Raw genomic sequence first — 56,611 nt, forward strand, 5'->3', positions numbered from 1 at the left:
GTGAGGCTGACGAGCCGCCGCACCGCGTCCGGGTCGGCGCGCACGTCGTGGCCGAACACCCGCGCCTCCCCCTCGTCGGGCCTGAGCAGGGTGGCGAGCACGCGGACCGTGGTGGTCTTGCCCGCGCCGTTGGGGCCCAGCAGCCCGTACACCGCGCCGGCGGGGACGGTCAGGTCCACGCCGTCCACGGCGCGGGTGTCCCCGAACACCTTGACCAGTCCCGATGTCTCGATGGCGTTCACAGTGGTCCTTCCTCGGCGGACGTGCGGTCGGCGGCGGCGCCGTCGTCCACTGTCATGACGTGCGTTCCGGTGAAAACTGATCGGAGCCGCTCGACGACGCGGGCGCCCTCACCCCTGAGGCGCGAGACGGCCCGCCAGATCGGGTCTGGCGGGCCGCGAGGTGGACCGGGAGTGGCACGGGAGGGCCGTCAGATGCGGCAGGTGTCCAGGGAGCTGACCAGGATGGCGCGGGCGCCCACGCGCCACAGCTCGTCCATGATGAACGGCGCGTCGTCGCGCGGCACGAGGGAGCGCACCGCGACCCAGCCCTCGCGGGCCAGCGGCGAGACCGTGGGCGACTCGATGCCCGGCACGAGCTTGAACGCCTCCTCCTGGGCCTCGACGGGGCAGTCGAAGTCGAGGATGACGTAGCGGCGGGCGATGAGCACGCCCTGGAGGCGGCGGTGCAGGATCTCGACGGCGCGCACCGCCTCGGGGGTCTCGGCGACCGTGTCGCCCTGGATCAGGACGGCCTCGGACTTGAGGATCGGCGAGCCGAACGTCTCCAGGCCGGAGGTCTTGAGGGTGATGCCGGTCTCCACCACGTCGGCGATCGCGTCGGCGACGCCCAGCTCGACGGCGGTCTCGACCGCGCCGTCCAACCGCACCAGGTGGGCCTTGAGGCCCAGCTCGTCGAGGTGCTGCTTGACCAGGTTCGGGTAGCTGGTGGCGATCCGCCTGCCCTCCAGGCCGGACGCGTCCTCGATGCCGCCCGGCTTCGAGGCGAAGTAGAACTTGGCCCGGCCGAAGCCCAGCGGGAGGATCTCCTTCGCGGACACCGTGGAGTCGAGCAGCAGATCGCGACCGGTGATGCCGACGTCGAGCGAACCCTCGCCGACGTAGACCGCGATGTCGCGGGGCCGCAGGAAAAAGAACTGAACGTCATTTGCCGGGTCCGCCACGATCAGCTCACGGCCGGACCTGTTCACCCGGTACCCCGCTTCGGCCAGCATTTGGGCCGCGGGAGCACTCAACGAACCCTTGTTGGGCAGGGCGAAGCGAAGAGGAGCCATGGCGCGCAGTCTCCCACACCGGGCCCCCCTTCCCCGTTCCGGGGATGCCCCCCGCGACCGGGTATGCGCAGGTGTCCCACGGTGTGGAAGGAGCGGGGAACGGTCCCCGGACCGCTGTTCCGGACTTCCGACCGGCGAATTGCGCAATCGCGTCGTGGCGCGGTCGACAGCGGTCATTCGCCGGGCGTTCACCCGCGCCGGCAAAGCCCGGCCGGACTCGTCCCACCTGATCGGGGGAACGCGCGGGGACGTTTCCGGCCGGTGACCGGGTAACCGCGCCGGGGCGGGGCCGGTGGGGCGGCGACAATGGCCGGGCCGGGCGGGCGCGGGTGGTCAGTTCGACCACCAGGTCGCGCGGGCGACCACCTCGAAGCCGAGCGAGTCGTAGAGCGCGCGGCCCTGCTCGGTCGCGGTGAGGGTGGCCGGCACGGGGTCGGCGAGCACGGCGTGCAGCAGCGACCGGGCGACGCCGCGGGAGCGGTGGCCGGGCAGCGTCGCCAGCCAGTACACGCCGCGCGCGTGGTGGGCGTCGACGGTGAGGCACGCGCCGGCCGGTTCGCCGTCGCGCCACGCCAGGTGCAGCGCCACGCCGTCGGTGTCGAGCAGGGCGGCGGGCAGCGCGCCGCCGGGCGGGAAGCCGGGCAGCGGGAAGCCGTCGACGACGACGCGCTCGACCAGGGCCGCCTCGGCGGGGGTGCGCACCGGCGTGACCACCGCGGCGGGCGGCGGCACGGGCCGGGCGTGGCGGAGCATCACCGGCAGGTGCTCGGCGGTCAGGCCGAGGGCGGCGCCGTCGACGGTGGAGAACGGGTCCTCGACCCGCACCCGCGACCGCGCCGCCTCGACCAGCAGGGCCAGTTCGGCGAGGTCGTCGGGGTCCGGGTCGGGCCGCAGCAGCAGCACCCGCAGCAGGGGCGGCCCGGACACCGCGAGGAAACCGGGCCGCGTCACGAGGTCGTGCCCGCGCGCACGGGCCAGCGCGGTGTTCAGGACGACGGCGTTGCGCACCGCCAGGTGCAGCGAGGCGGACATGGTCGCACCCTATGCGCCGCCCCCACCGGTGATCGAATCCGTTCCGGCGCGGGGCGGCGCGGTGGGCGTGCCGTCGGCGGCGGTGCTGTCGGCGGCGGTGCTGTCGACGGCGGTGCTGTCGGCGGCGGTGCTGTCGACGGCGGTGCTGTCGACGGTGGTGCTGTCGACGGTGGTCAGCGGCCGGCGAGGAGCTGGTCGAACGGCACGAAGTCCTCGCCGGTCCGCTTCGCGGCGACGGGCCGCCCGGTGAGCAGGTCCGCCAGCTCGCCCGCGGCGCGGTCGATGCGACCGGGCAGGCCCTCCGCGCCCCAGTCCGACGACGCCGCGTACACGCCGGTCGGCAGCACGACCGCCTTCAGGTAGGCGAACAGCGGGCGCAGCGCGTGGTCGAGCACCAGCGAGTGCCGCTCGCTGCCGCCGGTCGCCCCGATGAGCACCGGCTTGCCCGCCAGCGAGTCGGGGTCCAGCACGTCCACGAAGGACTTGAACAGCCCGCTGTAGGAGGCGTTGAACGTCGGGGTCACCGCGATCAGCGCGTCGGCCTCCACCACGTCCGCCACCGCCGCGCGCAGCCGCGCGCTCGGGAAACCGGTGACGAGGTTGTCGGCCACGTCCCGGGCCAGGTCCCGCAGGTGCGCGGTGCGCACCTGCGAGCCCGGCAGGAGCCGCTGGGTCGCCGCGGCCAGCCGGCCGGCGAGCAGCTCGGTGGACGACGGGGAGCCGAGCCCCGCGTGCACCACGGCCAGGGTCGTCATCACGCGTCCGCCTTCACGCCGAGCAGGGACCGGTGGGTGGGCGCCTCGGGCACGTCGGCGGGGCGGCCGACGGCGAACTCGCGGCGCAGGGTGGGCAGGATCTCGCCGAGCATGTCCAGCTGCTCCAGCACGGTCTTGAGCGGCAGGCCCGCGTGGTCGACCAGGAACAGCTGGCGCTGGTAGTCGCCGAAGTGCTCGCGGAAGGTCAGCGTCTTCTCGACCACCTGCTCCGGGCTGCCCACGGTCAGCGGCGTCTGGGAGGTGAACTCCTCCAGCGACGGCCCGTGGCCGTAGACGGGGGCGTTGTCGAAGTAGGGCCGGAACTCGCTGACCGCGTCCTGGGAGTTGCGGCGCATGAACACCTGGCCGCCGAGCCCGACGATCGCCTGGTGGGCGGCGCCGTGGCCGTGGTGCTCGAAGCGCTCGCGGTAGAACGCGATCAGCCGCTGGAAGTGCTCCTTGGGCCAGAAGATGTGGTTGGCGAAGAAGCCGTCGCCGTAGTACGCGGCCTGCTCGGCGATCTGCGGGCTGCGGATCGAGCCGTGCCACACGAACGGCGGCACGCCGTCGAGCGGGCGCGGCGTCGCGGTGAAGGACTGGAGCGGGGTGCGGTGCTTGCCCTCCCAGTCGACCACGTCCTCGCGCCACAGCCTGCGCAGCAGGGCGTAGTTCTCGATGGCGAGGTCGATGCCGTCGCGGATGTCCTTGCCGAACCACGGGTACACCGGGCCCGTGTTGCCGCGCCCCATGATCAGGTCGACCCGGCCGTCGGCCAGGTGCTGGAGCATGGCGTAGTCCTCGGCGATCTTCACCGGGTCGTTGGTGGTGATCAGGGTGGTGGCGGTCGACAGGATCAGCTTCTCGGTCCGGGCCGCGATCCAGCCGAGCATGGTCGTCGGCGAGGACGGCACGAACGGCGGGTTGTGGTGCTCGCCGGTCGCGAAGACGTCCAGGCCGACCTCCTCGGCCTTGAGCGCGATCGTGACCATGGCCTTGATGCGCTCGGCCTCGGTCGGCGTCCGGCCCGTGGTCGGGTCGGGCGTCACGTCGCCGACGGTGAAGACACCGAACTGCATGACCACCACTCCTCAAGTGATTGCACTTTCAACTATCTTGGTCAACCGTACCCGGTGATCCGCTATTCCGTCCTTGCCGGGTGGCGCGGACCACGCCAAGGTGGGTGTTCACACCAACCGCGGGGACGTCGTTCGGGGGGAAGGCACGGTGCACGAGCTGGTCCGGCGCGCCGCCGGGATCGTCCCGGTCCTGCGCGCGCACGCCGACTGGGGCGACCGGCACCGCCGACTGCACGACGAGGCGCTGGGGGCGATGGCCGACGCCGGCGTGCTGCGGATGCGCGTCGCCGCCGAGCACGGCGGCGAGGAGGCCGACCTCGCCACCGTCGTGCGGGTCATCGCCGAGCTGGCCCGCGGCGACGGGTCGGCGGCCTGGACCGCCGCCGTGTGGACCGTGTCCGCCTGGGTCGCGGGACGGTTCCCCGAAGCCGTCCGCCAGGAGGTCTTCGCCAAACCCGACGCGCGGGTCACCGGCATCCTCAGCCCCACCGCCACCGCCGCACCCGCCCCCGGCGGGGTGCTGGTCAACGGCCGCTGGGCGTTCACCACCGGCGCGCAGCACAGCGACTGGACCGTCGTCGCCGCCGTGCGCACCACCGACGCCCGCCCCGTCGTGCTCGCCGTGCCCACCGCGGACCTCACCGCCCTCGACGACTGGCACACCACCGGCCTGCGCGCCACCGGCAGCGTCACCACCGTCGCCGACGGCGTGTTCGTCCCCGCCGAACGCGTCCTCGACCTCGACCCGCTGCTCGCGGGCGACCCCGACGCGACCACCCCCATGTTCCGCGCCCCCTTCGCCGTCGCGGCCTGCGCGACCGTCGGCGCGCCCGCCGCCGGCCTGGCGCGCGGGGCCGTCCAGGCGCACCCCGACGCACCCCGGGCGCGGGAGGCGACCGTGCTCGCCGACGAGGCCGAGTTCCACGCCCACCGGGCCGCCGACGCGGTCGACCGCAAGTCCGCCACCACCCGACCGTGGACCCCCGAGGACCGCACCCGCGTGCGCCGCGACCTCGGCGAGGCGTGCCTGCGCGCGAAGGACGCCGCCGACGTGCTCGGCCCCGGCGACGACGTCCTGCACCGCGTGCGGCGCGACGTGCACGCCCTGAGCCTGCACGCCGTGCTGCACCCCAACGCGAGCCTGGACCGGTACGGCGAGGTCCTCCAGGCGCGCTAGCCGTCCTCGGCGGGCGGCCCAACCGGTAACGCGCCGTTGTGAAAGCCCGACAGCAGCGCTGACAGCACGCACCGGTTCCGCTTGGGGAGAAGATGAACCGATTACGCAGCAAGCTCATCGCGAGCGCGGCCACCGTCGTCGCGCTCACGGCGGCGGTGACGGGGGCGCTCGCCGCCCCGGCCGCCGCCGACCCGCCCGTGCCCACCGAACTCACCGCCACCGTCGACCTGACCACCGTCGACCTCGGCCAGAACGTGTCGATCACCGGCACGATCAGGAAGCTGACCGAGACCGGCTGGGTCGACGTGCCCGGCGCGCACATCCACGCCCGCCACTGCGCCGACCCCTCGTGCTCCACGTCCTGGGGCGGCGCGTCCACGCTGTCGCAGCCCGGCGGGTGGCGGATCGGCACCGCACCACCCAGGACCGGCTTCTACCGGGTGACCTTCCAGGCCTGGAACTCGCCCGCGACCTCCGACCTGGCGGTGGCGGTCGTCGACGTCCCCCAGGTCAACGTGCTCCAACCCACGAACAACAGCACCATCACCGCCGCTCGCCAACCCTCCGGCGACGTGCGGTTCTACGCCGCCCTCGGCTTCCCGTCCTACGTCCTGCCACCCACCGTCCCCGTGGCGCGCGTCGAGTTCTCCACCGACAACACCACCTGGACCACCGCGGCCACCGTGACGGCCCGCTACTTCCACAACGGCACCTACGTCTACGAGGCGTACGTGACCGAACCCCTGTCCGGCTACTGGCGCGGCGTCTACGACGGCCTGCCGACCGCCGCGAAGGCGTCCACCACCGGCGCCACCCACGTGACCTGACCGCTCCGCACGGCTCCGGCCCCGTGACGCTCCGGTCCCCGCCAGGCCCCGGCCTCCGCAAGGGCCGGGGCGTCACACCTCCAGCGCCTCCAGCGCCGCCCACTGCGCCGTCGCCACCGCCACCACCGTGCCGTCCGCCGCGTAGATCGAGGTCAGCGTGTTCGCCACCGGCCCCACCCGCTGCACCTGCCGCGCGACCACCACGTGCGGCTCACCCACCCTCGGCGGCACGAGCACGTCCGCCGCCATCCGCGTCAACGCCATCGGCTCGTCCGTCGCCCAGCTCGCCGGGCAGTCCAGGACCGCCCACACCACCTCCGGCGAGTTCTCCACCGGCACCCACGGGCACGCCACCGCGTTCGGCCCCACCGGCCCCGGCGCCAGCAGCAGGCCGTCCACGCTCTCCGGCCCGCACACGAAGCACGACGGGAACGGGTGCCCCTCCCGGCCGAGGAACTCCTCCACCGCCCGGTCCGCCTCCAGCCCGCTCACCGGCGGCGCCGGCGGGATCGTCTCGGCCGTGGTCGTCATCGTCGCGACCACCTCCTCGCCGAACACCAGCACCGCCTGGTCCGGCCCCGCCTCCAGCCGCATCGGCAGCTCCAGCGGCGCGGGCGCCACCAGCGTCACCACCGCCGTGCCCGCCATCGGGGCGGCCGTGGCCAGCAGACCGCACGTGTAGCCGCCGTGGGCCGTGTCCGCCGCGCCGCCGAACCGGGCCGGGACCAGCACTTCGCTCTCGGTGATCACACCCTGAGGTGCCCGCAACGGCGGCCGTCCACACCTGTGGCCGACCGCCGTCCCCGGCCCGGGTCCCCGCCAGGTCCCGCTCAGCCGCCGCCCGGCCCCCCGCCCGGTACCCGCCCGGTACCCGCTCAGTCCCGCTCGACCAGGTGACCGACCACGTCCGGACCCGGGTGCGCGTGCCCCGACCCGTCCCGCCGCTCGTCCACCTCCGGCAGCTCCACCGGCGACCCGTTGCGCGCCGCACCCGCCGGACGCGGACCCACCCACGCCAGCACCAGGCCCGCCTCGCCCTTCAGGAACCGCTGCGCCCGCACACCACCCGTCGCCCGGCCCTTCGCCGGGTACACCGAGAACGGCGTCACCTTCACGCTCTGCCCCGACGACGTCACCACCATCGGCTCACCGTGCTCGTCGTCGTCCGTCCGCACCGCCCCGAAGAACACCACGTGCGCGTCCGACCCCAGGTTGATGCCCGCCATGCCGCCACCCCTGAGCCCCTGCGGCCGCACCAGCGACGCCGAGTACCGCAGCAGCGACGCCTCCGACGACACGAACACCAGCGTCTCGTCCGGCCCGCCCAACCACGACGCGCCGACCACCTCGTCACCCTCCTTCAGGGTGATCACCTCGAACTCGTCCGACCGCACCGGCCACTCCGGCGAGCACACCTTCACCGTGCCCATCCGCGTGCCCAGCGCCAACCCCGGCGAATCCCCGGCCACCAGCGGCGCGATGCCGACGACCCGCTCACCCTTGTCCAGGGCCACCAGCTCGCTCGCCGCCATGCCGCCGCTCAACGACAGCGTGCCCCCCTGCTCCGGCAGCACCGGCAGCGGCAGCACGTCCGTCTTGAACGCCCGACCCCGGTTCGTCACCAGCAGCACCTGACCGCGCGCCGTCGTGTGCACCGTCGCCGCCACCGCGTCGTGCTTCACCCGACCCCTGCGCCGCCGCGCCTCCGACGACTCCTCCGACTCCGCCGCCGTCCGCGCCACCAGCCCCGTCGCCGACAGCACCACCTGGCACGGGTCGTCCGCGACCTCCAGCGGCCCGGCCGGCTTCGACGCCGCCAGCACCTCCTTCAGATCGCCGTCCAGCAACGTCGTCCGCCGCTCCTGCGCCAGGTCCTTCGCGACCTGGCCCAGCTCCTTCGACACCACCCGCCGCAGCACCGCCGGGTCGTCCAGGATCTTCGACAGCTCCGCGATCTCCGCGCGCAGCCGCTCCTGCTCCGCCTCCAGCTCCAGCGAGTCGTACCGGGTCAACCGGCGCAACGGCGTGTCCAGGATGTAGTTCGCCTGGATCTCGCTCAGCTTGAACCGCGACACCAACCCCTCGCGGGCCGCCGCCGCGTTCTCGCTACCGCGGATCAGCTTGATCACCTTGTCGATGTCCAGCAGCGCCTTCAACAGGCCCTCGACCAGGTGCAACCGGTCCTCGCGCCGACGCCGCCGGTACCGCGTGCGCCGCGTGACCACCTCGTACCGGTGCTTGAGGAACACGTCCAGCAGCGCCTTGAGCCCCAACGTCCGCGGCTGCCCGTCCACCAGCACCAGGTTGTTGATGCCGAACGACTGCTCCATCGGCGTGAGCCGGTACAGGTCCGCCAGCAGCGCCTGCGGGTTCACCCCGACCTTGCACTCGATCACCACCCGGACGCCGTTCTCCCGGTCGGTCAGGTCCTTCACGTCCGAGATCCCGGTGAGCCGCTTCGACTTGGTCACCTCGTCGGTGATCTTCTCGATGATCTTCTCCGGACCCACCCCGTACGGCAGCTCGGTGATCGTGATCGCCTGCCGCCCCCGGCTGCCCTCCAGCAACCCGGTCTCCACCTTGGCCCGCATCCGCACCACACCGCGACCGGTCTCGTACGCCTTGCGCACCTCGTCCAGCCCCAGCAGCACACCACCCGTGGGCAGGTCGGGACCGGGGATGAACCCCATCAGCTCGTCCAACGTGGCATCCGGGTGCGTGACCAGGTGCCGCGCCGCCGCCACGACCTCGCCCAGGTTGTGCGGGATCATGTTCGTCGCCATCCCGACCGCGATCCCCGACGTGCCGTTGACCAGCAGGTTCGGGAACGCGGCGGGCAGGACGGACGGTTCCTCGAGCGACCCGTCGTAGTTGGGCCGGAAGTCGACGGTCTCCTCGTCCAACTCCCCGACCAGCAACATCGCGGCGGGCGACATGCGGGCTTCCGTGTTGTGGTTGACGAACCCACCCGCGAGGAACGAGTGGTCCTCCGAGCGCACGCGCACCGAGTACACCTCGGCCGGTGCGCACGCCTCCACCTCGGTCACCGGCTCGAACCGGTAGCCCGAGTCCATGATCGGCAGGATCGTCGCCAGGACCTCGGTGTCCTTGATCCGGTCGATGATCCGCAGCCGCTCGGTCTCCCAGCGCTCGACGCGGTCGAAGTTGTGCTTCGTCAGCCACTTCCGACCACTGCCCCGCCGGTCGAAGTCCACCGCACCGCGGACGTAGTCGGCCACGAACGGCACGCTGTCGGCGCTCAGCCGGTGCGGCGACACCGGCGAGTGCCGGAGCAGCGCCTGGAGCTTCGCCTGCTTGGTCCTGAGGAAGCCGACCCGCTCCGCGAACGCGCGGACGTTGCGCAGACCGGACACCACCAGGCGGTGCTCCACCGAGCCGTTGGGCCTCGTGTACGGGCGGCGGGCGGCGATGACCCCGAACTCGGCCAGGAGTTCCTGCATCTCCCGGGCCAGCCGGGCGCTGTACGTCGAGTACTGGACCGTGAAGCTGTTGTCCGCTTCGCGGCAGCCGCCGTCACCCTCGAAAGCGGCCATCAGGAATGCGCGCTTGACGCCCCAACCGCCGTTCCAGACGAATTCCGGGACGAACTTGTCCCGCGCCTGGTGGCCGATGAACTCCGCGAGCGGGCTGGCGCGGAAAGCGTCCATGCCACCCGCGAAGTCCTGGACGTCCAATTCCCGGATGAGCTTCCGATCCCGACGGGTCTGCCTCTCCGACACGTACCGCTGCCCGCCGACCACCTGGTCGTAGGCGTGCAGCACCTCCGCGAAGAAGTGCTCGTCGGTGTTGTTGAAACCGGCACGCCTCTCGTTCGCGAACCCCTCCGACACCCATGCGCCGGCGAGGACACCGAGCAGGTACTCACGCGCGGTGGGAACGACCTGGGACCACGCGTTCCTCGCCACGGCCACGACCGCGCCCGGCTGCAGCTCGTCCAGTCGCCGCCACTGGAACAGCGGCACCCCCACCGGGGCTTCCAGGCACAGGACCAGGTGGTTCTCGCTACCGCGCAGCGAGAAACCCGACTTGGTGGTCATCCGAACGGTCGGGTGGACACCCGAGTTGAACACCTTGTCGACCTGAACCGCCTTCCCGTCCTTGTCCAACACCTCGAAATCGGCGTCGGCCTCGGAGTCGGCGGCCAGGGAGACCACGTCGGCGATGCGCGGGCTCGAACCGTCGGCAAGACGGATGCGCGTATCGCCGACAACGCAGTAACGGCTCGCCGCCGGTCCGTCGTCCGGACTCCCAAAATTACCGTGCCCGTCGACCAACGGCGTGTTCAGGGAAAAGTCCTGAGCGAGCCGCACCATCGCGTCGTAAATAGCCGTGTCGCCGTGCGGGTGGTACTTGCCCATGCAGTCGCCCACGACCCGCGACGACTTCACGTAGGGGCTGTTCGGGCGGTACCCCTGCTCGTTCATCGAGAAGAGGATGCGCCGGTGCACGGGCTTGAGGCCGTCGCGCGCGTCGGGCAGGGCGCGGGAGTGGATGACCGAGTAGGCGTACTCCAGGTACGAGTCCTCGATCTCGGTGGTCAGGGAGTTGTCGAAGACCTGCGCGCCCGCGCGGTCGAAGGCGGACGGGTCGACCCTCGTCACCGGGGTCTTGCGGCGTGCCATGGTCGGTCGTTCCCTCGTGTTCAGACGTCGATCGCGGACTGGTCGACCCGGGCGGCCGATTCGACGAGCCACGCCCGGCGCGGCTCGACCTTCTCGCCCATCAACAGCTCCAGCGCGGCTTCGGCGGCCTCCGCGTCGTGCATGGTGATGCGGCGCACCGACCTCGTGGCCGGGTTCATCGTGGTGTCCCACAGCTCGTCGGCGTCCATCTCGCCGAGGCCCTTGAACCGGGGCACCGGCTTGACGACGGTCTTGCCCGCCTTCTCCAGCCGGGCGACCTTCTGCTCCATCTCGCGCTGGCTGAAGGTGAAGTGGGTCTCCGGGTTGCGGCCCTTCGTCATCACCTTGTGCAGCGGGGGCATGGCGGCGTAGAGCCGGCCGTCCTCGATCACGGGCCGCATGTACTTGGCGAACAGCGTGATGAGCAGGGTGCGGATGTGCGAGCCGTCGACGTCCGCGTCGGCCATGAGGATGACGCGGCCGTAGCGCATGGTCGTCAGGTCGAAGGTGCGGCCGGTGCCGGCGCCGAGGACCTGGACGATGGAGGCGATCTCGGCGTTGCGCAGGGTGTCGGCGAGGCTGGCCTTCTGCACGTTGAGGATCTTGCCGCGCAGCGGCAGCAGGGCCTGGTACTCGGAGACGCGGGCCATGCGGGCCGAGCCGAGGGCGCTGTCGCCTTCCACCAGGAATAGTTCGCTTCGCGAAACACCTGTGGTGCGGCAGTCGACGAGCTTGGGCGGCATCGCGGCGCCTTCGAGGGCGGTCTTGCGGCGCGCGGCGTCCTTTTGCTGCTTCTGGGTGAGGCGGACCCGGGAGGCGTCGACGACCTTCTGGAGGACGATCTTGGCCTCGCCCTTGGTGCGGCGGTCCTCGGTCCACGCCTTGAGGTGCTTCTCGACGATGCCGAGGGCGACGCGGGTGATGCCGGCGGTGGAGAGCTCGTCCTTGGTCTGGGACGTGAACTGGGGTTCGGGGATGCGCACGTGGACGACGGCGGTCATGCCCTCCAGCACGTCGTCGAGGGTGGGCGGGTCCTCCTTGGGCTTGAGGAGGCCGCGGGTCTTGCCGATGGCCTCCTGCACGGCCTTGAGGACGGCGCGCTCGAAGCCGCGGCGGTGGGTGCCGCCGTGGACGTTGCGGATGGTGTTGGTGAAGCACTCGACGGTGCGTTCGTAGCCGGTGCCCCAGCGCAGGGCGATCTCGACCTCGGCGTGGCGCTCGACCTTGGAGCGCATGACGCCGTTCTCGTCGGCGGCGTTCTCGTGGTAGACGCCGGTGCCGGTGATGAGCAGGGTGCCGGAGACGGGCTTGTCGTTGGCGGGTGCGAGGAAGTCGACCATGTCGGCGAGGCCGCCGGGGAAGTGGAACGTCTCCTCGGTCTTGGTCTCGCCGGTGTGGTCGTGCAGCACGTAGGTGACGCCGGGGACGAGGAACGCGGTGTTGCGGAGCTTGGTGCGGACGGCGTCGACGTCGAGCTTCGCGCCGTTCTCGAAGTAGCGGGCGTCGTACCAGTAGCGGGTGGACGTGCCGGTCTTCCTCGTGCGGCCGGTGACGCGGAGGCCGGATTCGCGGGTGAAGGCCGCGTCGGGGCCGGGGCCGTCGAAGACGCCGGGGACGCCGTGGGCGAAGGACATCTCGTGGGTCTTGCCCTCGCGGCGGACGACGACGTCGTAGCGGAGCGAGAGGGCGTTGACGGCGGAGGCGCCGACGCCGTGCAGGCCGCCGGAGGTCTTGTAGCCGGAGCCGCCGAACTTGCCGCCGGCGTGCAGGCGGGTGAGGACGAGTTCGACGCCGGAGAGGCCGGACTTGGCGTGGGTGCCGGTGGGGATGCCGCGGCCGTCGTCGTCGACCTGGACGCTGCCGTCCTGGTGGAGGGTGACGACGATCTTGGTGGCGTGACCGGCGACTCCCTCGTCCGTGGAGTTGTCGACCACCTCGGTGAACAGGTGGTTGATGCCCCTGCTGTCGGTGGAGCCGATGTACATGCCGGGCCGCTTGCGAACCGCTTCCAGACCTTCGAGGTGGGTCAGGTCGTCGGCCCCGTACAGGATCTCAGCGGTCACCGGGTCGTTCTCCCCAGGTCGTGGCGTGCGTGGAGCGGTTCACGGTAGTGGAGGGTAACCGCCTGGTCCGACATTGTTCGGCCGACCGACGGGGAAAAGCGCGGTTCGGTGTTCGAATCGGTGTTCGAATGCCTGTTCGGGTACGTGGCGTGGGCGGTTCGTGACGCGGTGCGAGTGGTGCACGTCACTCCCGGTCGAGACGGGGGTCCACTGTGGACGAGCACACTGGGCGAGCTGCCACGGGCGGCTTCACCCGTTCCGGGTAGGGTGCGGGTCTCGGTCGAGTAACGCCTGGAGGGCGCCCGAATGTTCCGACGTGCCGCGCCGAAGGAGACGACCCCGCCGGTGGAGCAGGTCGTCGAACCGGAGTTCGAGCCGGTGGCGGCCGTGAGCACACCCCCTCCCCCGCCGCCCGCGCAGTTCTCGGCGGTGTTCTCGGGCGCGGCGCTGGTGGTGGGTCCGCCCGGCGGGGCGAGCCAGCAGGCGGTGGCGCTGGGTCGTGGCCTGCCGGTGGACCGGGGGCGGACGGTGGTCGTGGTCGACCCGCCGCACGGTGACGAGGCGGGGTTCTGGCCGGCGGTGGCGGCGGCGCTGCAGGGACGGGGCCCGGTGCGGTTGATGTCGTCGCACTCGGGGTCGATGCGCCCGACGGCGCCCGCGCAGTGGCTGGCCGAGCAGCTCCAGGCTGAGGTGGTGGCGCCGGACGGCGCGGTGACGACGGTGCCGGGCGCGGCGTTCGTGGCGGGTGCGGGCGGGTACGGGTGCTGGCTGCGGTTCCTGCCGGGCGCGTCGCCGGTGCCGATGGGCAGGCGGTTCCCGGTGCCGCAGTGGGAGGCGGTGGACCCGAACGCGCCGTGGCCGACGGGCGAGGTGGGGGTGTCGGAGCCGATCCCGGCGGGGTTGTGGCTGCGGGCGCAGCGCGCGCCGTTCGACCTCGCCTCGCCGGACGCGCGGTCCGTGGTGGGGCTGCCGTGCCGGGACAACGTGCTGACGGTCGTGGTGGGCGGTCCGGGTCAGCCGCCGATCCCGACCGAGGAGGTGTGCCGGCTGCTGGGCGGGTTGTCGGCGGCGGCGCGGTCGCGGGTGCGGCTGGTCTGGTACGGCGGCGACCACCAGGGTCAGGCGGTGGCCGACGAGCTGGGCGAGCCGGTGTCGCTCTACACGGGCCTGCCGGTGGGTGCGCTGCGGACCGGCGCGGCGGTGGTGGCGGTGAACCCGCGCGGGCAGCAGACGTGGCGGCCGTACGTGACGGAGGTGCGGTACGCGCCGGGCGGCCAGCCGGTGGTGGCGGGCTACCGGCCGCCGGTGCCGGGGCTGGTGGAGCGCGGCCCGGGGGTGTTCGACCTGGGTGGCGGGGTGTACCTGGAGGTCGTGCCGTCGGGGTTGTGGGTGCGCGACGCGGAGGACATCAGCGCCGAGGTGCGGGCGTTGCCGGTGGACCCGGAGTGGGCGCGGTTGACGGTCGGCACGCCGGGGCGCACGACGGCGGGCGCGGTGGCGGTGGCGGGCGCGTCGCTGGTGGAGCGGTTGGAGCCGGAGGTGCGCCGGCTGCTGAGGGTGGTGTTCTGCGACCCGACGCCGCTGCCCCGGCCGCCGGTGGCCGAGGAGGAGCCGGCGCCGGTGGTGCCGGACGAGCCGGTGCCGCTGAGCGTGGACGGCCCGCTGGGCGACTCGCCCGCGCCGGTGTGGGGCGAGCGGCAGGGCGACGAGGTCGTGCCGCCGGACCACCGCAGCACCGAGCAGGAGCGGGACGCGTTGCGCCGGATGCTGGGCGAGCGGTACGGGGAGCACGCGGCGGTGGCGTGCCGGCACATCGCGGAGCGGCCGGAGGACGCGGAGGCGTTCGAGGCGGTGGTGACGGACCTGGCGGCGGTGTCGGCGTGCCTCCAGCAGGACGAGGAGATCGTCACCGAGGCGTTGCGGCTGGGTCGGCTGGGCAGGTTGTGGCCGTACGCGGCGGGCGTGGTGTCGGGGTTGCGGCGGCTGCCGGCGCACCAGGGTGTGACGGTGTGCTGGGGTGAGGCGCGGCAGTACCGGACGGGTGACGTGCTGGTGGAGCACGGGGTGCTGAGCACGGTGGCGGGGCCGACGGTGCCGGTCGACGGGCGGGTGGAGTTCCTGCTGTGGTCGGTGACGGGGCGGCGGGTGTCGGTGGTGGACTCGTTCGGCAGCCTGGTGCAGGAGCGGGTGGTGTTCCCGCCGGGCACGGCGTTCAAGGTGCTCGCGGTGGCGGAGGCGGAGGAGTCCGCGCCGATGCAGGTGATGCTCCAGGAGGTCGTGGGCAGGCACCACGAGCTGCCGCCGGGCGTGCTGGGCGCGTTGGAGCGCGCGGCGGTGGCGTTGCGCAACCAGGCGCGGGCGCACGCCTGAACGCAGGACTCATGGGTCGCGAGCGCAGGACTCACCGGTCCTGAGCGTAGGACTCACCGGGCCTGAGCGTAGGACTCGCCGGGCCTGAGCGTTGGACTCTCGGGGGCTGGGGGTTGGGCTCTCGGGTCAGTAGGCGTGGGCGCGGGCGGCGTGGTGGGCGGCCGGGGGGCCGGCGGCGGCGGGGTGGGCGATGCGGTTCGGGTCGCCGTCCGAGGTGTAGCGCGAGGCGGGGGCGGCGGCCAGCTTGTCGAGCCAGGCTGTCGAGCCGTACTCGGCTTCCTGGCCGGCGGCGTCCTGGGACCTGATGCGCGGGGTGGCCAGGGGGTCGAAGTCGGCGGCGAAGGGCGACGGGGCCGGGTTCGAGCCGACCAGCAGCACGCAGGCGTGGTCGTAGGACGCGCCGTCGAAGGCGCCGCGCGCGGCCAGGGCGGCGTTCGCGGGTTCGGCGCCGAAGGGCAGGGCGAGGCTGGTCACGGCGAGGCCGGGCACGGCGCGCTGGATCTCGCGCTGGCCCAGGGCGATGGCCTGCTGCACGCCGGCGTCGTCGGCGCCGGCCAGGTTGGTGTGGGTCTGGGTGTGGTTGCCGATCTCGAAGCCGTGGTCGCGCAGCCAGGGCAGGACGCCGCCGCCGTCGGTCGAGCCGAACGGGGCGGCGTTGACGTAGAGGCTCGCGACGGGGCGGAAGCCGGGGTTGCGGGCGGCGACGTCGAGCAGGATCGCGACCGCGGTGCCGGGGGCGGGCTGTCCGTCCGGGCCGAGCGCGAACTGGGTGGGGTCGCCGTCGTCGAAGGTCAGCACGACGGGGTGCTTGCCGGCCGGGAGGTCGATCCGCCCGGTGGCGTACTCGGTGGTGGTGACCGGCACGTAGTCCTCGGCGGCCAGCCGCTCCAGCTCGGCCCGGTACGCCGCCGGGGTGCGGTCGTAGACGGAGGTGGGCTGGTCGGTGAGCCGGTGGTACATCAGCACCGGCACCTGGCCCAGCTCGTTGGCGCCGACCGAGGCGGGGTCGGGCGGGGGCGCGGCGGACGACGGGGTCCGGGCGGTCGGTTCGGCGGACGGGGCGGGGGCGAGCTGCGCGGGCGCCTGGGCCGGGTCCTGCCCGCAGGCGGCGCACAGGGCGGCGACGAGGGCGAGCGCGACCCTCTTGGACGACGTGTTCACACCACGATGGTTGCGCCGATCGGACCAGCGCGGACGGGTGATCACACCATCGGATGACCTTCGGTTTGATCTTGGCCGGACCGGTAAGTCGCAGGTGGTCCCAGTCGTGCCGAGATCGGAGCCGCATCGATGCCCGAGACGCCCCGCAAGATGAAGCGAGTCCTCATACCGGCGGTCGGCGTGGTGGTCCTGCTGCTGGTGGCGGGCGTCGTCACCACGATCGTGCAAGGCCGCGGCGCGGGTCTCGCGGTGGCCGACCTGGCCGACGGGTCGGTTCTCACTCCTTCGGGTGTCGAGCGCGTGTCCATCACGACCGCGGACCCCGGTGGGCTCGATCGTGTCACCGTGCAGGTGGACGGGAAGCCGGTCGAGCTCCAGCGGGCCGATGGGCGCATGACGCTGACCGGGGTGGAGTTGGCCGAGGGTGAGCACACCCTGGAGGTGCGGGCGGCGAACCCGCTGCCGTGGATGCCCGACGCGGCGGTGGAGCACGCCTTCACCGTGGACGGCACGCCGCCGGCGCTGACCGTGGACTCGGTGGAGGCGTCCTCGCCGCGCGGCCCGGTGGTGGTGAAGGGCGCGGCGGACGGCGCGGAGACGGTGCTGGTCGGCGACCAGCGGGTGCCGGTGCGCGACGGCCGGTTCGAGGCGTCGCTGGCGGCGGTGCCCGCGACCGTGCGGGTCGAGGCGGGTGACGCGGCGGGCAACACGCGGAGCGCGGACGTGCCGGTGACGGTGACCCACCCCGGTATGCGCGCGGTGCACATGAGCGCGCTGGCGTGGGCGTCGGCCGACCTGCGCGAACCGGTGCTGGCGCTGGCCCGCGAGAAGCGCATCGACACCGTGCAGCTCGACGTGAAGGACGAGAGCGGCGAGATCGGGTACGACTCGCAGGTGCCGCTGGCCCGGCAGGTGGGCGCGAACAAGAACTACTACGACGCCCGCGCGGTGCTCGACGAGCTGCACGGCCTGGGCCTGCGCGTGGTCGGCCGGCTGGTGGCGTTCCGCGACCCGGTGCTCGGCAAGGCGTCGTGGGAGTCCGGGGCGCGCGACCGCGTCGCCCAGAACACCTCCGGCGCGCCCTGGTCGGCGCACTACGGCGAGTACGCGTTCACCAACTTCGCCAACGCCGAGGTGCGCGACTACAACACGGCCATCGCGAAGGAGGCCGCCGAGCTGGGCTTCGACGACGTCCTCTACGACTACGTGCGCCGGCCGGACGGCCCGCTGGGCCAGATGTCGTTCCCCGGCCTGACCACCACGCCCGAGCAGTCGATAGCGGACTTCCTGCGGGACAACCGCGAGGTGCTGCGCCCGCTGGGCGCCTACCTGGGCGCGTCGGTGTTCGGCATCGCCGCGCACAGCGGCACCGACATCGCGCAGGACATCCCGGTCATCGCGAAGCACGTCGACTACGTCGCGCCGATGGTCTACCCGTCGCACTGGGGCCCCGGCGAGTACGGGGTGGCCAACCCGAACGCCCAGCCCTACGAGATCGTCAAGGCGTCGGTCGCGGACTTCGTGCGGCTGACCGGGGGCACGGGGGCGTCGGTGGTCCCCTGGTTGCAGGCGTTCTCCCTGGGCCACCACTACGGGCCGGGCGAGGTGCAGGCGCAGGTGACGGCGTCGCGGGACGCGGGCGTGCCGTCGTTCCTGCTGTGGAACGCGGCGTGCAGGTACGACGCGGCGGGGTTGGCGCCCGCATGAGGCCGCTGCCGCTGCTGCCCTACGTGACCGGGTTGTGCCTGGCCGTCGCGACGCTGGCGGTGCTGGACGCCGGCGCGGCGTCGCGGACCACCAGGGTCGAGTGGCCCAGCGCGGGGGTGGTGCCCAAGCCGACGCGGCCGACGTCGGGCACCCTGGTGGACACCGCGCGGGTCGACGCGCTGCGCACCACCGACGCCGACCTGCCGGGCGGCCCGCCGTTCCCGCAGCGGGGCGCGGACACGTTCCGCGTCGTGCCGGGCACGCTGGGCCCGGCGGGCGGCGTCGAGTACTCGGTGGAGGTCGAGGACGGGGTGGAGCTGCCGCACGGCGACGACTCGTTCGCCGCCGTGGTCGACCTGGCGCTGCTGCACCCGCGCGGGTGGCGGGGGCGCGGGCACGCCTTCCGCCGGGTCGACAGCGGCGAGCCCGCGCTGACGGTCCGGCTGACCTCGCAGGCCACGGCGCGCGCCCGGTGCGGGTTCGAGCTGCCCTACGACACGTCGTGCCGGTCCGGGTCGGTGGTGTACCTGAGCGCGGCGCGCTGGTTCCGGGGCGCGCACGCGTTCGGCCGCGACCTGCGGGCCTACCGGTTCTACGCGGTCAACCACGAGGTCGGGCACTTCCTGGGGCTCGGGCACGAGGTGTGCCCGGTCGACGGCGGCCCGGCGCCGCTGATGATGCAGCAGACGCTGAGCACCGCGAACGACGAGCTGGCGGCGATCGTCCACGGCACCGACCAGGGCGTGGCGGTCGTGGCGGACGGGAAGGCGTGCACGGCGAACCCGTGGCCCTAGTCCTCCCGACGCCACCGCCGCCCGACGCCACAGCCGCCCGGCGCCACAGCCCTCCGGCGCCACCGCCGCACGGGTCGGCACCCGCACGGCGGTGGCTCGCGGGTCACCCGGTGGCGGCCTGCGCGGCCCGCTGCCCGGCGACCAGGTCGCGGTACCAGTGGAAGCTCGCGCGCGGGGTGCGGACGAGGGTCTCGTAGTCCACGTGGACCAGCCCGAAGCGGGGCTTGTAGCCGTGCGCCCACTCGAAGTTGTCCAGGAACGACCACACGAAGTAGCCGCGCAGGTCCACGCCCGCGTCGGCCGCGTCGCGGGCCGCGGCGAGGTGGGAGCGCAGGAACTCGATGCGCTCCTGGTCGACGAAGCCGGGGTTGTCGGGGTACACGCACCCGTTCTCGGTGACGTACACCGGCGGCAGGGCCGGGTAGCGCTCCTTGAGCCCGACGAGGGTGTCGGTGAGGCCGTGCGGTTCGACGGGCCAGTTCATCGCGGTGCGCGGCACGTCGGGCAGCCGCGTGGTGTCGATGCCGATGTCGATGGACGTGCGGGTGGCCGGGTCCGGGTCGCGGTGCGGCGCGTCGGCCACGTGCTGCCGGTAGTAGTAGTTGATGCCCACGTAGTCCAGCGGCTGCCCGATCAGCTCCAGGTCGCCGTCGAGGCGGAAGGAGGCGTCGGTGACCCCGGCGAAGGTCTCCGCGTAGTCCTCCGGGTACTTCCCGCCGAAGAGCGGGTCGGTGAACTGGCGGCGCAGCAGCAGGTCGTGCCGGCGGGCGGCGGCCACGTCGGCGTCCGAGTCGGTGACCGGCACCGACGGGGACTGGTTGAGCACGATGCCGAACTCGTGATCGGGCTTGGTCTCGCGCAGCGCCCGCACGGCGAGGCCGTGGGCGACCAGCAGGTGGTGGGCGGCGGCGAGCGAGCCGTGGCCCTCCCGGGCGCCGGGCGCGTGCCTGCCCTCGCCGTAGCCGACGATCGAGGACACGTACGGCTCGTTGAACGTCGTCCACTTCGACACCCGGTCGCCCAGCGCGTCCTGCACGACGAGGGCGTAGTCGGCGAACCTCAGCGCGGTGTCGCGGGAGCGCCAGCCGCCCAGCTCCTCCAGGGCCTGCGGCAGGTCCCAGTGGTAGAGGGTGAGGAACGGCTCGATGCCGCGCGCGAGCAGCCCGTCGACGAGCCGGGAGTAGAAGTCCAGGCCGCGCGGCTCGACGGCGCCCGCGCCGGTGGGCAGCACCCGCGACCAGGACACCGAGAAGCGGTAGGCGTCCACGCCCAGCTCGCCGAGCAGCGCCACGTCCTCGGGCATCCGGTGGTAGTGGTCGCACGCCACGGCGCCGGTGTCGCCGCCCGCCACGGCGCCGGGCACCTCGGCGAACGCGTCCCAGATGGACGGTCCTCTCCCGTCGGCGTCCGCCGCTCCCTCGATCTGGTACGAGGAAGTGGCGACGCCCCAGCGGAACCCTCGGGGGAAGTCGGTCATCAGCCTTTCAGCGCTCCTTGCATGATCCCGCCGACGATCTGCCGGCCGAACAGGAGGAACACCGCGAGCACCGGCAGGGTGCCGATCGTCGCCGCGGTGAGCACGAGTGTGTAGTCGGTGGTGTACCCGCTGGCCAGGGTGGACAGCGCGGTCTGCACGGTGGGGTTCTCCGGGGTGAGCACCACCAGCGGCCAGAAGAAGTCGTTCCACGCCTGCATGAACGTGAACAGGCCGAGGACGGCGGCGGCCGGGCGGGCGGCGGGCAGCACGACGTGCCAGTACAGGCGGATCGAGCTGCACCCGTCCATCCGGCCGGCCTCCAGCAGCTCGTCGGGCACGGCCCGCTCGAAGTACTGGCGCATGAAGAACACGCCGAACGCGGTGACCAGGCCGGGCACGATGACCGCGTGGATCTCCCCCGCCCAGCCGAAATCGCTCATCATCATGTAGAGCGGGATGACGCCGAGCTCCGTCGGCACGGCCTGGGTGGCGACCACCAGCAGCATCAGCGCCGAGCGGCCGCGGAAGCGGAGCTTGGCGAAGGCGAAGCCGGCGAGCGTGGAGAAGAACACCACGGACAGCGTGATCGTCCCGGAGACCACGATGGAGTTCCACAGCGCCAGGGCGAAGTCGGACTGGTCGAACACGCGGGCGATGTTGGCGAACAGGTTGCCGCCGGGCACCAGCACCGGCGGCACGCTGTCGACCTTGTCGGGTGTCTGGGAGGACACCACGAGCGACCAGTACACCGGGAACGCGGACCCGGCGATCACCGCGATGAGCGCCGCGTAGGTCCACGGTCCGGGCAGCCGCACCGCGCGCTTGCGCCTGGCGGGCGGTGGTGCGACCGGGGCCGGCCGGTCGAGCAGGCTGGTCATGGGTCGTCGCCTTTCAGTCGGTGCGGATGCGGCGCGCGGCGAGGTAGCTCAGGCCCGTGATGGCGATCGTGGCGACCAGCAGCAGCCAGGCGATGGCCGAGGCGTAGCCGAAGTCGAACTTCGCGAAGCCCTGCTCGTAGAGGTAGAGCGCGGCGGTCTGGAACTGCCGGTCCGACCCGCCGGTCGCCGCGGCGGCGCCCGGGTTGAACAGCAGCGGTTCGGCCAGCAGCCGCATGTTGCCCGCGGTGGCGATCACCGTGGAGAAGATGATCTGCGGGCGGAGCATGGGCACGGTGATGCGCCAGAACTGCTGCCACGCGTTCGCGCCGTCCAGCCGGGCCGCCTCGTACACGCTCGACGGGATGGCCTGCATGGACGCCAGGAAGATCAGCGCGTGGTAGCCGGTCCAGCGCCACACCACCATCGCGGCGATGGCGGTGTGCGAGGAGCCGGTGCCGGCCTGCCAGTCGACCCGGCCGGCACCGAACAGCTCCAGCCCCCAGTTGATCAGGCCGAAGTCGCGGCCGAACAGCTGGGCGAAGATGATCGTCACCGCCGCCACCGAGGTGATGTTCGGCAGCAGCACGCCCATCCGGAAGAACGTCCGGCCGCGCAGCCGCCGGTTGAGCAGCTGCGCGATGCCGAGCGCGAACAGGATCTGCGGAACGGTGGTGAACAGCCACAGGCTGAGCGTGTTGCCCATCGCGTTCCAGAAGTACGGGTCCGCGGTCAGCAGCTGGACGTAGTTGTCCAGCCCGATGAACGTCGCCGAGTCGCCGTCGAGCAGGTTGCGGTCCTGCATCGACACCCAGGCGGTGTAGAGCAGCGGGAACAGCCCGAACACCGCGAACAGCAGGAAGTACGGCGCGATGTAGGCGTACGGCGCGTACCGGGTGTCCCAGCGGTGGCGGCGTTCCCGCCAGTCCGGCTTCGCCATGTCAGCCTTCGAGCTTCTTCGCGTCGGTGACGAACTGCTGCCAGGACTCGTCGGCGCTCTGCTTGCCCTGCTCGACGCGCTGCATGGCGTTGCCCAGCTCGGTCTGGATGTCGCCGGCCTTCGGGCCCTGGTACTGGGGCTTGAGGGCGCGGGCGGCGGCGGTGAACACGGCGCCGACCGGGGCGTTGTTGAAGAACGGGTCGCTGTACTGGCCCACGGACTGCTCGCTGAGCGCCTTCGTGGTGGAGGGCAGCAGGTTGTTGCTGGCGAACACCTTGGCCTGCTGCTCGGGCGCGGTCAGCCACTCGGCCAGCGCCAGGGCCTTGTCGGTGTTCTTGCCCTGCTTGGGCACGGTCAGGTAGGAGCCGCCCCAGTTGCCGCCGCCGCCGGGCACGGTGGCGAGGTCCCACTTGCCGGAGGTCTCCGGCGCCTGGTCCTTGATCTTGGCCATCTGCCAGGCGGGGCAGATCACGGTGGCGAACTGGCTCTGCTTGAAGCCGGTGTTCCACTGCGGCGTGCTGTAGAGCAGGCCCGCGGACAGGCCGTCGGCGACGCCCTGCGCGACGAGGTTCCAGCCGTTCTTGATGTCCTCGTTGTCGCCGACGACGATCTTGTCGTCCTTGTCGTAGTAGCCGGTCGGGGCCTGGCCGACGATGGCGTTGAGCAGCGACGGGCCGCCGTCGAACCACTTGGTGCCCTGCGGCGCCCTCGCCTGGAACTCGCGGCCCTTGGCCATGAAGGACTCCCAGTCCGGCCACAGCGCCGAGACGGCGTCGCGGTCGGCGGGCAGGCCGGCGGCCTCCAGCAGGTCGCGGCGGTAGCAGATGGCCAGGCCGCCGATGTCGGTGCCGTAGCCGATCTGCTTGCCGTCCTTGGACAGCGACGCCGCCCACTTCCAGTCCAGCCAGCGGTCCTTGAGCGTGTCGGGCAGCTGGACGAACCGGTCCGGGGTGGCCTTGAACTGGTTGATGTAGCCGGAGTCGATGGCCTCGACGTCGGCCGCGCCGTTGTTGGTGGCCAGGTGGGCGGCGAGGTTCTTGTGGTGGTCGGAGTAGGAGGCGGTGCGGTCGGTGATGTCGACGTCCGGGTGCGCCTTCTCGTACTCCTCGAACAGCTGCTGGTAGCCGAAGTTGCCGAAGAGGCCGACGGTGATCCGCGTCTTGCCGTCGCCCGCCCCGCCTCCGCAGGCCGTCACCAGTGATGCGGCCAGCAGGCCGACGCCCACCAGGGTCCCGGCTCGTCTCATTTCGAGGTTCCCTTTCCGTTTTTCGTGCACGCCGGACACGCGTAGGGTCGATCCGGGGGTTTCCGGCGAATTCGACCGGGATCGTCCACCCGGCCGGTGTGCAGTACATGACAGCCCCGCCCCACGACACCGTCAAGTAACGAAGCGATAACCTGACCGTTTCAGGCGCTCGGCGTTTTCGCAGGTGGTACGGTGTCCAGGCTGGTCAGGCGCGGCTCCCCGAGGGTCTGTAAGCGGTTACAAAGAAAGGGCGGGAGATGACCACGATCCGTGAGATCGCCCAGCTGTGCGGCGTGTCCGTGGCGACCGTTTCACGTGTTTTCAACCAGCCCCTGACGGTGAGCAAGGAAAAGCGCGAAGTGGTCGAGCGGGTGGCCCGCGAGCTGGACTACCGCCCCAACGAGTCGGCCCGCGCGCTGGCCACCAAGAAGTCCGGGCTGATCGGCCTGGTGTGGGACACCGACCACCGGCGTCCCGGCTGGCGGCACCCGTACCTCCAGGAGCTGCTGATCGGCCTGAAGTCCGCGCTCAGCGCGCACGGCTACCACCTGCTGATGCTGGCCACCAGCGGGTCGGCGGCGCTGCGCGCGGTCGGCGCGTCGCTGGCCGACCCGGTCGCCTACGTGAACATGACCCGCCGGCACAGCCTGGGCGGGCTGGTGCTCATCGACAGCGGGTCCGACGCGCCCGCGTTCGCCGCGTTCGCCCAGTCCGGGCTGCCGTGCGTCGCGGTCGACGTGGCCGTGGAGGGGCCGCGCGCCACCTTCGTCACCTCCGACAACGTCGGCGGCGCGCACCTGGCCGTGCGGCACCTGGTCGCCGCCGGGCACCGCCGGATCGCCACCATCACCGGGCCGCGCGCCAACCGGCCGGCCGCGGACCGGCTCGCCGGGTTCCGCGCCGCGATGGCCGAGGCCGGGCTGGGGGTGCCGGACGACCACGTCGCGGAGGGCGACTTCTACCGCCCCAGTGGCCAGGCGGCGATGCGGTCGCTGATCGCCCTGCCCGAACCGCCGACGGCGGTGTTCTGCGCGAGCGACGAGATGGCCGTGGGCGCACTGCTCGCCGCCCGCCACGCCGGGCTGCGGGTGCCCGAGGACGTGGCCGTGGTCGGGTTCGACGACATCGAGCTGGCCGCGCTGGTCGACCCGCCGCTGACCACCCTCGCGCAGGACAAGGCCGGCATCGGGGTGGCCGCCGCGCGCGCCGTGCTGACCATGGTCCACGACGGCGCGACGCCGCCGCCCGCGTTCCTGCCGACGAAGCTGGTGGTGCGCTCCTCCAGCCGGTGACGCGGCCGTCGAACGGGCCCGTCGAACGCGTCGCGAACGCACAATCGAATCCGTCGAACAAGCTCACGTATGTGAATTCCCCAGCTCACATACGTGAACCCCGGCGAACCGTTGACACGCTGAAAACGACCGCTTACGGTGCGGAAGGGAAAGCCTTTTTCCCGGACCCCTGGAATTCCTTTCGGTAAAGGACAACCATGCGCACAACACCGGCGTTGAAGCGCGCCCTGCCCGTCTTGGCCGTCCTCGGCGCGACCGTCGTCGCCCCGGCTCCCGCGCTCGCCGCGGGCCCGGCGGACGGCTTCGCGTCCGTCAACGCCCTGGGCCAGAACGGCACCACCGGCGGTGCGGGCGGAGCGACCGTCACGGCGACCACCACGGCGCAGTTCCTCGACTACATCAAGCGCCCCGAACCATTGACCGTGCAGGTCAGGGGCACGATCACGTTACCGACGGGCACCACCGACGGGATGCACCCGGTGGCCTCGGACAAGACGATCATCGGTCTGGGCAGCGACGCGAGGCTCTCCGGCGGCGGCCTCGACATCGGCCTGCCGGTCGACGACGACGTCACCGGCCCGCCCGCGAACGCCGTGCACAACATCATCATCCGCAACCTGTCGATCACCGGCGCGACCGACGACCTGATCAACGTGCAGATGTTCAGCCACCACATCTGGATCGACCACAACGACTTCTCCAACGGCGACGACGGCGCGGTCGACATCAAGCGCGGATCGGATTTCGTCACGGTCTCCTGGAACAGGTTCCACGACCACGACAAAACGCTCCTGCTCGGCCACGACGACGACAACGCGGCCCAGGACGTCGGCCGCCTGCGGGTGACCTACCACCACAACTACTTCGACGGCTCCGACCAGCGCAACCCCCGCGTCCGGTTCGGCGAGTCGGTGCACGTCTACAACAACTACTACCGCGACAACAGCTACGGCGTGGCCTCGGCGATGAACGCGGGCGTGGTGCTGGAGGGCAACTACTTCTACAGCGTCAACAACCCCGGCCGGGTCGACTTCAGCGGCGACCTGGGCCGCATGGTGCAGCGCGACAACATCCTCGTCGACTGCAACCACGAGATCGAGACCCGCGGCACCGTCGTGGAGCCCCGCACCTACTACGCCTACACCCTGCACCGCGCCGCCGAGGTGCCCACCGTCGTGCCCGCCGGCGCGGGCGTCGGCAGGATCTGAGAGGACCGGCCATGAGCCCCATCAGCAGGCGCGGCCTCCTCGCGGGCGCCGCCGCCACCGCCCTGACCGCCGTCGCCGCCCGACCGGCCTCCGCCGGGGCCGCGCGCCCCGCGACCACCACCACCCCGGTGTGGGCCGCGCCGTTCGCCACCGCCGACGGCTTCGCGGGCACGAACCTGCTCGGCCAGAACGGCACCACCGGCGGTGTCGGCGGACCGGTCGTGACCGTGCGGGACACCGAGTCGTTCCTCGACTACTGCGACCGCAACGAGCCGTACGTCATCCAGGTCGACGGGATCATGCGGTTCAGCAGCAAGCACGCCCTGCGGTCCAACAAGACCGTCATCGGCCTGCCCGGCGCGGAGATCCAGGGCGGCGGGCTGGACATGTACCGCCGGCAGAACGTGATCATCCGGAACCTGAAGTTCTCCGGCGCGGACGACGACGCGATCAGCATCCAGCAGTCCTCGCACCACATCTGGATCGACCACTGCGACCTCAGCGGCGGCCAGGACGGCCTGATCGACATCGTGCGCGGCGCGGACCTGATCACCGTGTCGTGGTGCCACTTCCACGACCACAGCAAGACCGCGCTGCTGGGCCACTCCGACTCCAACGCGGGCCCGGACACCGGCAAGCTGCGCACCACGTTCCACCACAACTACTTCGACCGCACCGCGCAGCGCCACCCGCGCGTGCGCTTCGGCGAACCGATCCACGTCTACAACAACTACTTCCGCGACAACACCCTCTACGGCGTGGCGTCCACCGAGAACGCGGGCGTGCTGGTCGAGGCGAACTACTTCCAGAACGTGCCGCACCCGATCTACGTGGGCTACGACGAGAGCGGCCCCGGCCGCGTCGTCGAGCGCGGCAACGTCTACGCCAACTCCGGCACCCCGCAGACCGCGGGCACCGTCGTGGAGCCCCGCACCTACTACTCCTACACGCCCGACAACCCCGCGAGCCTGCCGAGCACGGTGCCCGCCGGCGCCGGCGTGGGCCGGATCTGAGAGGGACGACCATGAGCCCGCTGAACCGCCGGCACCTGCTCGCCGGCACCGCGCTCGCCGCCGCCGCGGCAGCACTCCCCCGCACCGCGCTGGCCCACCCGTCGGCGCTCGCCCACCCGTCGGCGTCGGCACACCCGTCGGTCCTCGCCACCGCCGACGGCTTCGCCTCGGTCAACGCCCTGGGCCAGAACGGCACCACCGGCGGCGCGGGCGGCCAGGCCGTCACCGTGACCTCCGGTGACGCGCTGGCCGACTACGTGGGCCGCAAGGAGCCGTACGTGATCTCCGTGTCCGGGCGGCTCTCCGTGGACGACATGATCACCGTGGTGGCCAACAAGACGATCATCGGCGTCGGCTCCACCGCCGAGATCACCGGCGGCGGCCTGCAACTGGGCTCCACCACCCGACCGGGCAACAACGTGATCATCCGCAACCTGCGGTTCACCGGCGCCTCGGACGACTCGATCAGCGTCACCAACAAGGCCCACCACGTGTGGATCGACCACTGCGACCTGTCCGACGGCTACGACGGGCTGCTGGACGTCAAGCGGGAGTCCGACTACGTCACCGTGTCGTGGAACCACTTCCACGACCACAGCAAGGCGGCGCTGCTCGGCCACTCCGACAGCTACACCGCCGACCGGGGCAAGCTGCGCGTCACCTACCACCACAACTTCTTCGACCGCACCGACCAGCGCCACCCGCGCGTGCGGTTCGGCGAGCCCGTGCACGTCTACAACAACTACTACCGGGGCAACGCGCTCTACGGGGTGGCCTCCACCGAGGACGCGGGCGTGCTGGTGGAGAACAACTACTTCGAGAACGTGGCCCGCCCGGTCCTGTCCGGTTACGACAAGAGCGGCCCGGGGCGGGTGGTCGAGCGCGGCAACCTCTACGTCGGGTCCGGTGTGCCGCAGACCCTGGGCACCGTGGTCGAGCCCCGCACCTACTACGCGTACGCGCCCGACCCCGCGTCCGCCGTGCCGGGTCTGGTCACGGCGGGCGCCGGGGTCGGGCGCGTGTAGGGACGGCTCAGTAGTCGTCGGCCGCCTGACCGCGGCCCACGGCCTCGGCCCGGATCTCGTCCTCCCGCGACAGCGTGTCCGGATCGGCCCTGACCAGCTCCTCCGGCTGGTCGAGCTGCTCCAGGGTGGCGCCGTCGCCGTCCTGCGACACCCCCTCGGCGTCGAGGCTCACCACGTCCTCGTCGGCCTGGTCGACCGGCTCGCCCGCGGGTTCGCCCGCGGGCGGGTCCGCCGTCACGTCCGGCTGCTCCTCGGCGAGCCGGTCGTCGAGCGGCCTGGGGTGGGACTCCTCGTACGGCGTCATGCCGTACTTGGTCACGCCCGACCAGTTCTCGGGCGGGTCCATGCCCGCTTCCAGCGGGTCCTTCCTGATCCGGTCCTCGTCGAGGCTCTCGGAGGCGCTCAGGGCGGCCCCGTCGTCCTCGGACGCGGTCGTGTCGTCGGCGGGCGCGTAGCCCGACAGGTCTTCCGAGCTCATGTCCACGGTGTACCCGTTCGGGCAAGGTCGAACCGCTCAACCACCCCCGCCGGTGGCCCCCGTGTCGCGGTCGGTCGGGGCCAGGTACTTCTCGGTGGTGGGGTCGACGCCCACCCCGCCCCGGCGCTTGGTCACCGAGTAGTGCGACTCCTCGCGCATCCGCTCGACCATGTGCGGGTAGTGCAGCTCGAACGCCGGGCGCTCGCTGCGGATGGGCGGCAGCTCGGTGAAGTTGTGCCTGGGCGGCGGGCACGACGTCGCCCATTCGAGGGAGTTGCCGAAGCCCCAGGGGTCGTCGCGCCCCGCGACCTCGCCGAAGCGGTAGCTGCGGAAGACGTTGTGGACGAACGGCAGCGTGGACGCCCCCAGGACGAACGCCGCCACCGTGGAGACGGTGTTGAGCGCGGTGAACTCGTCGCTGGGCAGGTAGTCGGCGTAGCGGCGCGGGAAGCCCTGGTTGCCGAGCCAGTGGTGGACCAGGAAGGTGCCGTGGAAGCCGAGGAACGTCAGCCAGAAGTGCAGCTTGCCCAGCGGCTCGTCCATCATCCGCCCGGTCCACTTGGGGAACCAGAAGTAGATGCCCGCGTAGGTGGCGAACACGATCGTGCCGAACAGCACGTAGTGGAAGTGCGCCACCACGAAGTACGTGTCGTGCACGTGGAAGTCGATCGGCGGCGAGGCCAGCAGGATGCCGGACAGGCCGCCGAACAGGAACGTCACCAGGAAGCCGACGCTGAACAGCATCGGCGTCTCGAACGTCAGCTGCCCCTTCCACATCGTCCCGATCCAGTTGAAGAACTTGATGCCGGTCGGGATCGCGATGATGAACGTGCTGGCCGAGAAGAACAGCAGCAGCACCGCGCCGGTGGCGTACATGTGGTGCGCCCACACGATCACCGAGTACAGCGCGATGGCGATCGTGGCGTAGACCAGTCCCTTGTAGCCGAACAGGGGTTTCCGGCTGAACACGGGCAGGATCTCGGACACGATGCCGAAGAACGGCAGCGCGACGATGTAGACCTCGGGGTGGCCGAAGAACCAGAACAGGTGCTGCCACAGGATCACGCCGCCGTTGGCCGGGTCGAACACGTGCGCGCCGAAGTGGCGGTCGGCCAGCAGGCCCAGCAGGGCCGCGGTGAGGATCGGGAACGCCACCAGCACCAGGATCGAGGTGATCAGGATGTTCCAGGTGAAGATCGGCATCCGGAACATCGTCATGCCCGGTGCGCGCAGGCAGACCACGGTGGTGATCATGTTGACCCCGCCGAGGATCGTGCCCAGACCACCGACGACCAGGCCGGAGATCCACAGGTCGGCCCCCACGCCCGGCGAGTGGATCGCGGTGGACAGCGGTGTGTACGCGGTCCACCCGAAGTCCGGCGCGCCCGCCGGGGTGAGGAAGCTGCTGACCGTGATCAGCCCACCGAACAGGTACAGCCAGTAGGCGAACGCGTTGAGCCGGGGGAACGCCACGTCCGGCGCGCCGATCTGGAGCGGCAGGACGTAGTTGGCGAACCCGAACACGATCGGGGTGGCGTAGAGCAGCAGCATCACCGTGCCGTGCATGGTGAACAGCTGGTTGTACTGCTCGTTGGACAGGAACTGCATCCCCGGCCGGGCCAGCTCACCGCGCATCAGCAGCGCCATCAGCCCGCCGGCCAGGAAGAACATGAACGACGTGACCAGGTACATCAGGCCGATCAGCTTGTGGTCGGTGGTGCGGAACAGGCGCAGCAGCGCCGACCCCTTGCGGCCTCGGCCGGCGGGGGTGGCGATCGGTACCGGGGTCGGCTTCAACGCGGTCATCGCACGTCCCTCACGGTCGGAAGACGGCCCGCAGGCAGTCGTCCTCCTTGTCCTTGAACAGCTGGTAGCCGCGCGCGCCCTCGTCGAGCGGCATCACGTGGGTGCCCAGGTGGGTGGTGCTCAGCTCGCCCGAGGCGATCCGGTCGAGCAGCATCGGGATGTAGCGCTGCCCGTGCTGCTGCGCGCCGCGCAGGGTGAGGCCCTTGTTCATCACGGCACCGAGCGGGAACTTGTCGACCAGGCCGCTGAAGACGCCCAGCACGAACACCGAGCCGCCCTTGCGGCAGGCGTGGATCGCCTCGCGCACCGCGATCGGCCGGTCGGTCTCCAGCTTCAGCTTGCTCTTGACCTGGTCGTACACGTGCTGCGGCCCGTAGCTGTGCGCCTCGCAGCCCACGGCCTCGATGCACACGTCCGGTCCCCGGCCGCCCGTCATCTCCCGCAGCGCCGCGCCGACGTCGGTGTCGCGGTAGTTCAGCGTCTCCACGCCGAACACGCGTTCGGCCTGCTTCAGCCGGTAGTCGAACCGGTCGACGACCACGACGCGCTCCGCGCCGAGCAGCTGGGCCGCCCTCGCGGCCATCTGGCCGACCGCGCCGCTCCCCCACACGGCGACCACGTCGCCGGGGCCGACGCCGCCGAGGTGCGCGCCCATCCACCCGGTCGGGGCGGAGTCGGAGGCGAACACGGCGCTCAGGTCGTCCACGCCTTCCGGGACCGGGATGGCGGTGTGGTCGGCGAACGGCACGCGCACGTACTCGGCGTGGCTGCCCTTGAACCCGCCCATGGCGTGCGAGTAGCCGAAGACGCCGCCCGGGTCGGCGCCCCACAGGGCCTGCGTGATGCCCGGGTTGGTGTTGGTGTTGTCGCACAGCGACCACTGGTCGTTGCGGCAGTACCAGCACCGGCCGCAGCCGATGAAGGAGGCGACGACCACCCGGTCGCCCACCTCGTGCCGCGTCACCCCCGGGCCGACCTCGACGACCTCGCCCATGAACTCGTGGCCGATGACGTCGCCCGCCTCCATGAACGGGATGTGCCCGGTCAGCAGGTGCAGGTCGGAGCCGCACACGGTGCTCAGCCCGACCTTGAGGATCAGGTCCTCGTCGTTCTGGATGACCGGGTCCGGCACGTTCTGCACCCGGACGTCGTTGACGCCCTCCCAGCACAGCGCTTTCACAGCCTGCCCTCCCCCTTGGACCTGCGCACGACCGCCTGGAGCACCTTGCCCGCCGGACCCGGGTGGGCCGAGGGCCGCGCGTCCGGCTCGACCACGGTCCCCGTCTCCAGCAGCGACTTGGCCTTCCGCAGCGCCAGGCGCAGGTCCTCCCGCGACACGGCGTCGCCGCGCGGCTGGGCCATCACCTCGGTGCCCCGGTCGCCGGGGGCCGGGCGGAACCGGAGCTCGACCCGCTCGCGCAGCCGCTCCAGCGGCTCGGGCAGCCGCTCCGGGCCCGCCACGTCGGTCATCGGCCGGTCCACGGTCACCGCCAGCCAGTGCTCGGCGCGGTTGCCGTGCGCCGTGCGGCGGCGGGCCACCGCACGGCACGCGAACGCCGCCGCCGCACCGGCGCCGCCCAGCACGAACGTCCTGGCCCTCCCGTTCACGCGTCCTCATCGGGCGAGTCGCCCGGTGCCCGCTCGGACACCTCCACCTCGGTCTCCGTCAGCGGCGCGCCGCTGTTCTCCTCGGCCGCGCCGCGCTCCACGCGCTCGTCGTCGTCCCGTGGTGCGGTCATCGCTTCCTCCTCGTGCCGGTGGGTGGGCGCTGGGTTGCCTGGTCTTCGCCCTTCAAACCCGCCCGCCGAACAGGGGGCTGACGAGCCGGTGGATCTCCGGTGACGGCTCCATGCCCAGCTCGGCGCGCAGCCTGGTCCGGTATGCCCGGTACTGGCGCACGGCCTGCGCGGGGTTGCCGTCCTCCAGGTGCAGCTGCACCAGGGTGCGGTGGGCGCTCTCCCTCAGCGGGTCGCTCTGCACGGCCGCCAGGGCGGCCTGGTGCGCGCGGTGGCGGTCGCCCGCGGACCTGAACCGGGTGCTCAGCGCCTCCAGCGCGCGCAGCCGAGCCTCCCGCCACCAGTCCTGCTCGGCCAGCAGCCACGGCTGGCTCCAGCCGGGCAGCAGGTCCGCCTTGAGCAGGGCGACGGCCTCCGGGTCGGGCGGCACCGCGTGCGCCCCGGCCGTCGCGGCGAACCGGCACGCCCGGTGGAAGTCGACGTCGACCGCGTCGTCCAGGCGCAGCGCGTCCTCGGTGGGCGCGACCAGCGGCGCGCCGGACGAGGCCAGGCGCCACAGCGTGGAGCGCAGGCACGCTGCGGCCCGGCGGGCGGTCGCCTCGGGCCACAGCACGGCCGCCACGACGACGCGGCTGACCGGCGCCTGCCGGACGGCGAGCAGGGCCAGCAACCGGCGGGCACCCGGTATCACGTGCAGCGGTGCGGGGCCGTGCTCCAGGACGAAGCCGTCGAGGAGCCGGATCGTGGTGCGGGGGCTGGGCTCGGCGAGGGGTTCACTCATCGGTACTGCCCATCTACACAGGGTGCTCGGGCCGCACGGGTGCCCGCGATTCCCCGACCCACACCATCGCCCACCGATTTTTTTCGCGACGTGACCAGCACGGGTGACACGGCGGTGACGCGGCCGTGGCGCACCGGGGCGCACCCGGTCATGCGCCGTGCCTAGCTTCGGAGCCCTGATCGGAACCCAGGAGGCGAGATGTTCCTGCACACCAGCAGGCTTCAGTTCGAGGCCAAGCCCAGCGCGCCGGACGCCCTCTTCGCGCGCAAGCTCCAAGAGCTGATCGGCGGCGCGTGGGGCGAGATGACCGTGACCATGCAGTACCTGTTCCAGGGCTGGAACTGCCGCGTGGAGGGCAAGTACAAGGACCTCATCATGGACGTGGCCACCGAGGAGATCGGCCACGTCGAGATGCTGGCCACGATGTGCGCCAGGCTGCTGGAGGGCGCGCCGTCGGAGATGACGGCCGAGGCGGTCAAGGACCCGGCCGTCGCGGCGGTGCTCGGCGGCATGGACGTGCAGCAGGCCATCGTCAGCGGCGGCGGCCCCACCCTGTCGGACAGCAACGGGGTGCCGTGGAACGGCCGCTACATCGTGGCCAGCGGCAACCTCATGGCCGACTTCCGGGTGAACGTGGCGGCCGAGGCGCAGGGCAGGCTCCAGACCGCGCGCCTGTTCAACATGACCGACGACCCGGGCGTGCGCGACATGCTCAAGTTCAACCTCGCCCGCGACACCGCCCACCAGAACATGTGGCTGGCCGCGATCGAGGAGCTCCAGGAGGACGGGCTGGAGGGCCCGATCAGCCCGAGCGCGCTGTTCGACGAGGAGCACCAGGAGCACGCGGGCACCATCTGGCACAACTCCGACGGCGTGCACGGTCCCGAGGGCCGCTGGGCGTCCGGGCCCGCGCCGGACGGCTCGCACGAGTTCTCCTACCTGATGGACCCCGAGCCGCTGGGTGACAAGGCGTCCGCGCCGCCGCCGGACCCGATGCTCTACGCGACCAGCCCCGCGAACCTCGGCCTGATCGAGAAGGCCATCAAGAAGCTCGCCCCCTGATCACGCGTGGTGGCCACCCGTCCGGGTGGCCACCACCCGAACACGGAAGGACGGCGGGATGGTCGGCATCTCGGTGACGTCGCCGGTGGTGGCGCGGCTGCGCTCGGCGGCCGTGGTCATGGGTCCGGCGTTCGTGGTGGCGGTCGCGTACGTCGACCCGGGCAACTTCGCGACCAACATGGCGGGCGGCGCGACCCACGGCTACCTGCTGCTGTGGGTCATCGTCGGCGCCAGCGGGTTGGCGATGTTCATCCAGTACCAGTCGGCCAAGCTCGGCGTGGTCACCGGCCGCAACCTGCCGGAGCTGTGCCGCGAGCACTACTCGCGCCCGGTCACGGGCATGCTGTGGGTGCAGGCGGAGCTGGTGGCGATGGCCACCGACCTGGCCGAGTTCGTGGGCGCGGCGGTGGCGCTGAACCTGCTGTTCGGGGTGCCGCTGCTGCCCGCCGCGCTGATCACGGCGGTGGTGTCGGCGGGCATCCTCGCGCTGGCCCCGCTGCGCAGGCGGCGGTTCGAGTCGGTGATCGTGGGGCTGCTCGCGATCGTCCTCGGCGGCTTCCTCTACCAGGCGTTGCAGCTCGGGCCGCCGACCGGCGCGGTCGCGGGGCTGGTGCCCGGCTTCGCGGGCGTGGACAGCGTGCTGCTGGCCACCGGGATGCTCGGCGCGACCGTGATGCCGCACGTCATCTACCTGCACTCCGCGCTCACCCAGCGCCACCACACCACCGACCCGGTCGCCCGGCGGCGCACGCTGCGGGCCAACCGCACCGACATCGTGGCCGCGCTGGGCGTGGCCACCCTGGTCAACGTGAGCATGCTCGTCGTGGCCGCCGGCGCGTTCCACTCCACCGGCGCGCCCCGCGAGTCGCTGGAGGACATGCACAGCGGCCTGGGCGACCTGCTCGGGCCGGGCGCGGCCCTGGCGTTCGCGCTCGCGCTGCTGGCCTCGGGCCTGGCCGCGTCCAGCGTCGGCACCTACTCGGGCCAGGTCGTCATGGAGGGCTTCCTGCGCCGCCGCATCCCGCTGTCGCTGCGCAGGCTGCTCACCATGGCCCCGGCGCTGCTGATCCTGGGGATGGGCGTCGACCCGACGAAGGCGCTGGTGCTCAGCCAGGTCGTGCTGTCCTTCGGCATCCCCTTCGCCCTGGTCCCGCTCGTGCTGCTGGGCCGCCGCCGGGACGTGATGGGCGATGCGGTGAACCGCCGCGCCACCACGTGGTTCGGCGCGGCGGGCGCGGTGCTGATCTCCGGGTTGAACGTGTTCCTGCTGGTCCGGACCGTCACCGGCTGAGGCGGCCGGGCAGCGGGACGGTCTCGCCGCGGCCCACCGGGAGCAACGACACCGGTGGGCGGCGGCGCTCGACCTCGCCGACGAAGTCCGACAGCGGGGACTTCATCAGGCCGTAGTCGTCGTAGTGCACCGGCACGACGTGCCGCGGGCGCAGCAGCTCCAGCAGGTCCACGCCCTGCGCGCCGTCCATGGTGAGCAGCAGGCCGAGCACCTTCGTGCCGCCCAGGTGCACCACGGCCACGTCGATCTCCGGGTAGCGCTCGCGGATCTCGCGCAGCTCGTCGTGCACGAGGGTGTCGCCGCTGAGGTAGACGCGCAGCGGCGGGGCCGCCGGGGTGGCCCGGTACTCGACCATGGTGCCCATCACCGGCGGCAGGACCCTCGCCACCGCGCCCAGGGCGTGCCGCCCCGGCAGGGACGTGATGGTCACCGACGCCTCGCCCCTGGTCAGCGTCTCCCGGCCCCAGGTGCGCAGGCCCAGCGCCTCCCGGAAACCGCGCCTGCCGAGCCTGCGCGCCGCGTGCGGCGTGGTGAGGACCGGCAGGTCGTGGTCGAGGCCCCGGGCCGCGACGCGGTCGAAGTGGTCGCCGTGGAAGTGCGACAGCACGACCGCGTCCAGCGGCGGCAGGTCGTCGACACCGACGGCCGGGTCCTTGAGCCGCCGCGACACCAGGCCCTGCCCGAAGTAGCTCCACTGGCCGCGGCGGAGGAAGTTGGGGTCGGTCAGCAGGGTGAACGGCCCCAGCTTCAGCACCGTCGTGGCGTTGCCCACGAAGAACAGCGAGTTCTGCTCGTCCATGCCGGCGGGATAACCGGCGGGCGGCCGTTCAACCGCGCCACCGGCCTCCGGTCACACGTTGCGCCGGTACTGCCCGCCCACCTCGAAGAACGCCTCGGTGATCTGCCCGAGCGTGCAGACCCTGGCCGCGTCCACGAGCACGGCGAACACGTTCTCCCCCGACGCGGCGGCCTCCTTGAGCCGGCGCAGGGCGGGCCCGGCCTCGGCGGCGTGGGCGGCGGCGAACGCGCGGGTCCGCTCGACCTGCGAGCGCTTCTCGTCCTCGGTGGCGCGGGCCAGCTCGATGGTCACCGGCTCGCGCGACCCGTCCTCGGGCAGGAACGTGTTCACGCCGATCAGCGGCAGCGACCCGTCGTGCTTGCGCTGCTCGTAGAGCATCGACTCGTCCTGGATGCGCCCGCGCTGGTAGCCGGTCTCCATCGCGCCCAGCACGCCGCCGCGCTCGGAGAGCCGGTCGAACTCGGCGAGCACCGCCTCCTCGACCAGGTCGGTCAGCTCCTCGACGACGAACGAGCCCTGCAGCGGGTTCTCGTTCGCCGACAGGCCCCACTCCTTGTTGATGATGAGCTGGATGGCCATGGCCCGGCGCACCGACGACTCGGTGGGCGTGGTGATGGCCTCGTCGTAGGCGTTGGTGTGCAACGAGTTCGTGTTGTCGTACAGCGCGCACAGCGCCTGGAGCGTGGTGCGGATGTCGTTGAAGTCCATCTCCTGCGCGTGCAGCGACCGGCCGGAGGTCTGCACGTGGTACTTGAACTTCTGCGACCGCTCGTTGGCGCCGTAGCGCTCGCGCATGGCGATGGCCCAGATGCGCCGGGCCACCCGGCCGATGACGCTGTACTCGGCGTCCATGCCGTTGGAGAAGAAGAACGACAGGTTCGGCGCGAAGTCGTCGATCGACATGCCGCGCGCGAGGTACGACTCGACGTAGGTGAACCCGTTGGCCAGGGTGAAGGCGAGCTGGCTGATGGGGTTCGCGCCGGCCTCGGCGATGTGGTAGCCGGAGATGGACACCGAGTAGAAGTTGCGGACCTCGTTGCGGATGAACCACTCCTGGATGTCGGCCATCATCCGCAGCGAGAACTCGGTGGAGAAGATGCACGTGTTCTGGCCCTGGTCCTCCTTGAGGATGTCGGCCTGCACGGTGCCGCGCACGGTCGACAGGGCCCGTGCCCGCAGCTCGGCGGCCTCGTCCGCGGACGGCTCCCGGCCGTGCTCGGCGCGGAACTTCCCGACCTGCTGGTCGACGACCGCGTTGAGGAAGAACGCGAGGATCGTCGGCGCGGGGCCGTTGATGGTCATCGACACCGACGTGGTGGGCGAGGTGAGGTCGAAGCCCTCGTAGAGCGCCTTCATGTCGTCCAGGGTCGCGATGGACACGCCGGACGTGCCGATCTTGCCGTAGACGTCCGGCGGGGTGTCGGGGTCGCGGCCGTAGAGGGTCACCGAGTCGAACGCGGTGGACAGGCGGGTGGCCTCGGAGCCCTTCGACAGGTACTTGAAGCGGCGGTTGGTGCGGAACGCGTCGCCCTCGCCCGCGAACATCCGCGCCGGGTCCTCGCCGTCGCGCTTGAACGGGAACACGCCGGCGGTGTACGGGAAGCGGCCGGGCAGGTTCTCCTCGCGCAGGAACCGCAGCAGGGTGCCGTCGTCGTCGTAGCGGGGCAGCGACACCCGGCGCACCCGGTTGCCCGACAGCGTCTCGCGGGTGAGCGTCGTGCGGATCTCGCGGTCGCGGACCTTGACCACCAGCTCGTCGCCGCCGTAGTCCTCCACCGTCCTCGGCCACTCGGCGAGCAGCGCGGCGGACACCGCGTCCACCCCGCGTTCGGCGGCCTCCAGCAGCCCGGTGATCGCGGTGGTGTCGTGGCCGGCCGCCGCCAGCTCGTCGCGGGCGGCCCGCAGGTGCGCGGCCCGGCGCACGGCGTCCACGTGGGTCTCGGTGGCGCGGTGGTAGCCGCGCACGGTCTCGGCGATCTCGGCGAGGTAGCGGGCGCGGTCGGCGGGCACGACGGTGGCCGCCGACGTGGACACCTTGCGGTCGACCGCCGCCAGGGCGCCCTCGGCCACGGGCAGGCCGCGTTGCGCGAGCCCGTCGCGCAGGTGCTGGTAGAGGGCGGTCACGCCGTCGTCGTTGAACGTGGCGGCGGACGTGCCGAAGACCGGCATGTCCTCCCACGACGCGCCGAACGCCTCGCGGTTGCGCACGAGCTGGCGGGCCACGTCGCGGCGGGCGTCCTCGGCGCCCCGGCGCTCGAACTTGTTGATCGCGACCACGTCGGCGTAGTCGAGCATGTCGATCTTCTCCAGCTGCGACGCGGCGCCGAACTCCGGTGTCATCACGTACAGCGAGAGGTCCACGAACGGCACGATCGCCGCGTCGCCCTGGCCGATGCCGGGCGTCTCCACGACGACCAGGTCGAACCCGGCGGCCTTGCACACCAGGATCGCGTCGGACAGCCCGTCGGGCACCTCCGAGCCGGCGCGGCGGGTCGCCAGCGAGCGGAAGAACACGCGGTCGCCGTCGAGGCAGTTCATCCGGATGCGGTCGCCGAGCAGCGCGCCGCCGCCCTTGCGCCGGGTCGGGTCGACGGCCAGCACGGCCACCCGCAGCTTGTCCTGCTGGTCGAGCCGGAAGCGGCGCACCAGCTCGTCGGTCAGCGAGGACTTGCCCGAGCCGCCGGTGCCGGTGATGCCGAGCACCGGCACGGTCCGCGCCGCCGCGGCGGCGGCCACGCGCTCCCGCACGTCGTCGGGCAGCGCCCCGGCCTCGATGAGCGTGATGGCGCGGGCCAGCACGTCGTCCGCGCCGGTGAAGAGCCCCTCCCAGGAGGACGGCGGGCGCTCGGCCAGCGGGTGGTCGCACGCCGCCACCATGGTGTTGATCATGCGGGCCAGGCCCAGCTCCTGGCCGTCGGCCGGGGAGAAGATCCGCGCCACGCCGCGCGAGTGCAGCAGCTCGATCTCCTCGGGCACGATGACGCCGCCACCGCCGCCGAAGACCTTGACGTGCCCCGCGCCGCGCTCGTTGAGCAGTTCGACCAGGTAGGTGAAGTACTCGACGTGGCCGCCCTGGTAGGCGCTGATGGCGATGCCCTGCACGTCCTCCTGGACCGCCGCGTCGACGACCTCGCGCACGGACCGGTTGTGGCCGAGGTGCACCACCTCGGCGCCCTGCGACTGGAGGATGCGGCGCATGATGTTGATCGCCGCGTCGTGGCCGTCGAACAGGCTGGCGGCCGTGACGAAGCGGACCGGGTGCTGCGGGGTGTGCAACGGGCTGGCGGCGGTCACGACGGCTCCTTCGACGACGACGACGTGCTCCAGATTACTAGGACATCCGTCTATCGGAAGTGCAACCGAAGTGGCGCGGCTCACTCCCCTCCCCGTTCCCGGTCAGAGGGAGCGGGCGCACGCCTCCACGAACACCCGCACGGCCTCCCGCTCGTCGTCCGTGCGCCAGACCACCGCCAGCCTGCTGGGCGAGAGCCCGAGCACGGGCCGGTAGACGACGTCGTCGCGCTGGTGGGCCTCGGCGTTGCCCGCCGACACCAGCACCACGCCCAGGCCGGAGGCCACCGCCTCGAACGCCTCGTCGGTGGTCGACGCCTCCCCGCCCACGCGCGCCGGGGTCGTGCGGTGCTCCAGGGCGAGCCAGAAGTCGCGCAGCGGACCGGCGGCGCGCGGCAGCGCCACGAACGGCTCGTCGGCCAGCTCGTCGAACGGCACCTCGGCGAGCGCCGCCAGCCGGTGCCCGTGCGGCAGCGCGACCCAGCGGTCCTCGGTCGCGATCACCCGCCAGGACAGCTCGCCGGAGCCCGGCACCGGCAACCAGGCCACGGCCACGTCGACCTCGCCACCGGCCAGGCCCACCGCGGCGTCGTGCCACGGCACCTGCCGGAACCGCAGGCCCCAGCCCGGCAGCAGCTCGCCCATCCGCGCCGTCACCGACGGGATGAGGCCGCGACCGATGCGGGTCTGGAAACCGACCACGAGCACCGGTTCGGACCCGGCCGCGGCGAGCACCGCGCGCCGGGTCGCGTCCCACTCCTCCACCAGCGCCCGCGCCCGCGGCAGCAGCTCGCGACCGGCGGGCGTCAGCGCCACCGAGCGCCGGTCCCGGTCGAACAGGGTGACGCGCAGCGACAGCTCCAGCTGCCGGATCTGCTTGCTCAGCGCCGGCTGGGAGATGAACAGCCGGTCGCGGGCGGCCAGGGTGAAGCTCAGCTCCTCGGCCACCGCGATGAAGTAACGCAGGTCACGGACACGCACGTCCATAACCAACAGTTATATCAGCGGGTCTTGGACTGGGGACAGCGGAACAGTCACGATATGTGCATGGAACCCGACGCACCGTGCCGCACGTCCCCGCGGCACCCGCGTCGGACGCCCGTGCCCGCCTGATCCCCACACCGGATCAGGCGGGCACGGGCGACGGTCGCCGGCCCCGCCCGCGCCCCGCTTCCCCAGCAGCGGGCACGGGCAGGATCAGTTCCACCAGCTCGCGCGCGCTGCGCGCGGGGCCGTCCACGCCCAAGGCTTGCACCGAGGCGTAGACGCCCTCCATCACCAGCGCGAGCTTGTCGGCGAGCGCGCCCGGTTCGACGACGCCCTCCAGCTGGCCCGTCAACTCGCCGAACCGGGCGCGCATCCACTCCTTCGTGGCCACGGCCTTGCGGTGGGCGGGCAGCTCCGGGTCGGGGAACTCCGCCAGTGCCATCAGGAACGGGCAGCCCCGGCACCGGCTCGGGTGGACCTGCACGATCAGCTCGTCGAACGCGGCCAGGACGCGCTCGCGCGCACCTCGGCCGTCGGCCTTCGTGGCCTCGCTGAACCAGGCCCGGTAACTGGTGTCCGCCCGCTCGACGTAGGCCGCGACCAGTTCGTCCTTGGACCGGAAGAGCCGGTACAGGGTGGTCGGCGCGACCCCCGCCTCGGCGGCCACGCGATCCACGCCGACCGCGTGGATGCCGTGCCAGTAGAACAGCTCGTGCGTCACGCTGAGGACGTGCTCACGCGTTTCGGCGGCGGAACGGCGCACCTGTACCTCCCGGCGGCGCTTCGTTGGGGAACTCTCCCTACCTGTATTCCAACGTAGCACCAGCCGGCTCGCCGCGCGGGGGTGGAAGTGGAGCGGGGGGTGGAAGTGGAGCGGCGCTGACCCACTTCCGGTGGCGGATCAGGCGTAGGGCCTCAACCGCCACTCCTCGCCCTCGGCCTGCGTGGCCGCCTCGCGCAGCTGCCCGTACCCCTGGGCGGCCGACACCAGGGTCACGTGGTGGTGCCAGCCCCGGAACGAGCGGCCCTCGAAGTGCCGCAGGCCGTACTCCTCGGTCAGGCGGGGGACCTGGGCGTCGACCTTCCGGTCGGCCCGCAGCAGGCCGACCAGCTCGCCGATGCCGGTGGACCCGAGGTTGGTCACCCACACCGCGCGCGGGCGGGCCTGCCCCGCGGGCCACTCGGCCAGCACGTGGCGCAGCCAGGGCGACCGGCCGGGCCGCCCGTCCGCCTGCCCCGAGTACCCGGTCAGCGTGGCCACCACGAACTCGGAGGTGGTGACCGCGCCGGTGACCTCGTCCCGCACGCCCAGCGAGGTCCGGCCGGACCGGGCCGCCGCCGCGACCAGCTGCCCGATCGTGCGCGGCTGGTTCGGCGCGCCGACCAGGTTGACCGGCGCCACCGGCGTGCTCGTGGACACCTGCGCCAGGTAGCGCATGCCCCTCTCCTCCAGGCCGCCGAGCAGCGGCAGCAGGCCGGGGTCACCGCTGAGGTCGACGACGACGGGAGCGGCGGGCAACCCCCAGTTGCCCGTCATCTCGTCGAAGCAGTCGAGCAGGTACTGCCAGGTCCGCCTGGACCGCTCGTCCTCCGGGACGCGGGTCTTGGCGCGGCGCTCCACGTCGTCGTCCCACGCCTTCGGCATGACCAGCCGCCAGTTGACCGGCACCGCGCCCTGGTCCCCCGCGAGGAAGACGCCGACGGCGCGCTGGCAGTTGAGCATGCGCCCGGCCGACGGCGCGTACTGCCGGGCGACCGCCACCGAGTTGTCCCCGTTCTTGGGGAACACCACCTCCTTCACCACCCACGCCCTGGGCCGCAGCGCGCGGTCGACGCGCCCGGCCAGGCGGCCCCGCACCGGCGCCCACGCCCACGGGCTCTGGTTCACGAACTGCTGCAACGACTGGTCGGCGTCCCGGCCGACCACCATCTCCGAGATCCTCCGGATCGACTTCCGCCCCGGTACGAGGAGCAGCCCCCTGACGTAGGTCTCGGCCCAGCGGCGCTGGTCGGACCTGCCCAATGTCGTGAACAGCTCGTCGCAGTACTCAGACAGATCGAATAAATCGGACGGGTCGGCGCCCGCCGACACCGCTTGGAACATGTGCACAGTTCGTCCCCTCCAGCAATCGGATAGCCGTCGAACGAACCCCCCAGGGTGCGTTCGCCACTTGGTCTGAGCTAGGCACAGCACATTCCGAAGGAGATCTCACGGCATCACAAATACACCGTCGTGCCCGCGGTCACACCGCCGCTCCCGATAGCTCCAGCACCACCGGCTCGCGGCTCCGCGCACGGACGGCAGTCCCTCATCATGATCGCCCCAGTCCCCCAGCAGCCGGTCTGCACAGACCGGTCGTCCCCGGTGCGCAACAACGCGCCGCGGACTTCCACAGATTTTTCAAGACGTGGACGGTAATTGTCCAGACTTGACTTGTGGTGGCATTCCCGGTTCCAGTGACCGCGCATTCGGCTTTCCGCATCCCACCGCGAAGCGCGCACAACCGGGCCGGGCGACCACCGGTGGTGCGCGGTCGCCCGGAAAACGGAGGTCACGGTGTCGGCCCCCCAAGCCGACCTTCTCCGCGATCCCTCTACGTAATGAACCGAATTACATTCGCATTACCGGCGGGCAACGGCACGGAGCGCTCGCCCTCGACCGGCCCGGCCGGCGGGGACGACCGGCGCCGAGCGCCGCGCACCCCTGGAACAACACCGGACGAGCCCCCCGTGGCGGCAGACGTGACCATCGACCCTCCCCGTCGCAGTTTCACCGCAAGGTAGCCAGACATGCGCCGAGAGGCCATCGTGAGTCGCCGGAGCGCCACCGGAGCTCCGCGTTCCCCCAGGTGAGCCGGGTCGCCTCGCGCGCGCCCGGCACGCCGGCGCGCGGAGCGCCCGCACTTCGTCAAGTCCGCGGGACGCGCTCACAGCGGCAGGTGCAGGACGACGGTCGCGGGAGCGAACTCCGGCGACTCGACGGGCACCAGCCGGAGCTCCCGCACCTCCGCCCCGGGACGGCGGAAGCGGCGCACCCGCGACCGCCGCTCACGGACGATCCTCTCATCCCACCAGTGCCGGAAGCGCGTGCTCGCCGCCGACAGTTCGGCCACCCGCCGGGCGACCTCCTCGTCGCCCGGCGCCCGCGCCACCTCGGCCCGCCAGGCGGCCACCGCGTCGCGCGCCTCGTCCTCCCAGTCGACGACCCGCTCCCGCGCCACCGGCGAGGTGAGCAGCCACGCCAGCAGGTTCCGGCCGGTCACGGGCAACGCGCCCCAGTCGTCGTACCAGGCCGCCGACGCGGCGTTCCACGCCAGGACGTCCCCGTGCCGCCCCACCGCGTGCACCGGGTGCGGGTCGTCGGCCGCCGCGGCGACCAGGCACTCGACCAGCTCCTCCGCCGACGTGTCGCCGACCAGCGGCCGGGGACGCGCGACGTGGCCGTGCACCAGGACGTGCGCGTAGCGGCGCTCGTCCTCGCTCAGGCGCAGCGCGCGCGCCAGGCTGTCCAGCAGCTCCACCGAGGGCCGCACGTCGCGGCCCTGCTCCAGGTACGCGTACCAGGTGGGGCTGATCCCCGCCAGCACGGCGACCTCCTCCCGGCGCAGGCCGGGCGACCGCCGGCGGGCACCCGCCGGGAACCCGGCGCCGGCCGGGTCGAGCCGCTCCCGGCGGCTGCGCAGGAACCGGCCCAGTTCGGCCGGTTCCGCGTTGTGCGTTGCCACTCTGCTGTTCACCTCCCCGCGGACGCGGCGAGGCCCCCGCGTCGTTCCGGCAGGAGCACTCGGAACGACGCGGGGGCCCGCGGACGCGCACCGCTCTCAGCTGGTGTGGTTGTACTGGTAGGACGGGTCGGCCGCGTGGTCGTCGTCGCCGAACTCGGTGACGACCTTGTCGGTGACGTGGATGTTGACCATCTTGGCGTTGCCCGGTCCGAGGTTGGTGAACGCGTGCGGCACGCCGGTGCGCACGATCAGCACGTCCTCGGGCCCGGCGTCGCGCACCTCGCCGTCCGCCTCCACGCGGACGCGGCCCTCGATGATGATGAAGACCTCGTCGTACGGGTGGCTGTGGCGACGCGGTCCCCGACCGGGCGCGACGTCGACGATGAACGCCGACGACGTGGTGCCGTGGGCGCCACCGTCGAAGATGTGGGCGGCCACCTCACCCGCGATGCGCACGGTGGGCAGGCTGTCCTTGCTGACGACCTCCACGTGCTCCTCCTTCCTCCTGGCTGTCCCCGGGAGCCGCCCGGGGCGCGGTTGCTCAGAGCCGGAACAGGCCCGGGTCGGACACGACGACGTCCAGCAGCACCGGACCGTCGGCGTTCAGCGCCCGGCGCAGGGACGACTGGAGCTGCTCCGGGGTCTCGACGCGCTCGCCGGCGATGCCGAACCCGCGCGCGAGCTGCGCCATGTCGACGCCGCTGAGGTCCCAGCCCTCCCGCCACGCCTTCTGGCTCACGTCGTCCAAGTAGTACTTGAGCGACAGGTAGCCGGAGTTGTTGGGGATGACGAACGTGACCGGGAGGTTGTACTTGCCGGCCGACCACAGCGCCTGGATGGTGTACTGCGCCGAGCCCTCGCCGACCACGACGACGGTGCGCACGTCGGGCCGGGCGACCGCGTAGCCGACGGCGCCCGCGAACGGGAAGCCCAGGGCGCCGGAGGCCGTGGCGTAGTAGCCGTTGTCCGGCCCCAGCGGGATCTGCTCGTGGAACGGGGCGCGGCCGATGGGCAGCTCCTCGAACACCTGCGCGTCGGAGGGCAGTTCCTGCGACAGCACGTGGAACAGGTAGGGCTCGGTGATCGGGGTGGACGCCTCGGGCGTGGGGATCGGCTCGGCCAGCGGGGCCAGCGGGACGCGCTGGCGCTGCGGCAGCAGGGTCACCAGGTCCCGCACGAACGCGGCCGGCGGCGTGACGTAGGCGTCGGCCGCCATGGACCAGGCCGCCGCCTCGGGGTCGTCGGTGACGTGGATGAAGCGGGTGTCCTCCGGCAGCTTGGGCGCGTCGCTCTGGTCCAGCGGCGCGGGCGCGGTGGAGAACAGGTCCGCCGTGGTGAACAGGGTGAAGGTCGGGCTGCCCAGCACGATGACGACGTCGTGCTCGCCGAGCTTGGCGTTGATCAGCTCGGGCAGCGGGGCGAGCACCCCGCCGAACAGCGGGTGGTTCTCCGGGAACGCGCCGCGCGGCCACACCGGGCTGCCGTAGACGCGGGCGTTGAGCCGTTCCGCCATCTTGATCAGGTCGCGCCGGGCGCCGCCGATCTCCACGCCCGGACCGGCGACGATCGCCGGGTTGGCCGCCGAGTTCAGCGCGTCCGCCACGCCGGCGAGCACCTGCGGGTCGGGCACGACGGCGGCCTGCACGTTGCGCACCTTGTACGGCGCGGAGTTGCCCGGGCGGACCCAGTCGTCCTCGGGCACGCCGACGTACACCGGGCCGGCCGGGGCCTGCTTGGCGATGTGGTACGCCTTCTCGATCAGCGCGGGCACGTCCTGCGGGCGCGCGGCCTCGGCGGCCCACTTGATGTAGGGCTGCGGGAGCTGCGTCGCGCTGGGGGCGTTGAGGAACGGCGCGCCCTGCTGGAGCTTGCGCGCCTGGAGCCCGCCGATGATCACCATCGGGGTGTGGGCGCTGGCGGCGGTGTAGATGGAGCCCATCGCGTTGCCCGTGCCGGGCCCGCCGTTGATGATCACCAGGGACGGCTCGCCGGTGGCCTGGGCGTACCCGTCGGCCATGCCGACGACGGTCGCCTCCTGGAGGCCCATGATGAAGCGGAAATCGTCGGGCCACTGCTCGAACAATTTCATCTCGGTGTGGCTGGGATTGCTGAAGACGGTCGTCATCCCGAGCTGCCGGAATACTTCCAGCGCGTCTTCCCGAACGGTGCGGAACCCGTTGCCATCCGCGGTCACGATCACCACGCTCCTGTAGAGGTTCAAAACGTTCTTCCGGACCGGACTACGATCGCTACCCTCTGCCGGGCAGGGCTTGCGGACAAGGCAAGTACCGTGGTCGAGGGGCACTTCGTCAGCTGTTCGGCCGACCTCACGCAGTGCGCCGGGACGGCCTGCGACGCCTTGTCCGAGCACCTTCTCCGGAGAACTGTGTAATCCGCGCCCGGCCCCTCATCGACGGCGGGCGATCCGATCGGCGATTCGCCTTTTCGGCACGGCCGGGACCCGGATGACACGAGCAGTGAGGATGCGCGATGAGCAGTGAGCGAACCCGCCAGGTGGTGGAGAAGTACTTCACCGACCTCGAACGGGGCGATGTCGATTCGGCACTTCAGGCGCTGTCGCACGCCATCGACTTCGAGTTGCCGGTCGACCGGTACAACGAGGTCATCCCCTACCTCGGCCGCCACGTCGGCCTGCCCGCCGTGCGCAAGGCGTTCGCGGTGCGCGGCGAGACCACCGAGGTGCTCGACTACGCGTTGCGCGACGTGCGCGCCGAGGGCGACACCGCCTACGCGGTGATCTACACCCGGGCCGCGCACACCCGCACCCGCCAGGAGTTCGAGATCGAGGACGTGCACAAGCTCGTCGTCGACGACGGTGGTCGGATCGTGTCGTGGAAGGTCTACTTCGACCCGAACACCGAGATCGCGGCGTTCAACGCCGACCGCGAGGAGCGCCTGGTCGCGGCCTGCTGGGCCGGTGACCGGGACACCGTCGCCGAGCTGCTGCGCTTCGGCGCGGACGTCGACCACCGCGACCCCGTCAGCGGCCTCACGCCGCTGCTGATCGCCGCGGGCCGCGCGGACGCGGCGCTGACCCGGCAGCTCCTGGCGGCCGGCGCCGACGTGCACGCGGTGGACAGCGGCGGTGGCGCGACCGCGCTGCACAAGGCGTGCCAGGGCGGCGAGCTGGCCGTGGTGGAGGCGCTGGTCGAGGCCGGCGCGTTCATCGACGTCGTGACCCCGACCACCGGGCACACGCCGGTGATGGACGCGGTGTGGTTCAAGAACCCGGAGATCGCGAAGTACCTGCTCGACCGCGGCGCCGGCCTGAACACGAGCACCCACTACGGGTTCTCGCTCCAGCAGCACTTCGAGTACGAGCTGAACGTCAACACCACGGGCAAGGACAAGATCCTGCTGGCCCACCAGTACATCCAGGAGCGCCAGGCGTCCGACGAGCGGCGCGCCGCGGACCAGCTGCTGATGGCCGCGACGACCCAGGGCGACGTCCAGGGCGTGCGCAAGCTGCTCGGCGACGGCGCGCCGGTGGACGAGCGGTTCCCCGTCGTCAACGGCTTCAACGACGCGCACACCCCGCTGCTGGTCGCCTCCCGCGACGGGCACACCGAGATCGCCCGGCTGCTGCTGGAGGCGGGCGCGGACGTCAACGCCACCGAGCCGACCTTCGGCGCGGTGCCGCTGCACAAGGCTGTCTACAACGGCCACGTCGAGCTGACCCGGCTGATCGCCGGGTGGCCGGGCGTCGACCTGGACTTCCAGGGCGCCACCAACGGCTACACGCCGCTGCACGACGCCCTGTGGCACGGCTACGAGGAGTGCTCCCGGATCGTCATCGACGCCGGGGCGCGGCTGGACCTCGTGGGCCACGACGGCAAGACCCCGCTGGACCTGGCGACCGAGGAGTTCGGCGCCGACCACCCCCTGACCGAGCTGATCCGCGCGAAGGTCGGCTGACCCGAGGAGGACCGCAATGCTGTTCTACGTCCAGATGAAGTGGAACCACGAGGGCCGCATCACCCTCGACGAGCTGTGGGAGATCGAGCAGGAGGAGGCGGAGCACGCCCAGGAGACGCTCGACTCCGGGTTCGCCGTCGGCCTGTGGAAGGTCGCCGCGCAGAAGCGCGTGATCGGCATCATCGACGCCCCCAGCGCCGAGGAGCTGGACCGCACCGCGCTGGGCCGGCTGCCGATGCGCGAGTACCTGGAGTTCGAGGAGGTGTGGCCGCTGCGCGACTACATCGGCTTCGCCGAAGACGTCATCAAGCGCTACAAGGTCTGACCCCCGAAGGGAACACCGAGGCATGATCCACCAGCTCATCTTCGCCGCACCCAAGCCCGGCATGACCGTCCAGGAGTTCCAGGACTACTGGGTGGACGTGCACGCCGTGCAGTACGCGTCGAAGATCCCGCAGATCCGCAAGTACCTGATCGACACCACCTTCGACGCCGGGGTCGACCTCGGCAACGGCGACCCGAAGTGGAACGGCGTGGCCGAGATCTGGCTGCGCCCAGAGGAGCAGGTCGCCTCGCTGCAGACCGAGGAGTTCCTCCAGGGGGCGCGGCTGGACGAGCCCAACTGGGCGGCGTTCTGGCAGACCCTCGTGCTGGACACCACGGCGCACGAGCTGAAGGCCGGCCCGGCGCTCTACAAGGGCCAGAACTGGGTGAAGCTCATCATCCTGGTCAAGCGCAAGGAAGGCGTCTCGCTGGACGACTTCCGGGCCTACAGCCTGCACCAGCACGGCGAGCTGGGGCTGAAGCTGCCCGGCCTGCGCCGCTACGTGCAGGGGCACACCGTCGACGGCTGGTACGGCATCGGCGAGCCCACCCTGGACGCGGCCTACCAGCTGTGGTTCGACGACGTCGAGGCGCTGCGCGACGCGCTGGAGTCCCCGGAGCACAAGCAGATGACCGAGGACTACGAGGCGTTCGTCAACACCCGCTACGTGCACCGGCTCGTCACCCGCGAGCACTGGATCATCGGCCCCGAGGCCCGGTAGCCGGCACGCGCCCGGTCGCGCGGACCCGCGCGACCGGGCGCGGCGGCCCCGGGCCCACCTGACGAGAGGAGTGCCGATGACGGAGGTCATCCACCGGCGCGCCGGGCAGGGGCCCACCCTGTGGTTCGGCGACGCCGTGTACACCTTCAAGGCCGACAGCGCCGAGACCGACGGCTCGCTGGTGTTCGCCGAGGCCACCGTTCCCCCCGGCGGCGGTCCCCCGCCGCACGTGCACCCGTTCACCGACGAGGCGTTCTTCGTGCTGTCGGGCGAGCTGGAGTTCCTCAAGGGCACGGAGGTGTTCCGCGCCGGCGAGGGGGACTTCGTGTGGGTGCCGCGGGGCACCCGCCACCGCTTCCTCAACGTGGGCACGCACGTGTCGCGCCTGATCTTCCTGTTCTCGCCGGGCGCGGGCATGGAGGGCTTCTTCCGCGCCATCGGCACCGAGGCGCGGGCGGGCGAAGCGCCCGCGCCGCTGACCCCCGAGCAGCGGCGCATGATCCCCGAACTGGCCCCCCGGTTCGGGATCGTGCTGGCGCCGCCGCCGCTGGGCGGCAACGGGGTCTGACCCGGGACGGGCGCCGCGGCGGACCGGCCGACCGATCACCACGCGGCCTCGCGCGCCCGCGCGAGGCGGCGTCCACTGTGGAGCCACAGGAGCTGCAATGGCAAGCGACGACCTGAGCCGCAACGTGCGGACCGTGCACACCTTCCTCCGGTTGCTGGAGGAGAAGGACATCGACTCGTGGATCGAGTTGTGGGCCGAGGGTGCCGACCACTACTACCCCTTCGGCACCAAGATGTTCCCGCGCCACATCGTCGGCAAGACCGCCGTGTACTCGCGGTGGAAGGACACCCCCGACATGTTCGAGAGCTGGGAGTTCCCGCTCACCGACGCGTGGGAGGACGGGGACACCGTCATCGCCCGGTTCGACGGCAACTGCCTGCTCAAGGGCGGCAAGCGGTACCGCAACACCTACCTGTCGATCTTCAAGTTCACCGACGCCGGCCAGATCTACGAGTACCACGAGTTCTTCGACCCGATCATCGCGGCCGAGGAGTTCGGCCTGGCGCAGATCGCCTACCGGGGCTGAGCCGACGCACCCGACCACCGCGGCGCGGGCGCGATCGCGGGGTGCCGGTGCGGGGAGGCCCACCGGCCGCGCGGCCGCGCGCGGTGACGGCGGGTCGGGCCCGCGCCACCGTCGGGAGGGCGGCGGCGCGACCGGCCCGACCCGCCCACGACCCGCCGGCCCCGGGGCCGGCACCACCCCCGCAGCGCGGGGACCCGATCAGGAGGAGCTTGAGATGACATCGACGACACCGGTGTCGACGCGGGCGGCGGCCGCCGCCACCGAGTTGCGCGGGAAGCTGGACGGCGACGTGCTGGTCGCCTCGGACACCGACTACGACGGCGCCCGCCGGGTCTGGAACGGGCTGCACGACCACCACCCCGCGGTGGTCGTGCGGGCGGCCCACGAGGCCGACGTGGTGCGGGCGGTCCGCACGGCGCGGGACCGCGGCCTGCCGCTGTCGGTGCGCGGCGGCGGGCACGACTGGGCGGGCCGGGCCGTGCGCGACGGCGGCCTGGTGATCGACCTCGGCCGGATGCGCGGGGTGGGCGTGGACCCGTTCGCCTCCACGGCCCAGGCGCAGGGCGGCACCACGGCGGGGGTGCTCGGCTCGGCCGTCGACTGGCACGGGCTGGCGGCCGCGGTGGGCACGGTGAAGGCGGTCGGCGTGACCGGCCTGGCCATGGGCGGCGGGTACGGCCTGCTGCTGGGCAAGCACGGCCTGGCGCTGGACAACCTGATCGGCGCGCGGGTGGTGCTCGCCGACGGCGAGGTGGTGACCGCGAGCCCGGTGCGGGAGCCCGACCTGTTCTGGGCGCTGCGCGGGGGCGGCGGCAACTTCGGCGTGGTCACCGAGACCACCTTCCGGGTGCACCCGCTGCGCTCGGTGGTCTCCGGCATGGTGCTGTTCGGGCTGGACCAGGCGCGCTCGGTGCTGCGCGGCTACCGCGAGCTGACCGCCGCCGCGCCGGACGAGCTGACCGTGATGACCGGCTTCTTCTGCGGTCCGGACGGCCGGGCGCTGCTGTACCTGCTGCCGATGTGGAGCGGCAACCCGGCGCGCGGCGAGGACTGGGCCGCGCGGGTGACCGCGCTGGGCAAGCCGCTCTCGGCGCAGCTCGGGTCGATGACGCCGTTCGAGGTGCTGGGCCTGCTCGACGCCACCGTGGTGGACGGCAGGCACACGGTGGCGGCGAACCGGCAGCTGCCGGAGATCACCGACGAGGTGGCCGAGGTGCTGGTGGACGCGGCCGAGCGGATCACCTCGCCGTACTCGGGCGTGTTCGTGCACCACTTCCACGGCGCCGCGACGCGCGTGCCGTCCTCGGCGACGGCGTTCGCGCTGCGCCGGGAGCACAACCTGGTGGAGGTCGTCGGCACGTGGGAGGTCGGCGAGGACGGCGACCGCCACCGGGAGTGGGTGGAGCGGCTGTCCGCGGACCTGGCGCCGCACTCCCTGCCCGGCGGGTACCAGAACCTGCTGGCGCCGGAGGACACCGAACGGGTGCGCGTCGCCTACGGCCCGAACGCCACGAGGTTGTTCGAGGTCAAGCGGCGGTACGACCCGGACAACGCGTTCAGCGGTGTGCCGACGCTGTTCTGACCGCCCGGGTCCGGCCGGTCCGGGGTCCGATCAGCCCGGGGTCCAGCGGTCCGGGGGCACCACCCCGGGTCACCGCGGCGGCAGCAGCGCCTCGGCGAGCGCGCGGGCCTGGCGCGACGGCCCGGTCGGGCCGAGGGCCTGCGAGGAGGCGTTGACGCCCTCGACCACCAGCACGAGGTGGTCGGCCAGCACGTCCGGGTCGTCCACCCCGCCCAGCGCCCCGACCAGCTCGCCGATCCGGGTCCTCATCCACTCCTTGGCCGCGACGGCGCGCACGTGGACGGGCGAGGCCGGGTCGGGGAACTCGGCCAGGGCCATCAGGAAGGCACAACCGCGGCGGGCGTCGGACTGGATGTCGTCGGTCAGGGCGTCGAACACGGCGAGCACCCGCTCGCGCGGGTCGGGGCCCGCCGACCGCACGGCGTCCGCGAACCACGCCCTGGTCAGCTCGTCCGCCCGGGCCACGTAGGCGGCGACCAGGTCGTCCTTGTCGGCGAACAGCCGGTACAGCGTGGTGGGCGCGACGCCCGCCGCGGCGGCGACCTTGTCGACACCGGTGACCCGGATGCCGTTGCCGTGGAAGAGCCCGTGGGCGACGCGCAGGACGTGCTCACGGGTGTCAGCGGAAGTGCGTTGCATCGCGGCCACCCCTTGCTTCGGTCCGTCCGACTGTATTACGGTTGGCCGCGCAATGCTAGGGATCGTTCCCTAACACCGGGTCGACCGACTGGGACCAGGGCGTCGCAGGAGAACGCCCCGCGGGTCCGGCAGAAGGACCCGCGGGACACCACCGAACTACGAGGAAGGTGCACATGAGTGCAGACCTGCGACCGGGACTCAGCCCGGCGCGAACCAACCTGGCGCTCGGCGCTTTGTTCCTCGGCGCATTCGTCGCGGGCAGCGCCGAGCTGATCGTCGTCGGCATCCTGAACCTGATCGCCGACGACATGGGCGTCTCGATCGGCTCCGCGGGCAGCCTGGTGACGACCTACGCGCTGGGCGTGTCCATCGGCGGTCCGATCCTGACCGCCCTCACGATCAAGTTCGCCCGCAAGCAGCTGCTCCAGCTGACCCTGGCGGCCTACGTGGTGGGCAACGTGCTCGCCGTGGTGGCCACCGGCTTCGGCATGCTGCTGTTCGCCCGGGTGCTCACCGGCTCGCTGCACGGCCTGTTCATGGGCGTGGCCTTCGCCGTCGGCGCGGGCATGATGCCGCCGGAGAAGATGGGCAAGGCGATCTCGTTCGTCTTCGGCGGCGTGGCGGTCTCCACCGCCCTCGGCGTCCCGATCGGCACCCTGATCGGCCAGAGCTGGGGCTGGGAGGCGTCGTTCGTGGCCATCGTCATCACCGGCGCCCTGGCCCTGGTGCTGGCGCTGGTCGTCATCCCGCCGGTGCCGAACTCGGGGGTCGGCGGCTTCGGCGCGCAGGCCAAGCACGCGCTCGCGCCCAAGGTGCTGGCGCTGCTGGGCCTCGGCTTCCTGATCATGGGCGGCCAGTTCGCCGGCCTGACCTACCTCCAGCCGTTCCTGGCCGACGTCACCGGCATCTCCGGCGGCACCATCTCGATCTTCCTGCTGGTGTACGGCATCGCGAACGCCGTCGGCACGTTCCTGGGCGGTTCCGCCGCGGACAAGAACGCCGCGGGCACGATCGTCGTCGGCAGCCTGATCCTGGTGATCGCGCTCGCGGCGCTGTACTTCGCCGGTTCCAACCCGGTGGTGGCCGCGATCGCCCTGGGCGTGTGGGGCATCGTCGGGTTCGGCATCGTGCCGTCGATCCAGTACCGCGTGGTCACCCTCGCCGGCCCGGGTCGCGACTTCGCGGCCACGCTGCCCGCCTCGGCGGTCACCGCGGGCATCGCGGTCGGTGCGCTCATCGGCGGCGCGGCGATCAACCGCGGCGCGGACGGCGCCATGCTGACGGCGCTGATCATCTGCGCGGTCGGCGTCGTGGCGGCGTGGGCCACCAGCGCGCTCAAGCCCGCGGCGGAGCCCACCAGCGCGGGCACCGCCGTACCGGTGGAGGACGAGAAGGCCGCCACCAGCTGAGCGGTCCCTCCACCGAGGCGAGGCAGCGTATCCCCCACGCTGCCTCGCCTCCCCCGTGCCCGGACCACGACAGGACAGGAGCAGCGCCTTGCGCGCAGGAGCGATCTTCCCGCAGACGGAGATCGGCGACGACCCCGAGGACATCCGCACGTGGGCGCGGTCGGTCGAGGAGATCGGCTACGCCCACGCGCTGGTGTTCGACCACGTGGCGGGCGCCGACTTCCGCGCCCGCCCGAACCGGCCCGCCTACGACCACGAGACGCCGTTCCACGAGGTGTTCGTCCTGCTCGGCTTCCTGGCCGCGGTCACGACCCGGCTGGAGCTGGCCACCGGCGTGCTCGTGCTGCCGCAGCGGCAGACCGTGCTGGTGGCGAAGCAGGCGGCCGAGGTCGACGTCCTCAGCGGCGGCCGGCTGCGGCTGGGCGTCGGGATCGGCTGGAACAGCGTGGAGTACGAGGCCCTCGGCGAGGACTTCACCAACCGGGGCGCGCGCAGCGCCGAGCAGGTCGAGCTGATGCGCCTGCTGTGGGCGCGGCCGTCCGTGGACTTCCGGGGCCGCTGGCACACCGTCGACCACGCGGGCATCAAGCCGCGGCCGGCGGCCGGGCGCGTCCCGGTGTGGTTCGGCGGCAACGCGGAACCGGTGCTGCGCCGGGCCGGGCGGCTGGGCGACGGGTGGTTGCCGCAGCGCGCGCCCGACGCGGTGGCCGCGGACATGCTGCGGCGCGTCCGGGGCTACGCCGCCGAGGCGGGCCGCGACCCCGGCGCGCTGGGGTTCGAGCCCCGGTTGAAGCTCTCGGAGGTCCCGGAGCGCGACTGGGCCTCGTTCGCGGCCGGGTGGCGCGAGCTGGGCGCCACGCACCTGTGCGTGAGCACGATGGGGCTGGGCCTCGGGTCGGTCGACGAGCACCTCGCCGTGCTGCGGGACGTGCTGCCGATCCTCTGAGCACGTGCGGAGGGGCCTCCCACCGGTCGGTGGGAGGCCCCTCGTCGTGGACCGGCGCTCAGGGCACCCGGTGCAGCAGGGCTTCGGCCTCGACGGGGCCGACCACCTGGTTGAAGACCGGCGTGCCCAGTTCCTGCCTGCGGCTGTCCGCGAGGGCGCCGTTGTCCACTGGCGCGAAGCCGAACTCCTCGACCAGGGCGGAGACCCTGGCCTTGGCGTCGGCGTCGTCGGAGGCCACGGGGACCGCGATCCGCTCGGCGAGGGGCAGGTCGGGCCGACCCTCGTCGCGCAGCCTGCGGTACCACACGGTGTTGAAAGCCTTGACCACGACCGCGCCGGGCAGCAGCCCGGCCAGGACCTGGCCGCTGCTGGTCTCCCCGGACTCCAGCCGCGGGTCGTGGCCGTCGCGGTCGGCGTAGTAGTTGCCCGCGTCGACCACGACGCGCCCCTCGAAGGCGGCGGCGGGCAGCTCGGCGTAGCGGTTGAACGGGATGGCCAGGAAGACCAGCTCCCCCGCCCGCGCGGCGTCCTCCACCGTGCCCGCCTTCACCTTCGGGCCGAATTCCGCGACCAGGTCCGCGAGCGTCTCGGGACCGCGCGAGTTCGCGATCACGACCTCGTGCCCGTTGCGGACGAGCTGCGCGGTCAGGGCACCGCCGATCTCACCGGCGCCGATGATTCCGAAGGCCACGGCCACCATTCCTCTCCTCCCGGTCGGACCGGGGAACGCTGTTCTCGTGATTCGGGCGACGGGGCCGGCCGGCCGGAGGGGGACGCCGCCCGGCCGGCCCCGGCTCGTCAGTTCTCGACGAGGGTGTAGCTGCCGGGCTGCACGGACGACAGGTCGATGGCCGACAGGAAGTCCTGCGTCTCCGGGGCGCCGTAGAAGGCCGAGATGACCGCCTGCGCGGCCTCCGGGCTCGCCCACGTCACCACGATCAGCCACTCGCCGTGCTCGGCGATGGCCGACTGGCGCGAGACGAAGCCCGGCTTGGGCTCCATGTACTCGCGCTGCATCTTGATGTTGATCTCCCGGAACTTGGCCTCGTCGAACCCGTCGACCAACCGGAACCTGATTGTCTCGACAATTGCCATCGGTAACCGCACCCCATTCGGAACGAGTGGTCAACAACTCATCCCGAACATTACCCGCGAACAATGCGCGGACCAGGCCGGAGCGATTTACCGGGGGTATTCCGTGAATTCGACGTTGTCCGTCCGTTCCGTTCCCGCGACGGGTCGCGGGGGCGGTCCGGCCGGCACGGGCGACGGCGCGTGCGCCCGTGCCGGCCGGGGACCTCAGGCGCCGACGACCTCGGGGGTCAGGGCGGCGAGACCGGCCTTGGCGACCGGGCCGTCCTCGCCGGCCTGACCGCCCGCGACACCGATGGCGCCGACGATCGTGCCGCCGACGACGATCGGCACGCCGCCGGGGACGACGGCCACGTCGGGCTGGGTCGACAGACCCGCCAGCAGGGCGGGGTTGCCGGACAGGAACTGGCTCAGCCCCTCGGTCTCGAAACCGAGACCGGCGGACGTCACCGCCTTGCTGACGGCCAGGCGGCCGCTCAGGAAGGTGGCACCGTCCTGGCGCGCGAGCGCGACGGTGTTGCCCCCGTTGTCGACGACGGCGACGGCGACGGCGACGTTCAGCTGCTCGGCGTGCGCGAGGGCCGCGTCCAGCGCGCGGCGGGCGTCCTGGAAGGACAGTGCAGGCGTGTTCACGCTCGTGACTCCTACTCGACCGGGTATCCGACGAGGGCGAGCCTAATGTAGGGGAACCCTCCCTAACAAGGGGGCGGGTCCAACCCGGTGCAGACCGAGCACCGTGATGTCGTCGGACTGCGACGCGCCGCCGACGTGCCGCCGCAGCACCTCGTCCACGGAGGCCAGCAGCTCCTCGGCCGAGCCGCCCGGCGGCACCGCGGCCAGCACCGGCTCCACGCCCAGCCGCCGCCCGACCGCGTCCCGCGCCTCGGTCACGCCGTCGGTGTAGACCAGCAGCGAGTCCCCCGGGCCGAGCCGGAC

51 protein-coding genes (2 of these 51 only partly in view) are annotated in these 56,611 nt (G+C 72.2%); 19 read left to right on the forward strand and 32 right to left on the reverse strand.

The window, feature by feature from the left end; all coding sequences use genetic code 11:
* The 5 genes from ACRAKJ_RS22980 to ACRAKJ_RS23000 form a co-directional block, all read right to left on the reverse strand.
* A protein-coding gene (locus ACRAKJ_RS22980) for an ATP-binding cassette domain-containing protein (RefSeq protein ID WP_438926992.1) crosses the window boundary here: on the reverse strand, positions 1–242 show its start. The gene continues 712 nt to the left of window position 1, outside the view; 242 of the gene's 954 nt are visible here — the first part of the coding sequence; it begins with the start codon at positions 240–242; its stop codon lies beyond the left edge, outside the window.
* Positions 243–430: 188 nt separating this feature from the next.
* Positions 431–1,294 carry an ATP phosphoribosyltransferase gene (hisG, locus tag ACRAKJ_RS22985; RefSeq protein WP_438926993.1) on the reverse strand — a complete coding sequence of 288 codons (864 nt, stop codon included), beginning with the start codon at positions 1,292–1,294 and terminating at the stop codon, positions 431–433.
* A gap of 333 nt (positions 1,295–1,627) precedes the next feature.
* Positions 1,628–2,326 (reverse strand): GNAT family N-acetyltransferase, encoded by a 699-nt coding sequence (locus ACRAKJ_RS22990; RefSeq protein ID WP_438926994.1) that lies wholly within the window; start codon positions 2,324–2,326, stop codon positions 1,628–1,630.
* Positions 2,327–2,499: 173 nt separating this feature from the next.
* Positions 2,500–3,081: an FMN reductase gene (locus ACRAKJ_RS22995; RefSeq protein WP_447008653.1), complete on the reverse strand. Its 582-nt coding sequence runs from the start codon at positions 3,079–3,081 to the stop codon at positions 2,500–2,502.
* The gene (locus tag ACRAKJ_RS23000) at positions 3,081–4,157 is read right to left on the reverse strand and encodes a CE1758 family FMN-dependent luciferase-like monooxygenase (protein WP_438923723.1); all 1,077 of its coding nucleotides are present in this window, start codon (positions 4,155–4,157) and stop codon (positions 3,081–3,083) included. The genes ACRAKJ_RS22995 and ACRAKJ_RS23000 overlap by 1 nt, the downstream gene beginning before the upstream one ends.
* Positions 4,158–4,305: 148 nt before the next feature.
* Here ACRAKJ_RS23000 and ACRAKJ_RS23005 point away from each other — a divergent pair, with 148 nt between their 5' ends.
* Both ACRAKJ_RS23005 and ACRAKJ_RS23010 read left to right on the forward strand, forming a co-directional pair.
* Complete coding sequence (locus ACRAKJ_RS23005) at positions 4,306–5,334, forward strand: acyl-CoA dehydrogenase family protein (protein WP_438923724.1); 1,029 nt, start codon at positions 4,306–4,308, stop codon at positions 5,332–5,334.
* A gap of 92 nt (positions 5,335–5,426) precedes the next feature.
* Positions 5,427–6,161, forward strand: coding sequence for a hypothetical protein (locus ACRAKJ_RS23010; RefSeq protein ID WP_438923725.1), 735 nt, complete (start codon positions 5,427–5,429; stop codon positions 6,159–6,161).
* Positions 6,162–6,233: 72 nt separating this feature from the next.
* Here the strand turns inward: ACRAKJ_RS23010 and ACRAKJ_RS23015 are convergent, their stop codons facing one another.
* The 3 genes from ACRAKJ_RS23015 to ACRAKJ_RS23025 all read right to left on the reverse strand — a co-directional run bounded on the left by ACRAKJ_RS23015 (position 6,234) and on the right by ACRAKJ_RS23025 (position 12,867).
* Positions 6,234–6,911, reverse strand: a complete 678-nt coding sequence (locus ACRAKJ_RS23015) for a hypothetical protein (RefSeq protein WP_438923726.1) — start codon at positions 6,909–6,911, stop codon at positions 6,234–6,236.
* Between the two features lie 125 nt (positions 6,912–7,036).
* A complete protein-coding gene (locus ACRAKJ_RS23020) occupies positions 7,037–10,804 on the reverse strand; it encodes a DNA gyrase subunit A (RefSeq protein ID WP_438923727.1) in 3,768 nt (1,255 codons plus the stop codon).
* A 20-nt stretch (positions 10,805–10,824) separates the two neighbouring features.
* Positions 10,825–12,867, reverse strand: coding sequence for a toprim domain-containing protein (locus tag ACRAKJ_RS23025; protein WP_438923728.1), 2,043 nt, complete (start codon positions 12,865–12,867; stop codon positions 10,825–10,827).
* 306 nt (positions 12,868–13,173) lie between these two features.
* Between ACRAKJ_RS23025 and ACRAKJ_RS23030 the strand changes: the two genes are divergently transcribed.
* On the forward strand, positions 13,174–15,237 hold the full coding sequence (locus ACRAKJ_RS23030) for a hypothetical protein (protein ID WP_438923729.1): 2,064 nt from the start codon (positions 13,174–13,176) through the stop codon (positions 15,235–15,237).
* Between the two features lie 126 nt (positions 15,238–15,363).
* Here ACRAKJ_RS23030 and ACRAKJ_RS23035 read toward each other — a convergent pair whose 3' ends face one another.
* A complete protein-coding gene (locus ACRAKJ_RS23035; protein WP_438923730.1) occupies positions 15,364–16,398 on the reverse strand; it encodes a polysaccharide deacetylase family protein in 1,035 nt (344 codons plus the stop codon).
* A 150-nt stretch (positions 16,399–16,548) separates the two neighbouring features.
* Between ACRAKJ_RS23035 and ACRAKJ_RS23040 the strand changes: the two genes are divergently transcribed.
* Both ACRAKJ_RS23040 and ACRAKJ_RS23045 read left to right on the forward strand, forming a co-directional pair.
* Positions 16,549–18,105, forward strand: a complete 1,557-nt coding sequence (locus tag ACRAKJ_RS23040) for a putative glycoside hydrolase (RefSeq protein WP_438923731.1) — start codon at positions 16,549–16,551, stop codon at positions 18,103–18,105.
* The gene (locus ACRAKJ_RS23045; protein ID WP_438923732.1) at positions 18,102–18,899 is read left to right on the forward strand and encodes a DUF3152 domain-containing protein; all 798 of its coding nucleotides are present in this window, start codon (positions 18,102–18,104) and stop codon (positions 18,897–18,899) included. Before ACRAKJ_RS23040 ends, ACRAKJ_RS23045 begins: the two co-directional genes overlap by 4 nt.
* 103 nt (positions 18,900–19,002) lie before the next feature.
* Here ACRAKJ_RS23045 and ACRAKJ_RS23050 read toward each other — a convergent pair whose 3' ends face one another.
* The 4 genes from ACRAKJ_RS23050 to ACRAKJ_RS23065 are packed head-to-tail and all read right to left on the reverse strand — an operon-like array spanning position 19,003 to position 23,437.
* Complete coding sequence (locus ACRAKJ_RS23050) at positions 19,003–20,376, reverse strand: GH1 family beta-glucosidase (protein WP_438923733.1); 1,374 nt, start codon at positions 20,374–20,376, stop codon at positions 19,003–19,005.
* Positions 20,376–21,254 carry an ABC transporter permease subunit gene (locus ACRAKJ_RS23055; RefSeq protein WP_438923734.1) on the reverse strand — a complete coding sequence of 293 codons (879 nt, stop codon included), beginning with the start codon at positions 21,252–21,254 and terminating at the stop codon, positions 20,376–20,378. The genes ACRAKJ_RS23050 and ACRAKJ_RS23055 overlap by 1 nt, the downstream gene beginning before the upstream one ends.
* Before the next feature lie 13 nt (positions 21,255–21,267).
* A complete protein-coding gene (locus ACRAKJ_RS23060) occupies positions 21,268–22,191 on the reverse strand; it encodes an ABC transporter permease subunit (RefSeq protein ID WP_438923735.1) in 924 nt (307 codons plus the stop codon).
* 1 nt (position 22,192) lies between these two features.
* Entirely contained in the window at positions 22,193–23,437 is a 1,245-nt protein-coding gene (locus ACRAKJ_RS23065) for an extracellular solute-binding protein (RefSeq protein WP_438923736.1), read from the reverse strand.
* A 257-nt stretch (positions 23,438–23,694) separates the two neighbouring features.
* Here ACRAKJ_RS23065 and ACRAKJ_RS23070 point away from each other — a divergent pair, with 257 nt between their 5' ends.
* From ACRAKJ_RS23070 to ACRAKJ_RS23085, 4 genes are all read left to right on the forward strand, one after another.
* Positions 23,695–24,729: a substrate-binding domain-containing protein gene (locus ACRAKJ_RS23070; RefSeq protein WP_438923737.1), complete on the forward strand. Its 1,035-nt coding sequence runs from the start codon at positions 23,695–23,697 to the stop codon at positions 24,727–24,729.
* Positions 24,730–24,926: 197 nt separating this feature from the next.
* Positions 24,927–25,937: a pectate lyase family protein gene (locus ACRAKJ_RS23075; RefSeq protein WP_438923738.1), complete on the forward strand. Its 1,011-nt coding sequence runs from the start codon at positions 24,927–24,929 to the stop codon at positions 25,935–25,937.
* Positions 25,938–25,948: 11 nt separating this feature from the next.
* On the forward strand, positions 25,949–26,950 hold the full coding sequence (locus tag ACRAKJ_RS23080) for a pectate lyase family protein (RefSeq protein ID WP_438923739.1): 1,002 nt from the start codon (positions 25,949–25,951) through the stop codon (positions 26,948–26,950).
* 11 nt (positions 26,951–26,961) lie between these two features.
* Positions 26,962–27,975, forward strand: a complete 1,014-nt coding sequence (locus tag ACRAKJ_RS23085; protein WP_438923740.1) for a pectate lyase family protein — start codon at positions 26,962–26,964, stop codon at positions 27,973–27,975.
* A 7-nt stretch (positions 27,976–27,982) separates the two neighbouring features.
* Here ACRAKJ_RS23085 and ACRAKJ_RS23090 read toward each other — a convergent pair whose 3' ends face one another.
* Genes ACRAKJ_RS23090 through ACRAKJ_RS23115 form a run of 6 tightly spaced genes read right to left on the reverse strand, consistent with a single transcriptional unit; the run spans position 27,983 to position 32,776 of the window.
* Positions 27,983–28,453, reverse strand: a complete 471-nt coding sequence (locus ACRAKJ_RS23090; RefSeq protein WP_438923741.1) for a hypothetical protein — start codon at positions 28,451–28,453, stop codon at positions 27,983–27,985.
* Positions 28,454–28,489: 36 nt separating this feature from the next.
* Positions 28,490–30,259: an aa3-type cytochrome oxidase subunit I gene (ctaD, locus tag ACRAKJ_RS23095; protein WP_438923742.1), complete on the reverse strand. Its 1,770-nt coding sequence runs from the start codon at positions 30,257–30,259 to the stop codon at positions 28,490–28,492.
* A gap of 10 nt (positions 30,260–30,269) precedes the next feature.
* Entirely contained in the window at positions 30,270–31,439 is a 1,170-nt protein-coding gene (locus ACRAKJ_RS23100; RefSeq protein ID WP_438923743.1) for an alcohol dehydrogenase catalytic domain-containing protein, read from the reverse strand.
* On the reverse strand, positions 31,436–31,867 hold the full coding sequence (locus tag ACRAKJ_RS23105; protein WP_438923744.1) for a hypothetical protein: 432 nt from the start codon (positions 31,865–31,867) through the stop codon (positions 31,436–31,438). Before ACRAKJ_RS23105 ends, ACRAKJ_RS23100 begins: the two co-directional genes overlap by 4 nt.
* A complete protein-coding gene (locus ACRAKJ_RS23110) occupies positions 31,864–31,998 on the reverse strand; it encodes a hypothetical protein (protein WP_438923745.1) in 135 nt (44 codons plus the stop codon). Before ACRAKJ_RS23110 ends, ACRAKJ_RS23105 begins: the two co-directional genes overlap by 4 nt.
* Positions 31,999–32,050: 52 nt before the next feature.
* Entirely contained in the window at positions 32,051–32,776 is a 726-nt protein-coding gene (locus tag ACRAKJ_RS23115) for a BTAD domain-containing putative transcriptional regulator (protein WP_438923746.1), read from the reverse strand.
* 198 nt (positions 32,777–32,974) lie between these two features.
* Here ACRAKJ_RS23115 and ACRAKJ_RS23120 point away from each other — a divergent pair, with 198 nt between their 5' ends.
* Positions 32,975–33,838: a manganese catalase family protein gene (locus tag ACRAKJ_RS23120; RefSeq protein WP_438923747.1), complete on the forward strand. Its 864-nt coding sequence runs from the start codon at positions 32,975–32,977 to the stop codon at positions 33,836–33,838.
* A 58-nt stretch (positions 33,839–33,896) separates the two neighbouring features.
* On the forward strand, positions 33,897–35,129 hold the full coding sequence (locus ACRAKJ_RS23125) for an Nramp family divalent metal transporter (RefSeq protein WP_438923748.1): 1,233 nt from the start codon (positions 33,897–33,899) through the stop codon (positions 35,127–35,129).
* Here ACRAKJ_RS23125 and ACRAKJ_RS23130 read toward each other — a convergent pair.
* From ACRAKJ_RS23130 to mdlC, 8 genes are all read right to left on the reverse strand, one after another.
* Positions 35,119–35,928, reverse strand: a complete 810-nt coding sequence (locus ACRAKJ_RS23130; RefSeq protein WP_438923749.1) for an MBL fold metallo-hydrolase — start codon at positions 35,926–35,928, stop codon at positions 35,119–35,121. The genes ACRAKJ_RS23125 and ACRAKJ_RS23130 overlap by 11 nt on opposite strands.
* 51 nt (positions 35,929–35,979) lie before the next feature.
* Positions 35,980–39,222: a fused isobutyryl-CoA mutase/GTPase IcmF gene (icmF, locus tag ACRAKJ_RS23135; RefSeq protein ID WP_438923750.1), complete on the reverse strand. Its 3,243-nt coding sequence runs from the start codon at positions 39,220–39,222 to the stop codon at positions 35,980–35,982.
* A gap of 102 nt (positions 39,223–39,324) precedes the next feature.
* Entirely contained in the window at positions 39,325–40,206 is an 882-nt protein-coding gene (locus ACRAKJ_RS23140; protein WP_438923751.1) for a LysR substrate-binding domain-containing protein, read from the reverse strand.
* A 139-nt stretch (positions 40,207–40,345) separates the two neighbouring features.
* Positions 40,346–40,969 carry a TetR/AcrR family transcriptional regulator gene (locus tag ACRAKJ_RS23145; protein ID WP_447008654.1) on the reverse strand — a complete coding sequence of 208 codons (624 nt, stop codon included), beginning with the start codon at positions 40,967–40,969 and terminating at the stop codon, positions 40,346–40,348.
* A 138-nt stretch (positions 40,970–41,107) separates the two neighbouring features.
* A complete protein-coding gene (locus ACRAKJ_RS23150; RefSeq protein ID WP_438925239.1) occupies positions 41,108–42,310 on the reverse strand; it encodes an IS701 family transposase in 1,203 nt (400 codons plus the stop codon).
* A gap of 823 nt (positions 42,311–43,133) precedes the next feature.
* Positions 43,134–43,931: an MmyB family transcriptional regulator gene (locus ACRAKJ_RS23155; protein WP_438925238.1), complete on the reverse strand. Its 798-nt coding sequence runs from the start codon at positions 43,929–43,931 to the stop codon at positions 43,134–43,136.
* A 96-nt stretch (positions 43,932–44,027) separates the two neighbouring features.
* On the reverse strand, positions 44,028–44,420 hold the full coding sequence (locus tag ACRAKJ_RS23160; protein ID WP_438925237.1) for a cupin domain-containing protein: 393 nt from the start codon (positions 44,418–44,420) through the stop codon (positions 44,028–44,030).
* Positions 44,421–44,472: 52 nt separating this feature from the next.
* Positions 44,473–46,125, reverse strand: coding sequence for a benzoylformate decarboxylase (mdlC, locus tag ACRAKJ_RS23165; RefSeq protein ID WP_438925236.1), 1,653 nt, complete (start codon positions 46,123–46,125; stop codon positions 44,473–44,475).
* 296 nt (positions 46,126–46,421) lie between these two features.
* Between mdlC and ACRAKJ_RS23170 the strand changes: the two genes are divergently transcribed.
* From ACRAKJ_RS23170 to ACRAKJ_RS23195, 6 genes are all read left to right on the forward strand, one after another.
* Positions 46,422–47,867 carry an ankyrin repeat domain-containing protein gene (locus ACRAKJ_RS23170; RefSeq protein WP_447008655.1) on the forward strand — a complete coding sequence of 482 codons (1,446 nt, stop codon included), beginning with the start codon at positions 46,422–46,424 and terminating at the stop codon, positions 47,865–47,867.
* A 16-nt stretch (positions 47,868–47,883) separates the two neighbouring features.
* Complete coding sequence (locus ACRAKJ_RS23175; RefSeq protein ID WP_447008656.1) at positions 47,884–48,192, forward strand: muconolactone Delta-isomerase family protein; 309 nt, start codon at positions 47,884–47,886, stop codon at positions 48,190–48,192.
* 22 nt (positions 48,193–48,214) lie between these two features.
* Complete coding sequence (locus ACRAKJ_RS23180) at positions 48,215–48,913, forward strand: EthD domain-containing protein (protein ID WP_447008657.1); 699 nt, start codon at positions 48,215–48,217, stop codon at positions 48,911–48,913.
* 76 nt (positions 48,914–48,989) lie between these two features.
* Positions 48,990–49,481: a cupin domain-containing protein gene (locus ACRAKJ_RS23185; RefSeq protein ID WP_447008658.1), complete on the forward strand. Its 492-nt coding sequence runs from the start codon at positions 48,990–48,992 to the stop codon at positions 49,479–49,481.
* Positions 49,482–49,578: 97 nt separating this feature from the next.
* Entirely contained in the window at positions 49,579–50,007 is a 429-nt protein-coding gene (locus ACRAKJ_RS23190; RefSeq protein ID WP_447008659.1) for a nuclear transport factor 2 family protein, read from the forward strand.
* Between the two features lie 214 nt (positions 50,008–50,221).
* On the forward strand, positions 50,222–51,589 hold the full coding sequence (locus ACRAKJ_RS23195; protein WP_447008660.1) for an FAD-binding oxidoreductase: 1,368 nt from the start codon (positions 50,222–50,224) through the stop codon (positions 51,587–51,589).
* Between the two features lie 69 nt (positions 51,590–51,658).
* Here ACRAKJ_RS23195 and ACRAKJ_RS23200 read toward each other — a convergent pair whose 3' ends face one another.
* On the reverse strand, positions 51,659–52,228 hold the full coding sequence (locus ACRAKJ_RS23200) for a TetR family transcriptional regulator (protein ID WP_438925777.1): 570 nt from the start codon (positions 52,226–52,228) through the stop codon (positions 51,659–51,661).
* Between the two features lie 173 nt (positions 52,229–52,401).
* Here ACRAKJ_RS23200 and ACRAKJ_RS23205 point away from each other — a divergent pair, with 173 nt between their 5' ends.
* Both ACRAKJ_RS23205 and ACRAKJ_RS23210 read left to right on the forward strand, forming a co-directional pair.
* Positions 52,402–53,637 carry an MFS transporter gene (locus tag ACRAKJ_RS23205; protein ID WP_438925778.1) on the forward strand — a complete coding sequence of 412 codons (1,236 nt, stop codon included), beginning with the start codon at positions 52,402–52,404 and terminating at the stop codon, positions 53,635–53,637.
* A gap of 88 nt (positions 53,638–53,725) precedes the next feature.
* Complete coding sequence (locus ACRAKJ_RS23210; RefSeq protein ID WP_438925779.1) at positions 53,726–54,583, forward strand: TIGR03619 family F420-dependent LLM class oxidoreductase; 858 nt, start codon at positions 53,726–53,728, stop codon at positions 54,581–54,583.
* Positions 54,584–54,641: 58 nt separating this feature from the next.
* Here ACRAKJ_RS23210 and ACRAKJ_RS23215 read toward each other — a convergent pair whose 3' ends face one another.
* From ACRAKJ_RS23215 to ACRAKJ_RS23230, 4 genes are all read right to left on the reverse strand, one after another.
* Positions 54,642–55,274, reverse strand: a complete 633-nt coding sequence (locus tag ACRAKJ_RS23215) for an NAD(P)-binding domain-containing protein (RefSeq protein WP_438925780.1) — start codon at positions 55,272–55,274, stop codon at positions 54,642–54,644.
* A gap of 107 nt (positions 55,275–55,381) precedes the next feature.
* Positions 55,382–55,678: a hypothetical protein gene (locus ACRAKJ_RS23220; protein WP_438925781.1), complete on the reverse strand. Its 297-nt coding sequence runs from the start codon at positions 55,676–55,678 to the stop codon at positions 55,382–55,384.
* 204 nt (positions 55,679–55,882) lie between these two features.
* Complete coding sequence (locus tag ACRAKJ_RS23225; RefSeq protein ID WP_438925782.1) at positions 55,883–56,308, reverse strand: heme-binding protein; 426 nt, start codon at positions 56,306–56,308, stop codon at positions 55,883–55,885.
* A 42-nt stretch (positions 56,309–56,350) separates the two neighbouring features.
* Positions 56,351–56,611: the 3' end of a SpoIIE family protein phosphatase gene (locus ACRAKJ_RS23230; protein WP_438925783.1), read on the reverse strand. 966 nt of this gene lie beyond the right edge of the window; the window shows 261 of its 1,227 coding nt (coding positions 967–1,227); the start codon falls outside the window, past its right edge — the gene reads right to left on this strand; it ends in the stop codon at positions 56,351–56,353.

The organism is Saccharothrix sp. DSM 118769 (genome assembly GCF_052936295.1).

Excerpts from the sequence above, each read along its gene's own strand:
- ACRAKJ_RS23045 (WP_438923732.1), top strand. The coding sequence starts at position 18,102 with ATGAGGCCGCTGCCGCTGCTGCCCTACGTGACCGGGTTGTGCCTGGCC.
- ACRAKJ_RS23125 (WP_438923748.1), top strand. The coding sequence starts at position 33,897 with ATGGTCGGCATCTCGGTGACGTCGCCGGTGGTGGCGCGGCTGCGCTCG.
- ACRAKJ_RS23120 (WP_438923747.1), top strand. The coding sequence starts at position 32,975 with ATGTTCCTGCACACCAGCAGGCTTCAGTTCGAGGCCAAGCCCAGCGCG.
- ACRAKJ_RS23070 (WP_438923737.1), top strand. The coding sequence starts at position 23,695 with ATGACCACGATCCGTGAGATCGCCCAGCTGTGCGGCGTGTCCGTGGCG.
- ACRAKJ_RS23010 (WP_438923725.1), top strand. The coding sequence starts at position 5,427 with ATGAACCGATTACGCAGCAAGCTCATCGCGAGCGCGGCCACCGTCGTC.
- ACRAKJ_RS23085 (WP_438923740.1), top strand. The coding sequence starts at position 26,962 with ATGAGCCCGCTGAACCGCCGGCACCTGCTCGCCGGCACCGCGCTCGCC.
- ACRAKJ_RS23030 (WP_438923729.1), top strand. The coding sequence starts at position 13,174 with ATGTTCCGACGTGCCGCGCCGAAGGAGACGACCCCGCCGGTGGAGCAG.
- ACRAKJ_RS23075 (WP_438923738.1), top strand. The coding sequence starts at position 24,927 with ATGCGCACAACACCGGCGTTGAAGCGCGCCCTGCCCGTCTTGGCCGTC.
- ACRAKJ_RS23180 (WP_447008657.1), top strand. The coding sequence starts at position 48,215 with ATGATCCACCAGCTCATCTTCGCCGCACCCAAGCCCGGCATGACCGTC.
- ACRAKJ_RS23190 (WP_447008659.1), top strand. The coding sequence starts at position 49,579 with ATGGCAAGCGACGACCTGAGCCGCAACGTGCGGACCGTGCACACCTTC.
- ACRAKJ_RS23115 (WP_438923746.1), bottom strand. The coding sequence starts at position 32,776 with ATGAGTGAACCCCTCGCCGAGCCCAGCCCCCGCACCACGATCCGGCTC.
- ACRAKJ_RS23080 (WP_438923739.1), top strand. The coding sequence starts at position 25,949 with ATGAGCCCCATCAGCAGGCGCGGCCTCCTCGCGGGCGCCGCCGCCACC.
- ACRAKJ_RS23000 (WP_438923723.1), bottom strand. The coding sequence starts at position 4,157 with ATGCAGTTCGGTGTCTTCACCGTCGGCGACGTGACGCCCGACCCGACC.
- ACRAKJ_RS23140 (WP_438923751.1), bottom strand. The coding sequence starts at position 40,206 with ATGGACGTGCGTGTCCGTGACCTGCGTTACTTCATCGCGGTGGCCGAG.
- ACRAKJ_RS22995 (WP_447008653.1), bottom strand. The coding sequence starts at position 3,081 with ATGACGACCCTGGCCGTGGTGCACGCGGGGCTCGGCTCCCCGTCGTCC.
- ACRAKJ_RS22990 (WP_438926994.1), bottom strand. The coding sequence starts at position 2,326 with ATGTCCGCCTCGCTGCACCTGGCGGTGCGCAACGCCGTCGTCCTGAAC.
- ACRAKJ_RS23130 (WP_438923749.1), bottom strand. The coding sequence starts at position 35,928 with ATGGACGAGCAGAACTCGCTGTTCTTCGTGGGCAACGCCACGACGGTG.
- ACRAKJ_RS23020 (WP_438923727.1), bottom strand. The coding sequence starts at position 10,804 with ATGGCACGCCGCAAGACCCCGGTGACGAGGGTCGACCCGTCCGCCTTC.
- ctaD (WP_438923742.1), bottom strand. The coding sequence starts at position 30,259 with ATGACCGCGTTGAAGCCGACCCCGGTACCGATCGCCACCCCCGCCGGC.
- ACRAKJ_RS23185 (WP_447008658.1), top strand. The coding sequence starts at position 48,990 with ATGACGGAGGTCATCCACCGGCGCGCCGGGCAGGGGCCCACCCTGTGG.
- ACRAKJ_RS23065 (WP_438923736.1), bottom strand. The coding sequence starts at position 23,437 with ATGAGACGAGCCGGGACCCTGGTGGGCGTCGGCCTGCTGGCCGCATCA.
- hisG (WP_438926993.1), bottom strand. The coding sequence starts at position 1,294 with ATGGCTCCTCTTCGCTTCGCCCTGCCCAACAAGGGTTCGTTGAGTGCT.
- ACRAKJ_RS23200 (WP_438925777.1), bottom strand. The coding sequence starts at position 52,228 with ATGCAACGCACTTCCGCTGACACCCGTGAGCACGTCCTGCGCGTCGCC.
- ACRAKJ_RS23060 (WP_438923735.1), bottom strand. The coding sequence starts at position 22,191 with ATGGCGAAGCCGGACTGGCGGGAACGCCGCCACCGCTGGGACACCCGG.
- ACRAKJ_RS23195 (WP_447008660.1), top strand. The coding sequence starts at position 50,222 with ATGACATCGACGACACCGGTGTCGACGCGGGCGGCGGCCGCCGCCACC.
- ACRAKJ_RS23220 (WP_438925781.1), bottom strand. The coding sequence starts at position 55,678 with ATGGCAATTGTCGAGACAATCAGGTTCCGGTTGGTCGACGGGTTCGAC.
- ACRAKJ_RS23175 (WP_447008656.1), top strand. The coding sequence starts at position 47,884 with ATGCTGTTCTACGTCCAGATGAAGTGGAACCACGAGGGCCGCATCACC.
- ACRAKJ_RS23110 (WP_438923745.1), bottom strand. The coding sequence starts at position 31,998 with ATGACCGCACCACGGGACGACGACGAGCGCGTGGAGCGCGGCGCGGCC.
- ACRAKJ_RS23040 (WP_438923731.1), top strand. The coding sequence starts at position 16,549 with ATGAAGCGAGTCCTCATACCGGCGGTCGGCGTGGTGGTCCTGCTGCTG.
- ACRAKJ_RS23055 (WP_438923734.1), bottom strand. The coding sequence starts at position 21,254 with ATGACCAGCCTGCTCGACCGGCCGGCCCCGGTCGCACCACCGCCCGCC.
- ACRAKJ_RS23090 (WP_438923741.1), bottom strand. The coding sequence starts at position 28,453 with ATGAGCTCGGAAGACCTGTCGGGCTACGCGCCCGCCGACGACACGACC.
- ACRAKJ_RS23170 (WP_447008655.1), top strand. The coding sequence starts at position 46,422 with ATGAGCAGTGAGCGAACCCGCCAGGTGGTGGAGAAGTACTTCACCGAC.
- ACRAKJ_RS23050 (WP_438923733.1), bottom strand. The coding sequence starts at position 20,376 with ATGACCGACTTCCCCCGAGGGTTCCGCTGGGGCGTCGCCACTTCCTCG.
- ACRAKJ_RS23150 (WP_438925239.1), bottom strand. The coding sequence starts at position 42,310 with ATGTTCCAAGCGGTGTCGGCGGGCGCCGACCCGTCCGATTTATTCGAT.
- ACRAKJ_RS23205 (WP_438925778.1), top strand. The coding sequence starts at position 52,402 with ATGAGTGCAGACCTGCGACCGGGACTCAGCCCGGCGCGAACCAACCTG.